Below are 54,898 nucleotides of genomic sequence, written 5' to 3'. Positions count from 1 at the left end.
AGCGTCTAGGCCCAGGCCCACACCCAGGCCAGGGCCAGGGCCCAGTGGCATCGACCGACACAGCCTGCCCGCTTAACAGGGTGTTACGCTCGGTTCAAGTTTCGTAACTCGCCTCCCCCATGGCTGACTCCTCCGCCTCCCGCTTCGGTTTCGTGGCCTTCGCCGAGACCTGGAACGGCCGCCTCGCCATGCTCGGCTTCGTGATCGGCCTGGGCACCGAACTGCTGACCGGCCAGGGCATCCTCACCCAGATCGGCCTCGGCTGAATCCGTCCCCTGGGCTGACTTGCTCAGCCCCCTAGACCGCCTGCAGGAGCTCCGCTCCCGCAGGCGGTTTTTGCATGGGCGGGTGTCCGGCGCCCCTACGCTGCGGTCCAGCGATGGCCCCGGCCGCGACCCATGCTCCGCTTCCTGGCCAACGTCATCTGGTTCGTCTGCGGCGGTCTGGTGATGGGCCTGGGCTGGTGGCTGGCCGGGCTGGTGGCCGCCATCACGATCGTGGGTCTGCCCTGGGCCCGGGCCTGTTTCGTGATCGGCAACTTCTCCTTCTGGCCCTTCGGCCAGGAGGCGGTGAGCCGCCGTGAGCTCACCGGCCGCGGCGACCTGGGCACCGGTCCCCTGGGCCTGGTGGGCAACGTGATCTGGTTTCTGCTGGCCGGCTGGTGGCTGGCGATCGGCCACCTCAGCTCCGCCCTGGCCTGCTTCGTGACGATCATCGGCATCCCCTTCGGCATCCAGCACCTCAAGCTGGCGCTGATCGCCCTCACGCCGGTGGGCATGGCGGTGGTGCCGCTGGAGCGCAGCCGCTAGTTGCCGCTGGCGAAGAAGGGGGCCCCCACCTCGCGGCAGAGCGCATAGAGGCTGGCGTTGGCCCGGGTGCTGGGCTCGATCCCCAGCTTCGCCAGGCCGCTCTGGTAGCTGAGGCGGCCCTCCTGCAGGGCCAGGCACTGGCTGCGCTGGTAGCCCGGCCGATCGATCCACTGCTGCACCGTCTCCCCCAGGCCGGCGCGGGCCGGCTGGGGCGCCAGCACCGCGGTCAGACCCAGCAGCGGCAGGGCAGACGCCAGCCCCCAGCCCCAGGCGGCAGCCAGGGGCCCCCTCACTGGCTGGGGTTGCAGCAGAGCCAGGCGCTTGAGATCAGCCATGGGCGAGGGCGCAGCAAGGACGTGGAGGCAGGCAGGCACCGGCGCCGCAACGCCACCATTGATCCTAGGGAGGCCCGCTGCGGCGATACACCAGTCAGGGTCCCTTGAGGTTGAGTTGACAAGGTCCGGTGGCAACGGTTCAGATACCCCGACCCCAAGCGGAATCCTCTGTGCTGGAAAGCGCGCCCGCGATCGTGGCCAACACGGTCGTTCCCTTCATCTTCAAACTGGTGGGGGCGATCGCCCTCTGGATCGTGGGGGGCTGGCTGATTCAGTTCGCCCTGCGCATCCTGCGCCGCAGCCTGGTCCACAGCAGCCTCGATGCCACCGTCATCAGCTACCTGCTGAACGTGCTGGGGGCGGTGCTGCGGGTGATCCTCGTGGTGGCGATCCTGGGCTTCTTCGGCATCCAGACCGCCAGCTTCGCCGCCCTGCTGGCCGGTGCCGGCGTGGCCATCGGCGCCGCCTGGAGCGGCATGCTCGGCAACTTCGCGGCGGGCGTGTTCCTGCAGGTGTTCCGGCCCTTCAGCGTGGGCGACTTCATCACCGCCGGCGGCGTCACCGGCACAGTTGAGGAAATCGGCATGTTTGTCAGTTCGATCCTCTCGATGGACAACGTGCGCAACATCATTCCCAACGGCAAGCTGTTCGGCGACAACATCCAGAACTATTCGGTGCACTCCTTCCGCCGGGTGGATCTGGTGGCCCAGCTCGACAACAAGGCCGACGTGCCCCAGGCCATCGCCCTGCTGAAGGAGGCCCTCAAGTCGGTCCCCAACCAGGCCGAGGGACATCCCGCTGATGTGGAGATCCTGGAGTTCAGCGAGCGCGGCCCGCGCCTGGCCGTGCGCCCTTACACCCACACCGACCACTACTGGCAGGTCTACTTCGACACCAACCGCCTGATCGTGGACGTCCTCGGTCGCCACGGCTTCCCGGTGCCCAGCATCCCGGTGGCGGTGAATGGAGCGCCGGCCGTGGGCGCCGGTGCCGTCGCAGCCCGTCCCTAGGGCGGCGCTCCGGCTTGAGCGGGCCCAGCCGTCCAGGCCTGAGAATCCCTGAACGCCTCGGGGGAGTCGTGCCGGCCAAGGTCGGCCCCACTCCCCCACTTCCCCACTCCCCCACTCCCCCACTCCCTGCTGGCCCCACACTCCCCCGATCCCCAGGGCGACTTACAGGAGCCCACCCCCACCCGCAGCGCCTGGGACCCCTCCCGCCACGGCTTCCTGCTGCTGCCGGGCGACGGCCTGGTGCTGGTGTCAGAGGCCCTGGTGGTGCTGCACGTGGATCGCACCGCCCGGTCGCTGCTCGGCAGCCGTGCGGCCCCTCTGGAACAGGCCGCCCTGCCGGCGGTGTGGCCGGAGCTGGCTGAGCTGATCGCCAGGCACCGCGACGCTCTGGAGCAGGGGCCCCTGGACCTGGAGCTCCCCTCGCCCCAGGGCCCGCTGCACCTGCGCCTGTTCCGCACCGATGATGGCGTGGGCGTGGGACTGCTGGCCCAGCCGGCGGCCGAGGCCAGCGCCGACTCGCGGCTGCAGCTGTTCGAGGGCCTGCTCAACACGATCCAGGACGCCGTGCTGATCACCCTGGCCGAGCCCACGGAGCGGCCAGGCCCGGTGATTGTGTACGCCAACGAGACCCTGCTGCGCGACACGGGCTTCAGCCGCGAGCAGCTGCTGGGCCGCAGTCCTCGCCTGTTCCAGGGGCCCGACACCGACCCCACCGTCACGGCGGATTTCGGCGCGGCCCTGCGGCGCTGGGACTCCCCCGCCATGGAGGTGCTCAACTACGACCGCGCCGGCAACCCCTACTGGATCGAGCTCAAGGTGGCGCCGCTGGCCGACAGCGACGGCTGGTTCACCCACTGGGTGTCGGTGCAGCGGGATGTGTCGGATCGGCGGGCCGGCGAGCAGGCGCTCGCCCAGCAGGCCCTCTGCGATCCGCTCACCGGCCTGCCCAACCGCCGCGGCCTGGCCGAGCGGATCGAGCAGGCCCTGGCCCGGCTGCAGCGCCGGCCGGGCCTGCTGGCGCTGCTCTTCTGCGATCTCGACCGCTTCAAGGAGGTGAACGACCGCTACGGCCACGCCACCGGCGATGCCCTGCTGCTGGAGGTCACGCACCGCCTGCAGACCGTGCTGCGCAGCCACGACACCCTGGCCCGCCTGGGGGGCGATGAGTTCGTGGTGCTGGTGGACACCCTGGCCAGCGAGGACGATGCGGTGCAGCTGGCCCAGCGCCTGCAGGACAGCCTGGTGGAGCCCTGGTGCCACGGCGGCGAGGAGCTGTCGCTGTCGATGAGCATGGGGGTGGCGATGTGCACCCACGGCCGCACCTCGGCCGAGGAGCTGATGCGCCGCGCCGATCTCACCATGTATCAGGTGAAGCTCGCCGGCCGCGACGGGGTAGCCGTCTACGACGCCGATGTGGATCAGGCGGTGCAGGCGAGCGTGGGCCTGCGCCAGCAGCTGGAGCAGGGCCTGCGCCACGACCGGCTGCTGCTGCACTACCAGCCGATCGTGAACCTGGAGGACGGGGCGATCCTCGGGGCCGAGGCCCTGGTGCGCCTGCAGGGGGCCGACGGCGCCCTGATCCCGCCGGATCGCTTCATTCCCATGGCCGAGCGGACCGGCCTGATCGTGCCGATGGAGCGCTGGGTGGTCGCCTGCGCCATCGACACCCTGCGGGAGTGGCAGCGCCAGGGCAGGCCCTGGCGGCTGTCGATCAACGTGAGCCCCCATCACCTGGAGAAGGGCACCCTGGTGCAGGAGCTGCTCGAGCAGCGGGAGCGCACCGGCGTGGATCTGGCCGGCCTGCGCATCGAAGTGACCGAGACGGTGCTGCTGCGGGAGCACGCCCAGGCGTTCCACGACCTCTCGGCCCTCAAGCAGGCGGGCGTCTGCATCGCCCTCGACGACTTCGGCACCGGCTACTCCAGCCTCTCCTGGCTGAGCCAGCTGCCGGTGGACATCGTCAAGCTGGATCAGTCGTACATCCGCCAGATCGGCGACGATCCCCGCTGCGCCACCCTGATCCGCGGCTTCGTGCGGGTGTTCAAGGAGCTGGGCCTGGTGGTGGTGGCCGAGGGCATCGAGACCGAGGAGCAGCGCCAGATCCTGCTGGCCATGGGCTGCCAGGTGGGCCAGGGCTACCTGTTCGGCCGGCCCACCCCGCTCAGCGACTGGACCTACGCCGCGGCGGACGTCAGCGGGTGGGGATGCGGCGGCCCTTCCACTCGATCGTGCCGCGCTCCAGGTTGAGGATCGCCGTCACGAACACCCCCAGGAAGAACAGCACCGGGATCGGGAACACCAGGCTGATCCAGCCGAAGGCCCCCACCCGCCGCGACAGCACCCCCAGCTGCAGGGCGAAGGCGCCGTAGATCCCTGCGTTCAGCCAGGGATCGGGGTTGCCCACCAGGGGCCAGCCCAGCAGGGCGGCCGGCAGGCACCAGGCGGCCCAGAACAGGCCCGAGAGCCACAGCAGCACCCCCAGCAGCCAGGGCCAGCGCACCTCGGCGGCGGCGGTGGCGAAGTTCTTGCCGAAGCCGATCACCATGTCCCGCAGGCCGCCGGGGTACATGCGGTACTCGATCTGGCCCCGGCCGATGAAGGCGCTCACCGGCAGGCCGGCCCGCTCGTAGAGGTGGGCCAGGAACCAGTCCTCCACCACCTGCCCCGCCACGGCGGCGTGGCCGCCGCTCCGCTGGTAATCGGCGCGGCTGGTGGCCATCGCCGGCCCGAAGGCCACGCCCACGTTGGGCCCCAGGGGCACCGCCATCAGGCCCACCAGGTTGAACAGCAGCGAGAGCTGCTCATAGGGCTTCTCGGTGTGGTGGAACGGCTGCACCGACACCAGGCCCCCCAGCCGTTGCTGGGCGGCCAGCAGCTGCTCCAGGAAGTGGGGGCCGGGCACGGTGTCGGCATCGAGGAACACCAGGCACTCGCCGCCGCTGGCGAGCACGCCCTGGTGCAGTGCCCAGGTCTTGCCGCACCAGCCGGCCGGCAGCGGCGGGGCCTGGATCACCCGCGCGCCGGCGCCGCTGGCCACGGCGGCCGTGGCGTCGCTGGAGTGGTCGTCGATCACGATCACCTCCAGGGGCCGCAGGCTCTGCTGGGCCAGGGCCGCCAGCAGGTGCGGCAGGGTGGCCGCCTCGTTGCGGGCCGGAATCAGCACCGACAGCTGCGGCTCGGCGCGCTGCCCCTCCAGGGGCTGCGCCTCCGCGGCGCCGGAGGCCTCGGGCAGGACCGGCATGCGCAGGCAGAGAAACCAGCCCAGCAGCCAGCGCACCAGCAGCGAGATCTCCACCAGTCCCATGGAGGAGCCAACCCCGAGCGTCGTGTGTCGCACGCTAGGAGCCTTGGCCGGGGCGGGAGTGTTGCACTCCACCCGGAGCGCTGCACCCCAGCCGATCGTTCCTAGCCTGCAGGGGCAGACGCACGGCAGCGATGCACTTCTGGGCTCCCGCGATCGATCCCGCCCACCCGATGGACTGCACCCAGGCGGAGCACTACGTGCTCACGCGTCTGGAGGGGGGCACCTACCTGGCCATCGCCGGGGAGGACCAGCACCTCGAGGATGTGGCCGATGCCCTGGCCGCCCACCGCTTCCACACCCATGAGGCCGCCCTGCGGGCCGCCGAGGAACTCAACCGGCTCGGCCAGGGGCCGGTGGATGTGGTCAAGCTGGATTGAGGCTCCGGTGGCTTGGTCGCCCCGGCCGATCAAGGCGGGGGGTGTCTTACCCCGTGCTAGTTTGAGAGCCGATTCAAAGATTTCTCTCCAGCAAGCTCGCAACTTTCTTCAGGGCTGTCGACGAGTCGGTTCATAGTTTTCTAGTTCATGACAATTTACGTTGGGAATCTGTCCTTCGACGCCGAAGTGGCCGATCTCGAGCACCTGTTCACCGAGTACGGCCAGGTGAGCAAGTGCACCCTTCCCCTCGACCGCGACACCGGTCGTAAGCGCGGTTTCGCCTTCGTCGACATGGCCAATGCGGCCGATGAAGACAAGGCCATCAGCGATCTCCAGGATGTGGAGTGGATGGGCCGCAACATCCGTGTCAACAAGGCTGAGCCACGCACCGGTGGCGGCGGCGGTGGCGGTGGTCGCGGCGGCTACGGCGGCGGCGGCGGTGGTTATGGCGGCGGTGGCGGCTACGGCGGCGGCGGCGGCGGCAACCGCTACTGAGCTTCCGGGCAACCGAGCCCTACGGCTTCTGATCTCCTGAGCCTCTGAAGCTCTCCATCCCCACCGGTCCGCCCCGCGCGGACCCCGGGGATGGACATGCATTCCGCTCACTTGGTTGGGTATCCGATCGAGATCGGCGCCCTGCGCAACCGTCCCCAGTTCGGGGGCGGTTTTTTTGTGCCTGCTCGACAGCGTCGTGGTCCCCAGGGTTGTGGACGCTGGCGTGGGACCAGGCGTGGCCCCCGGCGGACCGTGCCGGGGTGATGCTGCTTGGGTGCCGGGGTGCCCGCTCGCGCCGCTGGGCTGACCCCGGGGGCCGGGCTTCAGCCCTCGGCCACCAGCAGGGCCGAGGCCTGCTCCTCCTCCACTTCGCGTCGCACCTGGTTGAGGATGTGGTCCGGCGACTTGTAGCGCCGGGGCAGGCAGTGGTGCAGGGTCGCCAGGCGGCTCCAGCAGAGGGTGCGCTGGATCGTGCTGGCGCCACGGCCCTCCTGCACCAGCATCTTCATGGCCCGCCGGTAGAGGTAGTACTTCGACTCGAGTTCACCGATCGTCAGGGAAGGCTGTTCGCTCATGGGTTTCGATCGAGGGGTTCGCAGTCGGCAGGCCGTGGGGCCTGGCAGGGGTCTGGTGGCGGGGACAGCCGGATGGGGCTGCTCCGGTGCGGCACGATGCGAACCCGGACCTCAGGGGTGCGCAGCTTGAGGTGGCCACGCGGTGGGACCGCGGGAGCAGGTGGGCCAAGGCCTCCGGAGATGGAACCGGTTGCCGAGCCCCCAGCTTAGGTCAGCTGCCTGGGCGCTCCGCCAGCCACGCCAGCAGCTGCTCGATCGGCATCGGCTCGGCCAGCCGGTAGCCCTGCATCAGGTCCGCCTTCACCTCCACCGCCAGCTCCCGCTGCGCCGCGGTTTCGATCCCCTCGATCACCACCAGGGCCCCCAGGGCGTGCCCCATGTCGCTGGCGGCCCGCAGCAGGCGCCGGCCCTGGGCGTTGCCGCCGCACAGCTGCAGAACCTGGTGATTGAGCTTCACGTAACGCGGTTTCAGGCTTCGCAGCACCCGGATGTTGGAGCAGCCCATGCCGTAGTCGTCAATGCAGATCTCGGCCCCCTGGCGGCGCAGCTGCTGAAGCGTTGCCAGGGCCTGGACGTGATCCGGCAGGCACACGCTCTCCCGGGCCTCCAGCACCAGACCCGCCAGCGCCGACGGCTCCGGGCCTGGAGCGAGCTGCGCGGCCAGTTCCGGATCCTGGAGCTGCCGCACCGACAGGTTCACGCCCACCCGCAGGGCGCCGGCGCCGCTGGTCCTGAGGCGCTCCAGGTCGGTGCGCAGCAGCCCCAGCACCAGGGGCGAGAACTGGCGCACCAGGCCGCTCTCCTCGGCGAAGGCGATGAAGTCGCCGGCGGCCACGCAGGCCCCGTCGCGGCGCCAGCGCAGCAGCGCCTCCACCCCCCACACCCGGCCATCGGCCACGCTCAGGATCGGCTGGTAGTGGAGCTCGAACTGGCCGGCCTGGATCGCCGCGGCGATCTGCTGCTGCATCGTGCGCCGCTCCTCCGCGGCGGCATTCATCTGGGGCATGAAGTAGGCGAAGGCGTCGCCGCCGCTGGCCTTCACCGCATACATCGCGGCATCGGAGGTGCTCATCAGCCCCTCCATCTCGCCGGCGTCGTCGGGATAGAGGCTGATGCCCACGCTGCCGCCCACCCGCACCTCGGCTCCGCCGACGGCGATCGGCTGCCGCAGCATCGCCATCACCCGCTGCAGCACCGACTCCAGTTCGCCGATGCCGGCGTAGCCCGACACGACGATGCCGAACTCGTCACCGCCGAGGCGGCCCACGCAGTCCTGGCCGCGCACCACCTGCTGCAGGCGCTCGCTGACCGTCTGCAGCACCACGTCGCCGGCGTCGTGGCCGTACTGGTCGTTGACCTCCTTGAAGTGATCGAGGTCGACCCAGGCCAGGGCCAGCTGGCTCCGGTCCCGCTGGCAGCGGCTGATCTCCCGCTGCAGGGTGTCGGTGAAGGTGCTGCGGTTGAACAGCCCGGTGGCGGCATCGACCCGGGCCTGGCGCTCCAGCAGCCGGGTCGATTCGCGCAGGGCGGTCACGTCCTGCAGCACCAGCAGCGCCACCGTCTCGCCGATCGGCTGGGGCAGCAGGTGGGTCTCCGCCGTCACCCACAGCAACCGGCCGCTGTGGCTGCGCAGCTGCAGCTCCCGCAGGCCATCGCGCAGGGGCGGCTCGGAGATGTCCGTGCCGTCCGCGTCCGGCGTCGGCGCCACCGGCACCCGCAGCCGCTCCAGCGAGAGCCCCACCACCGACTCCGCCGTGCAGCCCACCAGATCGCAGAAGGTCCCGTTGGCCATCACCACCCGGCCCTGGTTGTTGAGCACCGCTACGCCGAACACCTGGGTGCGGAACACCGATTCGAAGATCGAGGCCAGTTCCTGGGCCCGGGCCTCGACCGCCTGCAGCGGGCTCACATCGGCCAGGGTGCCCACCACGCAGCGCTCCGCCCCCTCGCCCACCACCGTGGCCGCCTCGTCCAGCCACAGCCACTGGCCGTCGCGGCGCTGCAGCCTGTAGCGCACGGCCCAGCGCGGCTGGCCGCTCTCCCGGGCCGCCCGCACCCGCTCCCGGTCCGCCGGATCGATGCGCCCCTCCAGCAGGCCGGGCTGGTCCTGCAGTTCGGCGGCGCTCCAGCCGGTGAGGCTGGCCATGCGGGCGCTGGCATAGAGCAGCCGCTGCATGGCGCCATCGCGTTTCCACACCGCCTCCTCCAGGGCATTGGTGAGGTTGGTGAATTCCGCCAGGGCCGCCTCGGCGGCGGTGCGCAGCCGCACCAGCTCGCCCACGTCGGTGAGGGTCACGATCGCGCCGCGGCGGCGGCCGTCCCGCTCCAGGTAGGGCTGCACCTGCACCAGGTAGGCGCCGCCCTCGCCGCTGGCCTCGATCGCCACCCGCGGCCCGCCCGCCAGCACCGACTCCAGGGCCGGCTGCAGGCCCGGCAGCGGCAGGGTGGTGGGGATGCCGATCAGGGGCTGGCCGAGGTCGCCCTGCACCAGGGCGAAGATGCGCACCGCCAGGGGCGAGTAGCGGGTGACCCGCAGCTCCTGATCCACGATCACCATGCCCTGGTTGAGGGACGCCTGGATGTTCTCCAGGTCGTTGTTGAGCAGCTCCTGCTCCTCGCTGTGCTGGCGCAGCTCGGCGTTGAGGATCCCCAGCTCCTCGTTGGTCGACTGCAGTTCCTCGTTGGCGGCCTCCAGCTCCTCGTTCGACGACTGCAGTTCCTCGGAGGAGGCCTGCAGCTCCTCCGAGGAGGCCTCCAGCTCCTCGTTGGCGGTCTCCAGCTCGGCCAGGGAGCGGCGCAGGCAGTCCTGACTGCTGAGCAGCTCCCGCTCCAGCCGCTCGATCTCGCGGCCGAAGGAGGCATCCTTCTCCAGCACCCGCGCCGGCTGGCCGCCGGCCGCGGCCCCGCCCGTCGCGGCGTCGCCGGCCCCGGGGCCCTCCGGTTCGATCAGGAAGGAGAGGATCGTGAGCTCGCGATCGCCCACCGGCAGCGGCCGCGCCTCCAGCCGGATCGGCCGCTCCAGGCCGGGCAGGGTCAGGGCCCGGCTCTGGATCGGCACCCCGTCGGCCCGGGCGATCAGAAACAGGGTGCGGGCCTCCACCTGCAGTTCGGGCCGCAGGAACGAGCCGGCGGCGGTGGTGATCCGCCCCTCCGGCACCCGGCAGTAGGCCGACACATCCCCCACCACCTCCACCAGGTTGTGGGCTTCATCCAGCACCAGACAGGGGGCGCAGACCGTGCGCACCAGCGCCTCCAGCAGGGCCGTGTGCTGCTCGGGAACGCTGTCGCGGATGATGGCAATGCGGCTGGCGGCCGGCAGGGGCGGCAGCAGCGTGGAGCTCAGGCTGCTGCGGGCCGAGGGTCCGCTGATCGTCGGCAGGCTGGTGCGCGGGCTCTCCGCGGTGCGGCTGTAGAGGCGATGCTCCTGGTCGGCGCTGGCGAAGCCCGGCGTGCGGTTGCCCAGCAGTTCGGAGCTGCCCAGCATCAGCAGGCCGCCGGGCAGCAGGCCATAGCGGAACAGGGCCAGCACCTGCTCCTGCAGCGGCGCGGTGAAATAGATCAGGGTGTTGCGGCAGGAGATCAGGTCCAGCCGCGGGAAGGGCGGATCCTCCGTCACGTTGTGGCGGGCGAACACGGCGCACTCGCGGATCGCCTCCTGGATCTCGATCCCCTGGCTGCCCTCGCTGAAGAAGCGCTGCCGCAGCCGGGGCGGAATCGCCTCGGCCGCCGCGAAGGGATAGAGGCCGCGGCGGGCGGTCGCCAGGCTGCCCTCGTCGAGGTCGGTGCCGAAGATCTTGAGCTGGTGGGCCAGGTGAACCGGATGGTCCAGCAGCTCGCTGAACAGCATCGCGATCGTGTACACCTCCTCGCCGGTGGCGCAGCCCGGCACCCACACCCGGTACTGCTCGCTGCTGCCCTTGTGGGCGATGTAGAGGCGCAGCTGGTCGGCGAGGGCCTCGAAGCACTCCGGGTCGCGGAAGAAGGCGGTGACGTTGACCAGCAGGTTGTGGGCCAGGGCCACGGCCTCGTCGGCGTCGGCCGCCAGCAGGGGCAGGTAGTCCTCCACGCTGCTCACCTGGCGGATCGCCATGCGCCGCTGCACCTGGCGCCGCAGGGTGGAGGGCTTGTAGCGGGAGAAGTCGACCCCCACCACCCGCTTGAGCCGGCCCACCACGTCCTGCAGCAGCTCCGCCCGGGGGGTTGGCAGGCTGTGGCCCACCCAGTCGCCGCCGCCGGCCACCAGGTCGGCCAGGCGCTGGCCGATGCCGCGGGCATCGAGCACCAGATCGGCGCCGCCCAGGGCGATCGCCGCCTTGGGCATGCCGTCGAACTTGGCGCTCTCCGGCGTCTGCACCACCGTGAGGCCGCCGGCCGCCCGCACCGAGCGCAGGCCGTGGGCGCCGTCGGAGCCGGTGCCCGAGAGCACCACGGCCACGCCGCGGCTGCCCCAGTGCTCGGCCACCGATTCGAACAGCAGGTCGATGCTGGGGCTGGGCCCGAAGCGGCCCTTGGGTTCCACCACCCGCAGCCGGTCGCCCTGCACGGTCACGTCGTGGTTGGGGGGCGCCACGACGATCACATCGGGCTCCAGCCGCGCCCCATCCACCGCCTGCACCACCGACAGGCCCGTGGCCCGCGACAGCAGCTCCACGATCAGGCTGCGGTGCTCCGGCGAGAGGTGCTGGGCCACCACGTAGGAGACGCGGCCGCTGGGCACCAGGCTGCCGATCAGATCCTGCAGGGCCTCCAGGCCGCCGGCGGAGGAGCCGATGGCCACGATCTGGCGGCCCGGATCCTGGGCGTCGGTATCGGGGGGGGCGGCCGGCGGCGGGCTCTGCGGCATCCAGGCCTCGGTGGTCAGCTTCACCGTAGGCAGGACCTGGAGGCCCGCGCCATCGCCGTTACGGGGTTGCGGACCTGGGCCGGCCGGTGTTCCTCCCGACTGCGACAGCGTGTGGGCCGATACGGAATTTCCGGGAAATCGCCCTAGGGTCGAGGCATGGCTCAGTTTTCAGCAGCGCCGCAGAGCGGCCCTCTCGCATCCACGTCCACTCCTTCGGCTTCAACTCCTTCAGCCTCCCCTGCCTCTTCGGCTTCAGCGTCTACGGCTTCAGCGTCCACCCAGAGCGCCAGCGAATGGCGTGCCGGTGCAGTCACCCCGCTCCACGCCGCCCCGTCCCTGGTGGGCCCCGATGAGCCCTGGGCCTCGGGCCAGCGCAAGCGCTACCTGAACTCCCTCCAGACCAGCGAGCTGGCGGCCTGAGCCGCGGGCCATGGGGCAGCGCACCGGCCTGGTGTTCGATCCGGCCTTCGGGCTGCACGACACCGGCGCGGGCCACCCGGAATCGCCCCAGCGCCTGGAGGCCCTGATCCAGGGCCTGGAGACGGCCGGGCTGCGCCAGCGCTGCCGGGCGATTGCGCCCCGGCCCGCCAGCGACGCCGAGCTGCTCCGCTGCCACAGCCGCCGCTACCTGCAGACCGTGCAGCGCGACATCGCCTACGGCCGCGAGCAGCTCTCCACCGGCGACACACCCCTGGGCGACCACTCCGAGGAGGTGGCCCGGCTGGCGGCCGGCGGCCTGCTGGCGGCCGTGGAGGCGGTGCTGGCGGGTGAGGTGGCCAACGCCTTCGCGGCGGTGCGGCCGCCCGGCCACCACGCCGAGCCCGAGCGGGGCATGGGCTTCTGCCTGTTCAACAACGTGGCCATCGCCGCCCGCCACGCCCAGGCGGCCCTGGGTGTCGGTCGGGTGCTGATCGTCGACTGGGACGTGCACCACGGCAACGGCACCCAGGCGATCTTCTGGGACGATCCGAGCGTGCTGTATTTCAGCGTGCACCAGTGGCCCCTCTACCCCGGCACCGGGGCGGCGAGCCAGCGGGGCGGCGGCGCCGGCGAGGGCTTCACGATCAACTGCCCCCTGCCGCCGGGCTCCGGCCGCGCGGCGGTGCTCGGGGCCCTGCGGGAGCAGCTGCTGCCGGCGGCCGAGGCCTTCCGGCCCGAGCTGGTGCTGGTGTCCGCCGGCTTCGATGGGGCCCTCGGCGATCCCCTGGGCGACTTCCTGCTGCTGGATGTCGACTTTGCGGAGCTGACCCGGCTGGTGCTTGGCCTCGCCGAGCGCCATGCCGGTGGCCGGCTGGTGTCGGTGCTGGAGGGCGGCTACGACCTGGCCGGCCTGGCCCGCTCGGCAGCGGCCCACGTGGCGGCCCTGCTGGAGCCGGCCTAGGTGCCGGGCTCCTGGGCCGGCTCCAGCAGGCTGATGCGGGCCTCCACCACGTCCGGCGTGGAGTGGAGGCTGAAGCCCAGCTTCTGGCAGACCCGCTGCATGGCACCGTTCTCGTGCAGGATCTCGGCGGTCACCTCCGCCAGGCCCTCGTCGCGGCCGATGCGCAGCAGCTGGCCCAGCAGCTCGGTGCCCAGGCCCTGGTGCTGGTAGGGATCGCTCACCAGCAGCGAGAACTCGGCGCTGGCACCGGCATGGCTGCGGCTGAGCCGCCCTACGGCCAGCACCGTGTGCAGGCCCGAGTCGGGATCGCGCCGGTCCACCACCAGGGCCATCTCGCGGTCGTAGTCGGTGAAGCAGATGCGCACCAGCCGCTCGTGGGTGATGCGGCTGCTCAGCGACATCATGTGGAAGTAGCGGTAGTAGACGCTCTCCTCCGAGAGGGTGCGGTGGAAGGCCACCAGCAGCGGTTCGTCCTCGGGGCGGATCGGCCGGATCGTCACCGCCGTGCCGTCGCGCAGCCGCCAGGGCTTCACGTACTGGTTGGGGTAGGGCCGCACCGCCGGCCGGGGCAGCCCGCAGCTGTCGCCAGCGGCGTCGGCCAGCACGATGCGGGCATCGAGGGCGACGAGCTGCGTGGTCGGTCCGCCGGCCCCGCCACCGGTCGGGGCCCCGGCCGCCGCGCCAGCGCCGTCGCCGCTGCCTCGGGCCCAGGAGACGAGCAGGGGGTTGATGTCGAGTTCGCGGATCAGGGGCTGCTCCAGCACCAGCTGGCTCACCCGCACCAGCAGCTTCTCCAGCTCCGCCAGGTCCGCCGCCGGCCGGCCCCGCATCCCCTGCAGGGCGCCGTACACCTTGGTCTGCTCCATCAGCCGCCGGGCCAGGGTGGTGTTGAGGGGCGGCAGGGCCACGGCGCTGTCGCGGTAGACCTCCACCAGGGTGCCGCCGGTGCCGAACAGAATCACAGGCCCGAACTGGGGGTCCACGCTGCTGCCCACGATCAGCTCGATCGCCCCCTGCAGCCGCAGCATCCGCTGCACCGTCACGCCCTCGAAGGCCGCCGGGCCGTGGCGCTCGTCATGGCGCTCGCTGAGGCGCCGCTCCATGGCGCGGAAGGCCTGCTCCACCTCGGCGGGGCCCTGCAGGTTGAGCCGCACCCCCTCCACCTCGCTCTTGTGGCTGATGCTGGTGCTGTGCAGCTTCACCACCACCGGGTAGCCGATGGCCCCGGCGGCGGCCACCGCCTGCTCGGCCGTGGTGGCCAGTTGCGTCTCCACCACCGGGATGGCGTAGGCCGCGAGGACCTGCTTGGCCTCGATCTCGCTGAGCAGCCGGCGGCCCTGGGCCTGGGCCGCGCTCAGGATCTCGCGCACCCGCGGCCGTTCGCTGGATCCGGGCCCGCCGGGCCCGGATCCTGGACCGCCGGATTCCGCCTCCGGCAGCAGCTCCGGCGTCTCGTAGATGCCCCGCAGGTTGTAGCTGTAGCGCCACAGGGCGTTGAACAGGCGCGCGGCGGCGTCGGGGTAGCGGTTGGTGGCGATGCCGGTGCCGTTGAGGATCGCCTCCCCGGCGGCCACCTCGTCGCCGCCCATCCAGCTGGCCACCAGCGGCTTCTGGCTGGTGGCCGCCAGCTGGCGCAGCCGCTGGGCCGTGGCGGTGGGGTCCGTCATCGCCTGGGGGGTGAGCACCACCAGCAGGCCGTCGCTGTTGGGATCGTCGAGCACGGCGGCGATGGCGTCGGCGTAGCGCTGGGGATCGGCGTCGCCGAGGATGTCGATGGGGTTGCCATGGCTCCACTGGGGCGGCAGCCGCTCGTTGAGGCGGGCCAGGGTCTCGGGGGCCAGGCGCGCCAGCTCGCCGCCGGTCATCACCAGGGCGTCGGTGGCGAGCACCCCGGGGCCGCCGGCGTTGGTCACGATCGTGAGCCGCGGGCCGGCGGGGCGGTGGGGCTGCTTGGCCAGCACCTCGGCCAGGTCGAACAGGTCCGAGAGGCGATCCACCCGCAGCACGCCGCAGCGGCGGAAGGCGGCCTCCAGCACCGCGTCGCTGCCGGTGAGGGCGCCGGTGTGGGAGGCGGCGGCCTGGGCGGCCTCGGCGGTGCGGCCCCCCTTGATCACCACGATCGGCTTGGTGAGCGCCACCTCCCGCGCCGCCGACACGAAGGCCCGCGCATCGCCGATCGACTCCATGTAGATCACGATGCTGTGGGTGTCGGGGTCATCCCCCAGGGCGGTGATCAGGTCGCCCCAGCCCACATCGAGCATCGAGCCCATCGACACGAAGGCGCTGAAGCCCACGTTCTGGCGCTGGCTCCAGTCGAGCACCGCCGTGCAGATCGCCCCCGACTGGCTGAGGAAGCCCACGTGGCCCGGCCTGGCCATGGCGCCGGCGAAGGTGGCGTTCAGCCCCAGGCGCGGGTTCATCAGCCCCAGGCAGTTGGGCCCCAGCAGGCGCATCGGGCTGCGGCGCAGCCGCTCGCGCAGCTCCGTCTCCAGCGCCAGCCCCTCGGCTCCCACCTCGCGGAAGCCCGCCGAGAGCACCACCACCGCCTTGACGCCGGCCGCGGCGCAGGCGCCCACCAGGTCCGGCACGCCGGCGGCGGGGGTGGCGATCACCGCCAGGTCCACCGGCTCGGGAATCTCCCCCACGGCGGCGCAGGCGCGGATGCCCAGCACGCTGTGGCGCCGGGGGTTCACCGGAAACACGGTGCCGCCGAAGGGATGGCTGATCAGGTTCCAGAGCAGGGTGCGGCCCACGCTGCCCGGCCGCTCCGTGGCGCCGATCACCGCCACCGTGCGCGGCCGGAACAGGGCCGCCAGCGGTTGGCGCTGGGAGCGCAGGATGTCGTAGGTGGGGTCGCTCTGCAGGGGCGCCGGTGCGCCTTCGGCCGCCATGGCTGCCTCGCGCGTGCTGGCCTCAGCCAAGCAAGGGCGTCGGCCCCCGCCTCGACTCGCAACGGTTGTTGACGGCGGCAGCGGCGGCGGACTCCCCAGCGGCGGCGGCCAGCAGCCGGCCCGCCAGGGCCTCGGCGCTGCGCAGGGCCCCCTCCACGCGCCCGAAGCCCGGCCCGGCCACGTAGTCGCCACAGAAGCCAACCCGGCTGGTGGGGCAGAGGGCCAGCTCCAGCGGCAGGCCCGGGGCCCGGGGGAAGGCGGCGCCCCAGCGCATCAGCTGGCGCTCGCCCGCCAGGGAGCGGCGCAGGGCCGCGGCGGAAAACCAGCGGCCCAGGGCCTGGCCCAGGGCGTCCCGCAGGGCGGCGGTGAGGGCCTCGATCACGGCCTGCTCCTGCTCGGGTCGCGGCGTCACCCCCAGCTGGCTGGCGATCGAGGAGCGCGAGCCGTACACGCTCAGGTGTTCGGAGGCGAAGGTGGCACTGGAGTGGGCCACCACGGCGCAGCGCCCATCAGCCAGAGGCTGCACCGACAGCCGCGAGAGGTTCCAGCGCAGCTGGGCCGCCTCCGAGAACTCCAGCAGCCGGAACGGCAGCTTGCGCCAGGGGGCCGCCGCAGCGGCGGGCACCACCAGCAGCAGGTTGCTGCGGGCCTCCGACTGGATCGAAGCCAGCACGGCGAGCACGTGCTGCAGCTGCGGGTCCTGCAGCTGGGCGGCGGCGGCGGCCAGGGGCACCTCCGGCCAGTCGAGCAGCAGCCGGCTGCGGGGGTGGGCCAGCAGGGTGCCGCTCAGCACCAGCCAGTCCACCTCCGCCAGGGTCTGGCGATCCGGGCCCAGCAGGCGCCAGCGCCGCTGCGGCGTGACCTCCAGATGGCGCACCAGCTGGCCGAAGTGGGTCTCCACGCCGGGGCCCGCCTGCTCCAGCAGGCCGCGGCAGAGCTGCTCCATGCCCCCCTGGCCCCGGTAGAGGCTGCCGAGGCCGTAGGGGGCCGTGCCGCCGGGATGGAGCTGCCCCTGGCCGTCGAGCTGGGCGATGGGGTCGGTGAAGGGCTCGATCCAGCCGCCGGCCAGCAGCGGCTCCAGCAGCGCGGGCGGCGGGCTGGCCGTGAGGTTGAACATGGGCGCGCCGTGGTCGAGGCGCAGCCCGGGGTCGGTGCGGGAGCGGCGGGTGGCGGTGCGCCCCCCCGGCCCCCGGCCGCTTTCCCACAGGGAGATCGGCCCCGCCCAGCCCTGGCGCCGCAGTGCCGCCACGCCGGCGCAGCCCGCCGCACCGGCGCCGATCACGGCGAGGGAGCCGGGGGCAGTGCGGCTGCCGGTGCTGCTGCTGCTTCTGGGGCCGGGGCCGCGGTTGCCGCCGGAGCCGGCGGCCGCAGGGACGGGGCTGGACATGGCGCCATTCTCCCAGGCTCTCAGAATGGCAATGATTCGTTACAGTGCTTGCAGTCGCCCGGCTGCCCGTGCTCCTGGACCCGCTCGAGTTGCTGTCGGACTTCGTGGGCTACCCCCTGCGTCCGCTCGGCTTTGTGGGGGCCTGGCTGCATCAGGGTCTGCTGACCCGCCTGAGCTCCGGGGCCGCCATGCCGCTGGTGGGAGCGCCGCTGGGCTGATCGCCCGTGGGACGTCCGTTCTAGGCGGCCTGGGCGGCCAGCCGCTCCCCCAGTTGAACCGCCTCCATGGGCCGGCCGAAGTGGTAGCCCTGGAACAGCTCGCAGCCCAGCTCCAGCAGCAGTTCCACCTGGCTGGCGTTCTCCACCCCCTCGGCCAGGGGCGTCAGCCCCAGCTGGCGGGCCATGGCGATGGTGGCCGCCACGATGCTGCGGTCGGTGTGGCGGTCCACCAGCGGATCGATGAAGCAGCGATCGATCTTCAGCTTGTCCAGCGGCAGGCGGTGCAGCACCTCCAGGGAGGAGTAGCCCGTGCCGAAGTCGTCGAGGGCGAGCTTGAAGCCCAGGCCGGCCAGCTCCTGCAGCTGCTCGGTCACCAGGGCCGCATCCCGCTGGATCGCCGTTTCGGTGAGCTCGAATTCCAGTTGCTGGGGCTCGATGCCGTGCTGCCGGCTGGAGGTGTGGATGAAGCGGCTGAGGTTGCGCTCCGGGTCCTGCAGCTGGATGGAGGAGAGGTTGATCGAGAGCAGCGGCAGCCTCAGCCCCTGCTTCCGCCAGGCCGCCAGCTGGCGGAAGCTCTCCTCCAGCACCCACTGGCCGATGGCGTGGATCAGGCCCGTGCGCTCCGCCAGCGGGATGAAGTCGGCGGGCGACTGGGGCCGGCCGCGCTGATCGGTCCAGCGCAGCAGCGCCTCGGCCCCCACCACCCGGCCGTGGCTGTCGGTCTGGGGCTGGAACACCAGCCGCAGCTGCTCCCGATCCACCGCCCGGGCCAGCTCCTGCTCCAGCTGGGTGCGCGCCAGCATCCGGGCGCTGATCAGGTTGGAGTACACCTCCAGCTGGCGCAGTCCCCGCTGCTTGGCCTCAGTGAGGGCCGTGTTGGCCCGCTGCAGCAGCTCCAGCGGATCGCCGGCGTGCTCCGGCCACACGCTCACCCCCACCGTGACGGCGAGGGTGACGGCGAGGTGGTCCTGGATCGGCAGGGGCCGGGCCAGCTGGCGCTGCAGCTCCACCGCCAGGTTGAGGGCCTCGCCGATGCTGTGCACCGCGTGACTCAGCACCAGGAATTCGTCGCTGCCGGTGCGGGCCACCCAGTCGGCCTCACCCAGCAGCTGCTGCAGCCGGCGGCCGGTCTGCTCGAGCACGCGGTTGCCCACGGCGATGCCGAAGCTGTCGTTGATCGCCTGGAAGTCGTCGATGTCCAGGCAGATCGCCGCCAGGTTGGTGGTGCGGGGCAGCTCCCGCAGCAGCTGGTCCAGGTGGCGATGGCTGGCGGCCCGGTTCGGCAGGCCGGTCACCGCGTCGCGGAAGGCGGTCTGCTCCAGCTGCTCCTTCACGGCGTTGGCGGCCGTCACGTCCTGGAGGGTGCCGACCACGCCGACGGGGCGACCGCGCCTGTCGGCGTCGATGCGGGCGCGCAGCACCACCACCTTGCGCCGGCCGTTGCTGAGCCGTAGCTGCTGCTCCAGTTCCAGGGGCCGGCCCCCCTGGGCCAGCTCGCGGATGGCCAGGAGCAGCGCCGGTCGGTCGTCGGGGTGCACCCGGGAGAGATAGCGGCGCAGCTGGGGACGGCGGCTGTCGGGGAGCTCGAGGATCTGCTCGATCTGGGGCGACCAGAGGATCGGCCCCTGCAGGCTGCGCAGCTGCCAGCTGCCCAGCTGGGCCAGCTGCTCGGCCTCCAGCAGCTGGCGATTCGAGCGCTCCAGGTCCTCCTGGATGCGCAGCCGATGGGAGCGTTCGCGGGTGGCGGCCAGCAGCAGGGTCTGGCCGTCGCAGGTCACCAGCTCCAGGTGCACCTCCACGGCCAGGGCGCTGCCGTTGCGGTGCCGGTGGCTGGTGCTGAAGGTCAGGTGGCCGCGCTGGTGCAGCTCCACGACCATGGCCTCAACCCAGGCCTGATCGCGGGCCGGGTCGGCCTGGAGATCCCGGGGGGTGAGTGCCAGGTACTGCTCGCGGCTGTAGCCGAGCTGCTCGTGGGCGGCGACGTTGCAGTCGACGATCCTGCCCCCATCGGCGTCGAGGATCGTGCAGGCCCCGTCGACGAGATCCAGCAGATGGCGGTAGAGGGCCGCCTGGCTGGGAAAGGCGATGGCGTCGGCGGAGTCGATACCCCGCCCTGCCATGCCGACCTCGGGCTGGGGCTTCGGACGGGCCAAAACCGGCATCTCTGGACCCGCAATGTAGGGCCCTGCGATGCCGCTGGCCGCGCTCCGGAGCGGGCGGTCAGCCGAGGCCGCCGCCGGGGCCCAGCAGGGTGGCCAGGCCGATCTGGTGCAGGATCCCCTGGCCGGTGAGGGCCTCGGTGAGCACGCCGATCACGAAGCCGAGCATGGCGGCGCGGCCGTTGAACAGCTCCACGCGCTGCAGCTGTTCGGCGTGGATCTGGGCGGTGGCGGCGGCCTCGAACCAGCTGTCACTGGCGTTGGCGGAGACGGTGGGGGTGCTGGCCATGGGGAAGGTTGCGGTGATCGGCCAAATGTAACGAGTTCTTGCGCTCGCTTGACGGCCGCCAGGTGCGGCTTCCTCTCCAAGGATGTGGAAGTCCTGGCGGTGGCTGGGGCGGCGATAGGGTCGTTTCAGGCAGAGCACCCCATGACATCCACCGCAGCGCAACAGGATTCGCTCGAGCTCCAGGCGTTGGAGGGCGGTCCGATCGGGGTCCTGATCTGCGGCCACGGCAGCCGCAACCGCCAGGCCGTCGCCGAGTTCGCCCAGCTCGCCGAGGGCCTGAAGGCCCTGATGCCCACGCTGCCGGTGGCCTACGGCTACCTGGAGTTCGCCCGGCCCGTGCTGCGCGATGCCCTCGATGATCTGCGCGCCCAGGGGGTGCGGCGGGTGCTGGCGGTGCCGGGAATGCTGTTCGCCGCCGGCCACGCCAAGAACGACATCCCCTCGGTGCTCAACACCTATGCCGCCGAGACCGGCCTGCGGGTGGACTACGGCCGCGAGCTGGGGGTGGATCTGCAGATGATCCAGGCCGCCGGCGCCCGCCTGCGCCAGGCCCTCGATGGCGCCGATGCCGCCGCCCACGCCCGCGGCGACCAGCCCGTGCCCCTGGCCGAGACCCTGCTGGTGGTGGTGGGCCGCGGCTCGTCGGACCCCGATGCCAACTCCAACGTGTCGAAGGTGACGCGGATGCTGGTGGAGGGCTTCGGCTTCGGCTGGGGCGAGACCCTCTATTCCGGCGTCACCTTCCCGCTGGTGGAGCCGGGCCTGCGCCATGCGGTGCGCCTCGGCTTCCGGCGGATCCTGGTGTTCCCCTATTTCCTGTTCTCCGGGGTGCTGGTGAGCCGCATCCGCCAGCACACGGCCCTGGTGGCGGCGGACCATCCCGAGCTGGAGTTCCTGGAGGCCTCCTACCTGGGCGATCACCCGCTGGTGATCGAGACCTTCCGCCAGCGGGTGCTGGAGGTGGTGCGCGGCGAGACCCAGATGAACTGCTCCCTCTGCAAGTACCGGGCCCAGGTGCTGGGCTTCGAGGCCGAGGTGGGGGCGCCCCAGCGCAGCCACCACCACCACGTGGAGGGCCTGGTGGAGGGCTGCACCCTCTGCGAGCACGAGTGCACCGGCGCCTGCCAGCCCGATGGCATTCCGATCCCCCTGGGCCACCACCACCACGCCCATGGTGAGGGCCACGACCACAGCCATGCCCATGAGCACGGCCATGACCACAGCCATGAGCACGGCCCCGGTCACGAGCCCAGCCATGACCACGGCCATGACCATGGCCATGCCCCCTATCCCCACGCCGACCATCCCCTGGGCCCCCGCACCCTGCAGCGGTCGGCCCAGCGGCCGGATGGGGCCGCCTGAGCCGGGCGTGCGGGGGGCCGCCTGGGGGATCGGCCCCTGCCTCATCCGTCTCGGAGGGTCCGGGTCCCATGAGATCCACCGACATAAGCCCTGCTTATCCGAAGTGGATTTCCCCAGTTGCAGTGCTTTTTCCCCAGCTTTCTGGGGGGTTTTCCACAGGATCCGGAGGAAAAGCGGCGGTCGGAGCGAGGGTGTTGGGGATTGCGCTGATCGGCCAACCGTGCACTTGACAGGCGGTCCCTTGCTGCTAGGCGAGCGTGCCGCCAGGGCCGCAGCCCCGGGGATGGGCCAGTGCCGGCGGCCTGTCTCACGCTGGATCGACCTGGGTTCACGCCCGCGGCCCGCCCTTTGACGTGGGGGGGTGGGCTGTGGCTTTCTTGGTCGGCAGGACGGACGTGAGACGCTTGGACGCAGACATGGGCATGGGTTGGGATCGGGGGACGCAGGAGCCAGGCGCCCTGGGGCGCAGCGGTCACGACCACCCCGCCCCTGGCCACGCCCAGGCCCGTCCCCAGCGCTCCGAAGCCCCGCGCCGCCTGCCCCAGCGCGATCTGCTGCGCCGCTGCCTGGAGCGCGACGACGCCACCCCTACGGCCGCCCTCTCCACGGCAGCGGCCGCCGAGGACCCCAGCGGCGCCCTGCAGGCCCCGCGGGTCAGCCTGGAGGCCGAGGTGCCCGAAGCCCTGTTCGAGGGCATGCGCAACTTCCTCAGCGCCCGCCCCGAGTGGGACCAGTACCGGGTGATCACCTCCGCCCTCGCCGGCTTCCTGTTCCAGAACGGCTGCAGCGACCGCTGCGTGGCCCAGCACTACCTCAACGGCCTGTTCATGCGCCCCGGCGACTGAGCGGCCAAGAAAAAAGGCGGGAGTGCCGACCCCCGCCCGTGTGTTTCTCCCTTGCCCGACCCTTGTGAGGTCGCCCGCAGAGTGTGGGGGCGACCGGCGTTGAAAACTGTGGTGATGCACACCGCTCCGCCCTGGGCGTGAGCGCCTCCTCACCAACCGCCGCTCAGAGGTCCCCGCGCCGCAGGGCGGCGGCGGCCTGCTCACAGGCCCGCCAGGTGATCGCCATCTCCGTGAGGGTGGGGCTCTGCCAGCCGGCGCTGGGCCAGCAGGAACCGTCGGTCACCAGCAGGTTGGGGGTGCGCCACAGCTGGTTCCAGGGGTTGAGCACGCCGGCGTCGTCGCGGGCGGCCATCGGCGCGCCGCCCAGCTCGTGGATGTAGTAGCCGGGCGGCGGCGCCTCCGGGGCCACCGCCAGGCTGCCCTTCACCAGGGGCTCCAGCAGCGGAAACACGAACAGATCCGTGAGCGGGGCGATCCGGCCACCGGCGCTGGCCACCACCGCCTGCATGCGGGCCTGCATGTGGGCCACCATGCGGCGCTCGTTCTCGCCCCAGCGGCAGTCGATGTGGGCGATCGGAATCCCCCAGGCATCGGTGCGCTGCGGATCCAGGCTCACGCGGTTGTGGTCCTGGGCCAGCACCTCGCCGTGGCCGATCAGGAAGCCCACCGCCGACCCCCGCTCCCGCTTGAACGGCGCCGGCGGATCGAAGCGCTGGATGCCGGCCCAGAGGCCGTAGCCGCGCAGGAAGTCGGTGGCGGCGTCGCCGGCGGTTCCGCCCGGGGCCCCATCGCCCAGGTTCACGGTGTTGGGCAGGAAGACGCTGCCGGCGCCGGAGAGCTCGCTGGGCCCCGCGGGCGGCTGCTGCGGCAGGGCGAAGAAGCGGCTGGTGGAGATGTGGTCCATCAGGCCGCGCCCGAGGCTGCCGGAGGGATCCTCCAGGTCACCCTGCTGGGCGCTGTGCAGCAGCAGCCGCAGGCTCTCGATCGTGGAGGCGCACAGCACCACCAGGGCGGCCTGGACCCGCTGGCGCCGGCCGCTGGCCGCCTCCACGTAGACCACCCCCTGGGCACGCCCCGTTCCGGAGTCGACCTCCACGTGGCTCGCCACCGCGCCGCTGCGCAGCTCCACCCGCCCCGTGGCCAGGGCGGCGGCCAGGCAGCCCCCCTGGGAGCTGGAGCGTGGCCAGGGCCCGGCGCCGGCGCGGTGCAGCGCAAAGCCGCGGGAGTGGATCAGGGGCAGGCCCAGCTCCCGGGCCACCGCCTGTTGCAGGGTTGCTTCCGCGGGGGTGAAGGGCAGGGGATCCCGGTAGACGCCATCGGGCAGCTGGGGCAGGCCATCGGCCTGGCCGTGGACCTGCAGCAGGGTTTCCAGCCGGGCGTAGTAGGGGGCCAGGTCGGCGTGGCCGATCGGCCAGCTGCGGCCGTGGCCATCCCGCTCGGCCGCCTTGAATTCGTAGTCGGAGAGGCGCAGGGTGATGCCGCCCCAGGTGAGGCTCTTGCCGCCCACCTGGCGGCCCCGGGTCCAGAGGAAGGGCCGCTCGGCCGGGGTGCTGTAGGGGTTCTGGCGCTCGTCGACGAACAGCTCCGGGTTGGCCTTCCAGTAGCCGGGGTGGTGGCTGGCATGGCGCTGGCGGCCGCTGCTGAGGGCGGCGATGCGGCGGGCCGTGTTGAGGGGCTCGCTGCCGAAGGCGCGCCGGGCGCTGAGCTCCGGGCCGGCCTCGAGCACCAGCACCCGCAGGCCGGCCTGGGCCAGCACCATGGCGGCCACGCCGCCGGTGGCGCCGGAGCCGACGACGATCGCGTCGGGATCCTGGGCCATCAGGAGGGGGTCACCTGGGGGGTGGGCAGGGCCTCGGCCGTGGTGGCGGTGCTCGCCTCCAGCGTGCCGGTGGCCAGCTGGTCACCCTGGGCCGTGGCGGCCGCGGCGGCGCTGGCCGTCGCCGTGGGGGTGAAGTCCGCCAGCAGGCTGCCCAGGGCCACGAGCCCCTCGCCGATCACCTCAACGCTGAGCCACACCAGCAGCGCCAGCCAGATCAGCGGATGTTCGGAGCGCCGGCCCGCGGCCGCCGGTGTTGCGGCCGCTGCGGCGGGGGCGGTGGCGGCGTCCGTCGCAGCGGCGCTGGCGCCGTCAGCGGCCTGAGCACTCGGGCTGGACGTCGGGAAGGAATCCATGGCGATGCGGGGCAGCGTGGCGGCAGGCGATCCAGGTGGGAGCCGATCTGGGAGGGCGATCCAGGCGGGCCAGGCAGCCCTGCGATCAGGGCCGGGAGGCCGGGGTGATCGGAATCGGGAGCGGGTTCAAGACCAGCTTCCCAAGGGACAGGCCCGACGTGCGTTGGTGTCGGGGTTCAACAGAACGATCCAACGACAACGACGTCCGATGCAAACAAGTCCCAACGAAAAACCCCGGCGCTTCAGGGAAGGCCGGGGTTTCGGGAGTTGGTGGCGGGGAGGAGATTTGAACTCCTGACCTTCGGGTTATGAGCCCGACGAGCTACCAGACTGCTCTACCCCGCGGCGACCCATGAACCATACAACACGGGGCTTCGGGGCCGCAATCCGGCCCGTTATCTGGGCGGAAGGGGGGGCGTTCCTCGGGGCGTTCCTCAGGGTCTGGATCGGGGGCGGCGGCGCAGCCGGCCAGCAGGATGGAGGGCTGCCGCCAGCGCCCATGACCCGCTACCTCCGCTACGTGCGGTTCCCCCTGCTCTGCTGCGGGGTGGGGCTTGTCGCCGTGCTGATCGCCCGCGGCCTCGAGGCCGCCTGGGTGACCCTGGTGCTGTTGGCCCTGGAGATCAGCCTCTCCTTCGACAACGCCGTGGTCAATGCCCGGGTGCTGGAGCGGCTCACCCCGCCCCAGCAGCGCTTCTTCCTCACCTGGGGCCTGGTGATCCCGGTGTTCGGCGTGCGCTTCCTGGGTCCCCTGGTGCTCGTGGCCCTGGCGGGGGGGATCGGCCTGGGCGAGGCGTTCGAGGCGGCGATGCACCACCCCGAGCGCTACCACCAGCTGCTGGAGGTGGCCGAGCCGCGCATCCTGGCCTTCGGCGGCATGTTCCTGTTGCTGGTCTTCCTGCGCTACTTCTTCGATGAGGCCAAGACCCTGCACTGGGTCCAGGTGCTGGAATCGCGCCTGAGCCGGGCCGGCCGGGTGGAGTCGCTGGAGGTGGCCCTGGCCGTGGTGGTGCTGCTGGCGGTCAGCGCCGCCGCGCCCGCCGGCCAGCAGGCCGCGATCCTGTTCAGTGGACTGCTGGGCCTGGTGCTGCAGATCCTCAGCACCTCCCTGGCCGAGTTCTTCGGCGGCGAGGAGGAGGCCGCGGGGCGGATGGCGGCCAGCGGCGGCCTGGCCAGCCTCGTGTATCTGGAGCTGCTCGATGCCTCCTTCAGCCTCGATGGCACGATCGGCGCCTTCGCGATCACCAACCAGCTGGTGCTGATCCTGATCGGCCTGGGCCTGGGGGCCCTGTTCATCCGCTCGCTCACGGTGATGCTCAGCCGCGAGCGGGCCCTCGAGCAGCTGATCTACCTGGAGCATGGCGCCCACTACGCCATCGGCGCCCTGGGCTTGCTGATGCTCGCCGGCGTGGTGCTGGCCCGCTGGGGTCAGCACGTGCCCGAGTGGCTGAGCGGGCTGATCGGCGTGGTGCTGCTGCTGCTGGCCCTGGGGGACTCCCTGCGCCACAGCCGCCGTCAGGGCGCCGCCGGCCTGCCGCCCGCCTGAGGAACCGCCATGGCCCTGCGTCTGCTGCTGGATTCCGCCGACCCCGCCGCCTGGGCGGAGTGGCTGCCGAGTGGCCTGTTCCACGGCGTCACCACCAACCCCACGCTGCTGCGCCGGGCCGGCCAGCCCTGCCGCCTCGACCACCTGGCGGTGCTCACCGAGCGGGCCCTGGCCCTGGGGGCGCGGGAGGTGCACCTGCAGGCCTGGGCAGGGATCGACGCCGGCTCGGGGTCAGCCGTCAGCCAGGAGTCCGGGGACCACGCGAGTGACGCCCTGGCCGAGCGCTACCTGGCCTGTGGCCGCGCCCTGGCGGCCCTGGCCCCCCGCCGCGTCTGGGTGAAGCTGCCGATCACCCGCGCCGGAGCCCTGGCGGCCCGGCAGCTGCTGGAGGAGGCCATCCCGATCACCTTCACCGCCTGCTACGAGCCGGCCCAGGTGCTGCTGGCCGCGGCCCTCGGCGCCGACTACATCGCCCCCTACCTGGGCCGCATCGGCGATCTGGGCCGCGATGGCCACGCCGAACTGACGGCGATGCAGCGCTGCGTGGCGGGGATCGGCTCGCCCCTGCGGCTGCTGGTGGCCAGCCTGCGCCAGCCCCAGGATCTGGCCCGCCTGGCCGCCGAGGGCCTCGACACCTTCACCATCAGCCCCGCGATCGTCGCCGGGCTGTTCGCCAGCACCGCCACGATCGAGGCCGCCGAGCAGTTCGAGGGCGACGCCCTGGGGGGCTAGCTCGGCCGGCGGCCCCTCAGCGGCTGGCGTCGAAGCGCAGCTCGCCGCTCACCTGCAGATCCACGGCGTCGTTGGGGTGCAGGAACTGCTGGCTCAGTTCCTCAAGGGTGAAGGGGGTGAGCCACTCCAGCTGGCGCAGCAGGTGCAGGGCCACGGCGTGCTTGGCGCGGCTGGCGCCGTCCTCCACCTTGATCGCCAGGCCCAGCCCCTCGCCCACGCGGCTGAGGCACTGGATGCCCTCGGCGCCGCCTTTGCTGATCACCTGGCCGTGGCCGCCCCGCATCAGGGCCGTGTCGAAGCGGCCTTCGCCCGCCACCAGATCGGGGTGGGCGAGCATGGCGCGGCTGAGGCGCTCCAGCTCCGGCTGCTGGCCCGCCCCCAGGTGGGCGAACAGCAGGGCCATCTGGGCCAGCTGCAGCTGCAGGGTGGGGGCGCCGCAGTCGTCGCGGGCCACCACCAGCTCGGCGCCGGGCATGCCCAGCAGTTCACCCACCTGCTTGAGCACCTGCTGCTGCAGCGGATGGTCCCCCTGCAGGTACGACTCCAGCGGCCAGTGCATGCGCTTGCAGGTGGCCAGGAAGGCGGCGTGCTTGCCGGAGCAGTTGTGCTCGAGCCGGCTGCTGGCGCCCGCCGGCACCGGGCACTGCAGCTGGTCGGTCTCCAGGTCCGACTGCCAGAGGATCTTGAAGGCCTCGCGGGCCTGGTGGGCCTCGCCGGCGTGGGAGGCGCAGGCGATGGCCAGGGCGCGGTCGTCGGCGCCGGCGGCATCGGCCGTGCCGCTGGCCACGAACACCTGGGCCTGGAAGGGCTTGAGGGCCGAGCGGATGAAGCTCAGCTTCTGGGGATCGCCGGCGCGCATCAGCACCCGGCCCCGCTGGTCGCACACCACCGCATGCACCCGGTGCACCGATTCGGTGATGCCGTTGCGGCGCAGGCGCACCTCCAGTGGCGGCACTCCGGGGCGCTGGGGGGAGCCGAAGCTGCTGGAGAAGGTCATCGCCGCGGTGGCTGGCTCAGAGAGCCTGACAGAGGCTCGCCCCGGCCAGGAGCAGCACGGAGGCGATGGCCAGGGCCCGCTGCAGGCGGTCCAGCACCGGCCGCACCTGGTGGGTGGCCACCAGCAGGTCCTGCTCCCGCCAGGCCAGGGGCTTCTCCCACACCTGGCCGTCGTACCAACCCGATTCCTCGTACTCCACCGCCGTGGCCACCAGGCGGCGCTGGACGCTGGTCCAGCCCAGCCACTGGCGTGTCAGCAGCAGCAGCGGCAGCACCAGGGCCGCCACGGCACCGGCCGCCACCAGCCGCGGCGGATCGTGGCGCAGGGCCACGCTGCCGCTGGCCACCAGCCAGGCCCCGGGCAGCAGCAGCAGCCAACACACGGTAAGCGGACGCAGCAGGCTCGCGAAGCTGGCGTGGGGCCAGGCGAAGAACCAGGAATTCGCCAGCTCGCGGTACTGCTCCAGGGGCCGCTGGGCCGGTGGCACCGGGCAGGCCGCCGTCGCCACCGCACCGGGATCGGGGGGACCAGGAGCGGCCATGGGGTCTCGGCCCTCAGGCCGGTGCGTCGCCCGTCGAGCCTAGGTAGGTCTCCTTTTCGCCGTGGCCCCAGAAGGACTCCAGGTCGTAGTAGCTGCGCTCATCGGGGGTGAGGGCGTGCACGATCACCTCGCCGTAATCGAGCAGCACCCAGCGGCCCTCGGTCTGGCCCTCCTTGCGCAGGGGCAGCCGGCCGGTGGCCTCCTCCACCTTGTCCTCCACCGAGCGGGCGATGGCGCGCACCTGCACGTCGGAGAAGCCGCTGGCGATCACGAACCAGTCGGCGATCGAGGAGATCTCCTCCACCCGGATCAGCACGATGTCGCCGGCCTTGCGGTCGTCGCAGGCCTCGGCCGCCAGCAGGGCCAGGGCCTTGCTGTCGTTGGGATCGAGGCGGGGGCGGCTGGGGTCGGGGCTGGGCTTGGCGCTGGGGACCCCTGGGCCGCTGGCCTGGGAGGGGCTGGTCCCGGATGGGCTGGCCTCAGCCATAGACGTTCTCGCTGCTCACGGATTGACGGGACCCCTGTTGCTGGGCCATCTCGGCCCGGGCCTTGCCGGCACTCTTGCGCAGCGCCTCCAGCCGGTCTTCGTAGAAGGCCCGTTTCTTCTTCTTGCGGGTCTGCTCCACCAGCTCCTTGAGGGCGCCGCCCAGGCTCTTGTAGGCGTTGGGCAGGGTGTAGCCGAAGCGGCAGGCCAGATCGATCGCCCGCTCGTCGGCCGTGATCGCGTCCTGGAGGCGCTTCTCGGAGTTGTTCTTGAGGTAGAGGCGATAGCCGGCGAAGCCCGAGAGGCCGAGGGCCATCAGCAGTAGCAGGCCGTCCTGCACCCACAGCTCGCCGATGGCGCCGCCGAGGCCGATCGCCAGGGCCGCCATCTCCCAGCCGTCGCGGGGCACCGCGTCGTTCTGGATGCGGCCCACCTCGTGCCAGAAGAGCAGGTTGCGGTGGTCCAGGGCCAGCTGGTCCCACTTCTCCAGGTCCACCTGGATCTCCACCTCATCGCGGCCGATCTCCTCGATGGTGATCAGCGGGGGATCGGCGGAGGCGGCGGCTTCCACGAACACCCAGCTCTGCATTTCCGGGGGCAGCAGCCCCTTCAGGCGCTGGAGTTCGCTCATGGAGGTGGTGGAGGGCTTGGTCGTGGTGTCAACACTAGCCACCGCCAGCGGCTTGCCTGCACGGACTTGGACGGGGCGCCGAAGCGGGGCGTGAGAGGCTAGCCAGGTTTGGCCGCCATCCCCCCGCCCATGCCCCGTCGCACGGATCTGCGTCGCATCCTGCTGCTGGGCTCCGGGCCGATCGTGATCGGCCAGGCCTGCGAGTTCGACTACTCCGGCACCCAGGCCTGCAAGGCGCTGCGGGCCGAGGGCTTCGAGGTGGTGCTGGTGAACAGCAATCCGGCCTCGATCATGACCGATCCGGACATGGCGGATCGCACCTACATCGAGCCACTCACCCCCGAGGTGGTGCGGCGGGTGATCGAGCAGGAGCGCCCCGATGCCCTGCTGCCCACCATGGGTGGCCAGACGGCCCTCAACCTGGCGGTGGCCCTGGCCCGCGACGGCACCCTGGAGCGCTTCGGGGTGGAGCTGATCGGCGCCAACCTGCAGGCGATCGAGAAGGCCGAAGACCGCGACCTGTTCAAACAGGCGATGGAGCGCATCGGCGTGGCCGTGTGCCCCTCCGGCATCGCCACCAGCCTGGAGGAGGCGGAGGTGGTGGGCGAGCAGATCGGCACCTATCCCCGCATCATCCGGCCCGCCTTCACCCTGGGGGGCAGCGGCGGCGGCATCGCCTACAACCCCGAGGAGTTCCGGGCGATCTGCAAGAGCGGCCTCGAGGCCAGCCCCGTGTCCCAGATCCTGATCGAGCAGTCGCTGCTGGGCTGGAAGGAGTTCGAGCTGGAGGTGATGCGCGACACCGCCGACAACGTGGTGATCGTGTGCTCGATCGAGAACCTCGATCCCATGGGGGTGCACACGGGGGATTCGATCACCGTGGCGCCGGCCCAGACCCTCACCGACCGCGAATACCAGCGGCTGCGCGACCAGTCGATCGCAATCATCCGCGAGATCGGCGTGGATACGGGCGGCAGCAACATCCAGTTCGCCATCAACCCCGCCAACGGCGATGTGGTGGTGATCGAGATGAACCCGCGGGTGAGCCGCAGTTCGGCCCTGGCGTCGAAGGCCACCGGCTTCCCGATCGCCAAGATCGCCGCCCGCCTGGCGGTGGGTTACACCCTCGACGAGATCCTCAACGACATCACCGGCAAGACGCCGGCCTGCTTTGAACCCACGATCGACTACGTGGTGACGAAGATCCCCCGCTTCGCCTTCGAGAAGTTCCGCGGCAGCCCGGCGGTGCTCACCACGGCGATGAAGTCGGTGGGTGAGGCGATGGCGATCGGCCGCAGCTTCGAGGAGTCGTTCCAGAAGGCGCTGCGCTCCCTGGAAACGGGCCACGCCGGCTGGGGCTGCGACCGCCCCGATGCCAGCCCCGAGCGCTCCGAGCTCGACCGGGAGCTGCGCACCCCGGCGCCGGATCGCATCTTCGCGGTGCGCACCGCCATGGTGGCCGGCTACAGCGACGCCGACATCCACCGGCTCTCCGCCATCGATCCCTGGTTCCTGGCCAAGCTGCGCCGGATCCTGGAGGCGGAGCAGCGGCTGCTGCAGGGGCGCTCCCTCGCCCAGCTCGAGGCCGCCGCGCTGCTGGAGCTCAAGCAGCTGGGCTTCTCCGACCGCCAGATCGCCTGGGCCACCGGCAGCCAGGAGCTGGAGGTGCGCCGCCACCGCCAGGGCCTGGGGGTGAATGCCGTGTTCAAGACGGTGGACACCTGCGCCGCCGAATTCGCCTCCACCACGCCGTATCACTACGCCACCTACGAGCGGCCCATCGAGCGGCTCCACGCCGACGGCAGCCTGGAGCTGATCCCGCCGGAGAGCGAGGTGCAGCCCGAGACGCGCCGCAAGGTGATGATCCTCGGCGGCGGTCCCAACCGCATCGGCCAGGGCATCGAGTTCGACTACTGCTGCGTGCACGCCTCCTTCGCCCTGCAGGCCGAGGGCTTCGCCACGGTGATGGTGAACAGCAACCCCGAAACGGTGTCGACCGACTACGACACCAGCGACCGCCTCTACTTCGAGCCCCTCACCCTCGAGGACGTGCTCAACGTGATCGAGGCCGAGAAGCCCGAGGGGGTGATCGTGCAGTTCGGCGGCCAGACGCCGCTGAAGCTGGCCCTGCCGCTGCTGCGCTGGCTGGCCAGCCCCGAGGGCCTGGCCACCGGCACGCGCCTGTGGGGCACCTCGCCCGAGTCGATCGACACCGCGGAGGACCGCGAGCAGTTCGAGGCGATCCTGCGCCAGCTCGACATCCGCCAGCCCCGCAACGGCCTGGCCCGCAGCCAGGAGGAGGCCCGCGCCATCGCCGCCCGCGTCGGCTACCCCGTGGTGGTGCGGCCCAGCTACGTGCTGGGCGGCCGCGCCATGGAGGTGGTGTACGACGAGGAGGAGCTCAACCGCTACATGGTGGAGGCGGTGCAGGTGGAGCCCGACCACCCGGTGCTGATCGACCAGTACCTGGAGAACGCCACCGAGGTGGACGTGGATGCCCTCTGCGACGCCACCGGCCGGGTGGTGATCGGCGGCCTGATGGAGCACATCGAGCCCGCCGGCGTGCACTCGGGCGACTCGGCCTGCGCCCTGCCGGCGGTGAGCCTCGATCAGCAGGCCCTGGCCACGATCCGCCAGTGGAGCCAGGCCCTGGCCCTGGCCCTGCAGGTGAACGGTCTGATCAACCTGCAGTTCGCCGTGAAGGACGGCGAGGTGTTCATCATCGAGGCCAACCCCCGCGCCTCCCGCACGGTGCCGTTCGTGGCCAAGGCCACCGGCGTGCCCCTGGCCAAGCTGGCCAGCCAGATCATGGCCGGCAGGACCCTCGAGCAGCTCGGCCTCACCAGCGAGCCGGTGCCGCCCCTGCAGGCGGTGAAGGAGGCGGTGCTGCCCTTCAAGCGCTTCCCCGGCGCCGACTCGCTGCTGGGCCCCGAGATGCGCAGCACCGGCGAGGTGATGGGCACCGCCACCAGCTTCGGCCTGGCCTATGCCAAGGCCGAGCTGGGGGCCGGCGAGGCCCTGCCCACCAGCGGCGAGGTGTTCCTCTCCACCCACGACCGCGACAAGGCGGCCCTGCTGCCGGTGGCCCGCCGCCTGGCGGAGCTGGGCTTCCAGCTGATCGCCACCGAGGGCACCGCCGCCGCCCTGCGGCAGGCCGGCCTGGCGGTGGAGTCGATCCTCAAGGTGCATGAGGGCCGCCCCAACATCGAGGACGCGATCCGCTCCGGCCGCATCCAGCTGGTGATCAACACGCCGGTGGGCCGCCAGGCCGCCCACGACGACAAGTACCTGCGCCGCGCCGCCATCGACTACGCGGTGCCCACGGTGACCACCCTGGCCGGCGCCCGGGCCGCCGTGGAGGCGATCGCGGCCCTGCAGGGGCAGAGCTTTGCGGTGACCGCCCTGCAGGACATCCATCCGCCTCTGCCCCGCTGAGGCGGCGGCCCCTGAGTCCTGGCGCTGCTTAGGGTTGGAGCCAGACAGCCCCCAGCCCTGCCCCCATGCCCATCTCGATCGGCCATCCGACCGCCCCCAGCAGCGTCCTTGCCCCTGGGGCCGACTGCACCGCGGCCTTCCGCGCCGCCTACGAGAACCGCTACACCTGGGATCCGGGCTTCGGCGGCTACCAGGGCCTGGCCGTGTGGGAGCAGGCGGGCACGGGCGACGAACCCGACCGCCGGGTGGAGGGCCGTTTCCAGGTGGGCGCCGACCTCAAGGCCACCGTGGAGGGCATCGACGACACCGAGATCCACAAGGCCGTGGCCTCGCAGCTGTGGGAGGTGGCGATCCACCGGGTGCGCCGCAGCTTCGAGCAGACCCACGGCGAGAACACCTTCACCGCCGGTGACACCGATGCGGTGGGCACCGAGGTGATCGTGGGCGGCAAGAACGCCGGTGATCGCTACCGCATCAAGGGCGATGTGGTGACGATGGTGCACCGCCATATCCACGGCACCGTGGTGACGATCTTCACCGAATCCACCACCGACACCGGTGCCGGCTACCTCAGCCACACCTACACCAGCCAGTACGCGGACCCCGCCACCGGCGCCGCCAAGGGCGGTAAGAGCCGCTTCACCGACACCTTCGTGCCCCTCACCGAGGCCGGCCCCTGGGTGCTCAGCGAGCGCGTGGTGGAGACCGAGGCCCATGGCGACACCCCCGCCGGCCGCCAGGTGTTCCGCTTCGAGGCGCTCGCGCCCCTGGGCTGAGGGCCTCGGCCAGCGGCCGGCTGAGCCCTCAGCCCGGCATGGTCACGAACTCCTCGGCCACCGAGGGGTGCAGGGCCATGGTGCGGTCGAAGTCGGCCTTGGTGGCGCCCATGCCGATGGCGATGGCCGCCATCTGAATGATCTCGGCGGCGTGCTCGCCCACCATGTGGGCCCCCAGCACCCGGTGGCTGGCGGTGTCCACGATCAGCTTCAGCAGCACCTTGGGATCCCGTGCCGGCAGGGCCTGGCTCATGGGCCGGAAGCGGGCCCGGTGCACCCGGATGCCCTCCACGCCGCAGCGGTCGATCGCCTGCTCCTCGGTGAGCCCCACGCTCGCCAGCTCCGGCTGGGAGAACACGGCGCTGGCCACCAGGTTGTGGTCCACCTGGCGGGGCCTGTGGCCGTACACCGTGTCGGCGAAGGCGCGGCCCTCATCCACCGCCACCGGGGTGAGATTGATCCGGTCGGTCACATCGCCCACCGCGTAGATCCCCGGCACATTGGTGCGCTGATCGGCATCCACCGGGATGCGTGGTCCCTCCACGGCCACGCCGGCGGCCTCCAGGTTGAGGCCCTGCAGGAAGGGGCGGCGGCCGGTGGCCAGCAGCACGCCGCCGCAGGCGATCGCCTCGCCGCTCTGGGTGGTGACCGTGAGTTCTCCTGGGGCGCACTGGCCGGTGATCGCGGCGGGCGAGTGGGCCAGGCGGATCGCGATGCCCTCGGCCTCCATGGCCACCCGCACCGCCTCGCTGGCCTCGCGGTCGAAGCCACGCAGCAGGTGGTCGCCACGCACCAGCTGGGTCACCTGCACGCCCAGGCCGTTGAGGATGCTGGCGAATTCGCAGGCGATGAAGCCGGCGCCCACCACCACCACCGCCTCGGGCAGCGACTCCAGCTCGAACAGGTCGTCGCTCACCCAGCCGAGCTCGGCGCCCGGGATCTCGGGCCGGCTGGGACGGCCGCCCACGGCGATCAGGATCCGCTCGGCCTCCAGCTGCCGCTCGCTGCCATCGGCGGCCGTCACCACCACGCTGTTGGCGCTGCTGAAGCGGCCCCAGCCCCGCACCAGCTCCACGCCGGCCTTCTCCAGGAAGCCGATGTGCAGGCCGTTGAGCCGATCCACCTCGGCGCGCACGTTGGCGAGCAGGCGGGAGGCATCGAGGCGCACGTCGCCCACATCCCAGCCGTAGCTGGCGGCATCGGCGAGCAGGTGGCGGTAGGCCGAGCCGTACACCAGCAGTTTCTTGGGCACGCAACCGCGGATCACGCAGGTGCCGCCCACCCGGTCGCCCTCCACGATCGCGACGCGGGCGCCGTAGGAGGCGGCGCGCTTGGCGGCGGCCAGCCCGCCGGAGCCGGCGCCGAGCACGATCAGATCGAAGCGGTCGCTCATGGTGGGGTGGCAGAGGAGGGGGCTGGGGCCCGGGAGCCGCGGGGCTGGTCGGAAATTAGGAGAGCCGCGGCAGGGCGATGGGGGTCTGCTGGCTGGGGCCTCGCCTGCGGCTGGTGATGGCGGCGCCAGGCCTCAGCGCCGGTGAGGGCCGCCGAGCCGATCAGCAGCAGCGAGAAGCCCTGGCGCAGGTGCCGGTCGCTCAGGTGCGGGGCCAGGCGCTGGCCCAGCACGGCCCCGATGGCTCCACCGGCCAACAGGGGCAGCAGCAGCGGCAGGCTGGCGGCGGGCCAGTGGCCCTGGGCGGCGAGGGCCACCAGGGCATTCACCGCCAGCAGCAACAGGCTGGTGCCACTCGCCAGGGCCATCGGCAACCCGGCCAGCAACACCAGGGCCGGCACGATCGCAAAGCCGCCGCCCACCCCGGCGATGCCGGTGAGCAGTCCCACCAGCACCCCCTGGACAGCCAGCAGCACCGTCTGCTCCGCCGGAGCGTCGCAGCTGTCCCTGCCCGGCGGGCGGCGGTTGAGCAGCCAGGAGGCCACCAGGGCGGCGATGGCGAACACTGCCAGCTGCACCGGCTCGGGGATGTGGCCGGCCTTCACCCAGCTGCCGCCGATCCAGCTGCCGGCCAGCGCCGGAATCCCCAGGATCAGGGCCGGCCGTGGGGCGAACTGGCCGCGACGGATCGTCGGCCCCAGGTTGGCCAGGGCCAGCAGCATCACCACCAGCAGCGAGAGGGGAACGGCCTCCTGGGTGGGCAGGCCCGCGCCGCTCACCAGCAACGGCAGCAGCAGGATCGAGCCGCCGGCGCCGAGCACCGAGAGCAGAAAGCCGATCAGGCCGCCGCCGGCGCCGAGCAGCACGACGCTGCCGAGCGAGAGGCCCATCAGCATCAGAGGCTCACGCGGTTCCAGGGCATCACGGCCAGCAGGCGGGCCATGCCGCAGAAGCCGCTGACGCCGGCGAACACCAGGCCCGCGCCCACGAACCAGGTGAGCAGAATCCAGCCCGGGGCCACGGTGTTGCTGAGGATCAGCCCGAGCAGCACCAGGGACCCGGCGGCGATCTGCACCTGGCGCATCAGCGGTAGCGGTGCGTTGTTGAGCTTGCGAACTGGCAGTCCGGCCTGCTGCCAGGCGGGGATGCCCCCCTCGAGCTCAGCGAGAGGATCGGGATGGCCCTGTTGCAGCAGCTGGGCCAGGGCGTTGGCGCTGCGGTTGCCGCTTTGGCACACGAGCACCAGGGGCCCGCGCGGCAGATTGGCCTGGGTAATACGCGAGAGCGGCACATTCAGGCTGCCGGCGATGTGGCCGCCGGCGTACTCCATCGGCTCGCGCACGTCGATCACGGTGACGGTCTGGGCGGCGAGCTGATCGGCAAGGGCTTGGGCGCTGACCCGTCCCGTCGCGAGAGATGCCGGGCGGATCGGGCTGTGGAGGCTGGTCATGGGTCTTGGGGTCGAGAGGGAGAGGGGTGGGCTGGCTTACGCGGAAGGGGGTTCAGCGGCGGCGTGCGCGATCGGGTAGCCCTTGGCCTGCCAGCCGGCCAGGCCGCCGCGCAGGTTGGCCACCTGGGATCGGCCGGCCTTGAGTAGTTGCTGGGTGGCGAGGGCCGAGCGGCTGCCGGAATGGCACACCACCACCACGGGCCGATCGACGGGGATGTCGCCGAGGCGGTCCTCCAGCTCCGGCAGGGGGATCAGCAGGCTGCCGCCGATGCGCCCATCGGGGCCCTCGGCCTCCTCGCGGGAGCGCACATCGAGGATGGTGAGGGCGCCGCGGTGGTCCGCCACCCAGGCGGGCGGGAGCTCCGGCAGGCCGGCGTAGCTGCGCTGCAGCGGTGCCCAGCTGGCGGCCGTTGCCGGGGAGGCCTCGCGCGGCTTGCCGGAGCGCAGGTTCCCCGGCAGGGCCTCCGCGATCTTGTTGGGGTGCGGCAGCTTCATCGACTCCATGTGCCCCACGAAGTCGCGCTCGGTGGCGGCGCCGCCCAGGCGGGCGTTGAAGGCCTTCTCCTCGGCCACCGAGGTGACCGTGCGGCCGGTGTAGTCGTGGCCGGGGTAGAGCAGGCAGCTGTCGGGCAGGCTGAACAGCTGCTCGGTGATCGATCGCCAGAGGGTGTGGGCGTTGCCCTGCTGGAAGTCGCAGCGGCCGCAGCCCCGCACCAGCAGGGCATCGCCGGTGAAGGCCATCGACTGGTCGTCGAGCACGTAGCTGAGGCAGCCATCGGTGTGGCCGGGGGTGCTGCGCACCTCCAGGCCGCGCACGCCGAAGCGCACCCGGTCGCCGTGGTGCAGCGGCAGGGTCACGTTCTCGGCGCGGGCGGCGGCGGCCAGGCCGATGGCGCAGCCGGTGGCCTCGTGCATCAGCCAGCTGCCGGTCACGTGATCGGCGTGGGCGTGGGTGTCGATCGAGGCCATCAGGTCGATCCCCAGTTCCTGGATCAGGGCCAGATCGCGGGCGTGCTGCTCGAACACCGGATCGATCAGCACCCCCTCGCCGCTGGTCACATCGGCCAGCAGGTAGGTGAAGGTGCCGGTGGCGGCATCGAACAGCTGGCGCAGCAGCAGGGGGCCGCCGCCGGCGGCCTGCTGCAGCAGGGAAGTGGCAGGAGAGGGAGCCAAGGCCGGAACCTGAGAGCTTTTATGAGCTTATGCGCATAGCTCAGGGTTGGCAAGTCTCCGGTGTCGGTCGCCCCTCGGTCGAGGGGTGCATAATGCGTCTATCGCCATACCGCAGTCGTCATGGGTGCCGACGGCTCCATGCCCAGCCCCCAGTTGCTGGAGGAGTACAGCCAGTTCTTCCGGCTTCTGAGTGAGCCCGCCCGACTGCAGCTGCTCTGCCAGCTCAAGCAGGGCCCGATGGATGTGGCCGGCCTGATCGCGGCCACCGGCTTCTCCCAGTCGCACATCAGCCGCCAGCTGGGCCAGCTGCAGCGCGCCGGCCTGGTGAGCTGCGAGCGCGATGGCGTCCGCACGATCTGGAGTGCCGACAATGCCCTGGTGGATGACCTCTGTGCCCTGGTGCAGAACCGGCTCCGCCAACGCCTTCAGGACCAGCTGCAGCAGCTCTCGGCGGCGTAATGGCGTGATCGGCGCGCCAGGCCGGCAGGGATCTACAGCAGCCAGCCGGGCCGCAGTAGCAACGCCAGGCCCAGCAGCAGCATCACCACCCCGCTCAGCAGCTTCAGCCAGCGGCCGCCGCGCTCCGTGAGGCGGTTGCTGCTGAGGGCGAGCACCGCCAGCGTCACCATCAGGGCGTCATCGGCCATGTAGCCCACGCTGTAGAGCCCCAGGTAGCCGTAGTGGGCCCAGGCCGGCAGGTTCTGCTGGCTGAGCACCGCCGTGTAGAGCGCCGGGATGCCGGCGCTGCAGAGCAGCTCTGCCGCATTCACCACAACTGCCAGCACGGCCACCCCCGCCAGGGCCGGCAGCAGGGCCTGGCTCTGCAGCACGGCCCGCATCCGGGCTGCGATGCCGGGCTTGGCGCTGGCCGGTATTGCCAGGGTGAAGGCCGCGCCGGAGCGGGCGATCTCGCGGATGTTCACCAGCCCGATCACCAGGGCGAGGGTCCCCAGCACCAGCCGCAGACCATCCCCCAGCCCCACCGCCAGGAACACGTTCAGCCAGGCGGCCATGAAGGCGTAGTACACCGCACCGCTCACCAGGACGAAGGTGCCGGCCACCAGGGCCATGCGGCGACGATCGCGCCAGTGCACCAGCAGGGCTAGCAGAAACAGCAGCACCCACATGGCGCAGGGGTTGAAGCCATCCAGCAGGCCCAGGGCCAGCGTGAACAGCGGCAGTCCGAGGCGCTGAGCGCTGAGCTCGCCCAGGGGGCCGGCCCGCACCGTCGGGCTCGGCTGGTGGAGTTGATCCACCAGCTGCCGCAGCTTCACGCCCGTGCTCCCGGGGTTGTCGAACCCCACCAGCACCGTGCCGTTGACCACGAAGGTGGGCACCCCCGGGGCGCGGATGCCGGCTCGCTTGCTGTGGCGCAGCAGATCGGCGAGGGCCGTGGGGTCGTCGTCGAGGGAGCGCAGGCGTAGCTCCAGCTCGGGATGGCTGCGTTGCAGGTGGGGCAGAAAGGCCTCGGCGGCGGCGCAGTGGGGGCAGCCCCGGCGCACGAACACCTCCAGGGTGGGCTGCGCCAGGGCGGGCCGGGGCCCCAGGGTCAGCAGCAGGCCGAGGAGCAGGCCCAGCAGCAGGCCCGGCCACCCTCGGAAGCCCTGCCCCGGGGGCCTCAGCCGTTCCCCGCGTCTGTTCCGTGCCACCACCGCCAGCTCTCCATGGGGATCAGCCGCCCGAGTCCCACCAAGGTCACCATCGGCACGCTCGCCATCAGCGGCAACAGGACGGAGCCGAGCAGCGCCCCGAACGGCTAGGGCAGGGCCGTGCTGAGCCCACGGCTGTTCAGCACGCCACGGGGCGGGCCTCGCGCAGGATGCGTTGCCCGCCCCTCAGCACCAGCAGACTGATCCCCGCGCCGATCACCAGATCGGGGATGCGGCTGCCGCTCCAGGCCACCAGCAGGCCGGCCACGATCACGCCCAGGTTGGCCAGGGTGTCGTTGGTGGAGAAGATCGCCGAGGCGCGCATGGGCAGGCCCCCCTCGCGGTGCCGCCGCACCAGGATCAGACAGGTGAGGTTGGCGAGCAGGGCCAGGGTGCCGATGGCCACCATCACGGCGCTGATCGGCTCACTGCCCAGCAGGGAGCGCCGCAGCACATCCAGCAGCACCCACCCGGCCAGGGCGATCTGCAACCTGCCGCTGAGGTCGGCGGCCCGGCGCTGTTGCCTGAGGCTGCGGCCCACCGCCAGCAGGCTGAGGGCATAGACGCCCGCATCGGCGATCATGTCGAGGGAGTCGGCGATCAGGCCGCTGGAGCCGGCGCGGATCCCGAAGACGACCTCCACCACCGCCATGGCGGCGTTGATCAGCAGCACCACCCAGAGGGTGCGCCGTTCCATGGACTGCGCCGCCTGGGCGGCGATGTCGGCGGCACAGCCGCAGCCGGAGTGCAGGGGTGATGGTGGCAACGCTGGGGATCGACGTGATCGGCCTCGATCACTTTCCACCAGGCGAGCAGGCCATCAGGTGGCGGCCACGGTTTGTGACGCTGCCCTCGCTGTCTCCTTCCGCTTGGGCCCACTGGTCGTTGGCCACCCCGACCTGGGCCGCGCACGACGCAGCCCAGGTGGCTGCCGATGGCCTGGATGCCGTAGCTGCCGATGGCGTCGTCACCCTGCACGATCAGCTCGCTGGGATCGCCTTTGAGGCTCTGCACCAGGCTGCGGTCGCCCTCCTTTGCTGTCACGGGATGTGGATGCCCCTCACTGCGCCCTGGAGCTCGCCTGCAAGCGCTGGACCACCTCTGCCCAGGTGGGCCAGTGCGACCGAGCCGATGCGGGCCGGAGCGGCCTAACCCGAGCAGATTGAAGCCATGGGCCAGTCCTTCAACTCTTCGAACCCCGCCCCCCGCGTTCGCCAGGCCTCAGAGAGTGAGGCCGAGCGCTGGGACCAGCGCTACCGCGACGGCAGCGATGGCTGGTAACTTGACCAGCTCGCTCCGCCCATGGCGATGGTTCTGCGTCGGCATCCCCTGGCGCTCCAACGGGAGGGGAGGGTGCTGGTGCCCGGTTATGGCCGCGGGCATGAAGCCGCGCTGCTGGCGGAGCTGGGCTTATCCGTCTAGCACCTGGACGTCCTGGCCATTGGTAGGGGCGGGGTCTGGGGTGCGGTGTCGGGGGGCCACAGAAAAGGGCCTGGCTGAGACCAGACCCCGGTGTTGCCCTGGCTATGGCTACGGGAGTGAGCGATGAAGGCGATCAGGCTGGGTGCGGTTCAAAGTCGCACTAACCGATCGCGGGCGCCTGCAGGGCCACTGGTTTCGACGGCACCGCCGCTAGGTCGAGCGGGAAGTTGTGGGTGTTGCGCTCGTGCATGGCTTCAATGCCCAGGCCACCACGGTTGAGGATGTCGGCCCAGGTGTTGAGCACATGGCCCTGGTGGTCGAGCACCGAGTGATTGAAATTGAAGCCGTTCACGTTGAAGGAGAAGCTGATCACCGCCAGGGTGGCAAACCAGATCCCCACCACGGGCCAGGCGGCCAGGAAGAAGTGGAGGCTGCGGCTGTTGTTGAAGCTGGCGTATTGGAAGATCAGCCGACCGAAGTAGCCGTGGGCGGCAGTGATGTTGTAGGTCTCTTCTTCCTGGCCGAACTTGTAGCCGCGGTTCTGCGACTCGGTCTCGGTGGTCTCACGGACCAGGCTGGAGGTCACCAGGGAGCCGTGCATGGCAGAGAAGAGGCTGCCCCCAAAGACACCCGCCACGCCAAGCATGTGGAAGGGGTGCATGAGCACGTTGTGCTCAGCCTGCAGCACCAGCATGAAGTTGAAGGTGCCGGAGATGCCCAGGGGCATCGGATCGGAGAAGGAGCCCTGACCGATGGCATACACCAGCAGTACGGCGGTGACGGCGCCCACGGGGGCGCTGTAGGCCACGGCGATCCAGGGACGCATGCCCAGGCGGTAGCTGAATTCCCACTCGCGGCCCAGATAGGCATAGATGCCGATCAGGAAGTGGAAGATGATCAGCTGGTAGGGGCCGCCGTTGTAGAGCCACTCATCGAGGCTGCTGGCCTCCCAGATGGGATAGAAGTGCAGGCCGATGGCATTGGAGCTGGGCACCACGGCGGCCGTGATGATGTTGTTGCCGTAGAGCAGGCTGCCGCTGATCGGCTCGCGGATGCCGTCGATGTCAACGGGCGGTGCGGCGATGAAGGCGAGGATGAAGCAGGTGGCCGCCGTGAGTAGGGTCGGGATCATCAGCACGCCGAACCAGCCGATGTACAGGCGGTTGTTGGTGCTGGTGATCCAGTCCTTGATGGCCCCCCAGCGATGGCCCCGGGGCGGGGCGAAGGTGGTTGTCGTCATGGATGGATGAGGACGCAGGAGTGGGCTGCGGGATGGGCCGTGGGCCCCGCGGCGCGGAGAGCCACCCACGGGTCCGACCGGCCCTTGCGTCAGCCTGTCATAACGATACTGTGGAACAACGCTAGAACGGCTAGCCGGTGATGGGTGTCTGTGCTGGTTCTCTTTGGTGTGGTCTTGGCCTGCGGCTGAGGTGTTCTGGGGTGCCGGGGCTGGATCGGCCTCTGGGCCTGGCCTGGCGGGGCGGTGTCCTTGTGCTGCTGCTGCTCTGGTTTTTGGCCTGGTTCCCTGTGGCCCCGGTTCACGCCTTGGAATCCTCCACGCGCTGGACGCTCCAGGACCGCTCGGGGGGGCGCTGGGGGCTGGTGCTGCTGAGCCAGTCCGACCGTTCCTATCCCCCGGGATGGCGCCTGCGGCTGAACGCCATGGGGGCCCAGCTCCCGCTCGACCATCAGCGCCCCCTGCGCCTTGAGGATGGACAGGGAGGGGTCTGGGTGCTGGCCAACCGCAGCCAGGAATTAGTGCCGGTGGGTCCGGCGCCGTTGCCGCCCACGGCGGCGCAGTTCGATGCGTCTGGGCTGCAGCCAGCGCCAACTGGTTTCCTGCCCCTGCGCCTGCAGGTGCCTCTGGAGGCTGTGGACTCCGCTCCCGATGCAGAGCTCACCCTGGGCCCGGACTCGGTGATGGCACTGCGAGAGCTCGCCGAGCAGCTCACCCGCGAAGCGGGCTTTGGCGATGCCCACGCAAGGCAGGCCCCATAACGGGGACGGGAGGGTCGGGTCGAAGCTGCTGGAGAGGTCGCCTCGGCGCGAACGCTTAACTGCAGTGCCGGCTCCGAGCTCCCTCCAGCTGCGCCCCCTCCAGCTGGCAGCCATCCAGGACGCAGTCGCGCAGGTCGCAGCCCCGCAGGTCGGCCTCCCGCAGGTCGGCGTTGCGCAGATCCGTGCCGTAGAGACAGGTGTAGCGCAGGTCGGCCCCATGCAGCTGGGCACCCTGCAGCAGGGCAAAGCTCAGATCGGCTCCCCGGAAATCGGCGCCCCCCAGGTCGGTGAGCTGATCGAGGCCGCTGCGGAAGTCGGCCTCCACCAGGCGGGCCTCCACCCAGCGGCTGCCGGCGGCCACCACGCCGCGCAGGCAGGCGCGGTGCAGCAGGGCGCCGGAGAAATCGGCCCCTTGCAGTCGTGACCCGGAGAGATCGGCCTCATGCCATCGCGAGTGGCCGGCCTGGGCCCTGGAGAGGTCGGCTCCCCAGAGCAGCGCCTGCTGGAAGCTGCACCGCTCCAGGTTGGCGCCGCTGAGGTTGGCCCGTCCGAAGCGGGCCTCCTTGAAGCCGCTGTCCTGCAGATCGCAGCCGGCGAGATCGAGATCCACGCCATCGAGATCCAGCAGGTTCAGGCCCGGGAAGGAGCGCTGGCCGGCGGCCAGGGCGGAGCGCAGCTCCTCCAGCGACTCCGGCAGCGGTCCGGAGGGGGCCATGCCGCCAGCGGCCATCAGAGGATGGCGGCCAGGGCGTCGAGCTGCTGGCGCCGGGCGGCCAGCAGCAGCTTCTCGGCCTGGCCGATCAGCTTGAACACCGACTTGTCGATCACCTCGTAGAACACGAGCGAGCCCTCGGGCCGGCGCTGCACCACGCCGGCGATGGTGAGCAGCTTGAGGTGCTTGGACACCAGGGCCTGGCTGAGGCCCGTCTTCTCCACCACGGCCGTCACGTTGAGCTGGCCGCCGCGCAGGGCTTCGAGCACCGCCAGGCGGTTGGGCTCGGAGAACACCTTGAAGTACTCGGCCAGGGCTTCCATGGGACTGGGGGCGTGGATTGGGGTGTGGGCTGCTGGGTGTGGCGGAGTGGGCGGCGGCCTGTGCAAGCGGTTTGCGCCGGAAGTTCGAGCAAACGGGGCCTGAGGCAAGGCTAGCACCAACATCGCGGCAGCACGGGGTGTCGATACAACGGTTGCCGGCTGCCCAGTATCACGATGGTGTTGTTTCGCTGGTAGGGTGTGGAGCGCGTCCATCCCTCTCCGCCGCGATGCCCGTGGTTTCCGTCCTGGCGCCGCCGTCGCCTCCCGCTCCATCCCTTTCCCCCGGCCGGTCCTCCGGCTTCCGCTGGCCGCGGCAGTGGGCCGAGCAGGTGCCGCTGCTGGAGCGCCAGCACGACCGGCTGGAGGCCCTGCTGGCCGAGCTGGTGGACCTGTACCGCCAGCCCCTGATGGCCGCCGGGCCCGGCGGGACCCCAGCCGCCCAGCTGGCCCTGGACCTCTGCTGCCGCCGCCTGCTCTGGCAGCTGCGCCTGCACCTGCGCCTTGAGGAGCGCTGGCTCGAGGCCAGTGGCTGCCTCTGCCCGGGGCACCGCGCCGGCCACCGCGATGCCGCCCGCGCGGCCTTCGAGGGCTACCGCCAGGCCGGCCCGGACCGCTCCGCCCGCCTCGACTGGCTGCTCGCCATCCAGACCTGGTTCGACCGGCACCGGGCCGGGCCCGACGCCAACGCCTACGCCCTGGCCAGCGCCGCCGCCGCCTCCGCGACTGGCGCCAGCGCCGCCGATCCCCACGCCACGACTCACCGCCCTACGGCTCACCGCTCCGCCGTCACCCCCGCCTGATCGCCGCCATGACCGCCACCGTTCCGTCCGCGGCCACCGCCGCCCCGGGCACTGCCCTCTCCCCCGCCGCCGGCCCGGCTCCCCACCTGCGGGAAGACCTGCTGACCCCGCGCTTCTACACCACCGAGATCGACAAGGCCGCGACGATGGACCTGGAGGGCCAGCGCCAGGCCTTCGACGCCATGCTCGGCGAGATGGAGACCGACTACAACCGCGATCACTTCGATCGCAAGGCTCCCCTCGACCGCCTCAAGGACCTCTCGCCGGCCGAGAAGGAGGCCTATGAGAGCTACCTGGTGCGCTCTTGCGTGTCGGAGTTCTCCGGATTCCTGCTGTTCAAGGAACTCTCGCGCCGCCTGTTCAAGGCCAGCCGCCCCGAGCTGGGCCGCCTGTTCCAGTTGATGGCCCGCGACGAGGCCCGCCACGCCGGCTTCCTCAACAGGGCCCTGGTGGCCGAGGGCATCGAGATCGACCTGCCCTCACTGAGTGGCAAGCGGCCGATCACCTGGTTCCCGCTCAGCTGGGTGCTGTATTCGGTGTACCTCTCCGAGAAGATCGGCTACTGGCGCTACATCCTGATCGACCGGCACCTCAAGGCCCATCCGGACAACAGCTTCGCGCCGCTGTTCGATTTCTTTGAGCCCTGGTGCCAGGACGAGAACCGCCATGGCGACATCTTCAACGTGCTGATCCGCTGCAACCCCGGCCTGCGCCAGGGTCTGCGCGGCCGGTTGCTGAGCCGTTTCTTCCTGTGGTCAGTGTTCCTCACCCACAGCCTCACGGTGTGTGAGCGGGGCAATTTCTACCGGTTGCTCGGTATGGATCCGGCCCTGTTCGACGAGGAGGTGATGCGCCAGACCAACCGCACCGCCCGCCGGGCCTTCCCGGTGGTGTTCGCCCTGGAGGGCCGCACCTTCTTCGAGCTGCGCGATCGCCTCGTCGAGACTTACCGCGCCATCAAGGCCCTGGCCGAGGAGCCCGCCGGCCTGGGCCGCGTTCTGCGCAAGCTGGGGCTGCAGGTGCGCTTCGCCGGCCTGCTGCTGCGCCAGTTCGCCCAGCCGATGGTGGCCAGCGCGGAGGGAGCATGAGTTCGGCCTCCATGGCCCCGCTGCCGCCGCTGCGGCGGGGCATCGCGGTGGAGCCCCGGCGGCTGCGCTTCAGCTGGGGCACCGTCGGCTTCATGGTGGCGATCCATGGCCTGGCGTTGGTGGCCCTGCTACCGCGCTTCTGGAGCCCCACGGCGGTGGTGGTGCTGCTGGTTCTCTACTGGCTCACCGCCTGTGTGGGGGTGACCCTCGGCTACCACCGGCTGCTGGCCCACAGCTCCTTCCAGGTGCCGCGCTGGCTGGAGGCGGTGATCACCACCTGCGGCACCCTCAGCTGCCAGCACGGCCCGATCGACTGGGCCGGCCTGCACCGCCACCACCACCTGCACTCCGATGATCCGGCCGACCACCACAACAGTCATCTGGGCTTCTGGTGGAGCCACTTCGCCTGGATGCTGCACGACGTGCCCGCCAAGCGCTACGTGCGCCAGCTCACCCCCGACCTGCAGCGGGTGGCCTATTACCGCTGGCTGAACCACAACTTCCTGCTGCTGCAGCTGCCCCTGGCCGTGGTGCTCTACGCCCTGGGCGAGGTCACGGGTGCCGGTGGCTGGGCCCTGGTGCTGTGGGGCATTCCGCTGCGGCTGGTGCTCGTCTACCACGTGACCTGGCTGGTGAACTCCGCCACCCACCGCTGGGGCTATGTGAGCCACCGGAGCGGCGATGGCTCCCGCAACAACTGGTGGGTGGCCCTGCTCAGCTTCGGGGAGGGTTGGCATAACAACCACCACGCCTACCCCAGCAGCGCCCGCATGGGCTTCCAGTGGTGGGAGCTCGACCTCACCTGGCAGCACATCAGCCTGCTGCAGCGGCTGGGCCTGGCCCGCCGCATCCGACTGGCGGCCCCCCTGCACGCCCCGTCGCAGGCCACCCGCCCCTTCCCTTCACGCCATACCCGATGACGCATCGCCACTCCGTCGCCCCAGCCCCCAGCCCCGATCCCAGCAGCCCCACCTACCGCGAGGCCTACAGCCGCATCAACGGCGTGGTGGTGGTGGGCGAGGGCCTGGCCGATCGCCATTTCCGGCGGCTGGCCCGCGCCATCCCGGAGGACGGCGCCGAGCTCCTGCGCCTCGGGGCGATGGAGGGCCGCCACGCCCGCGACTTCATCGGCTGCGGCGCCAACCTGGGCGTGCGGCCCGATGCGGCCCTGGCCAAGCGGCTGTTCGCCCCCCTGCACGCCCTGTTCCAGGTGTGCGACCGCACGGGTGATCTGGCGGGCTGCCTGGTGATCCAGTGTCTGATCGTGGAGTGCTTCGCCGTGGCGGCCTACCGCGCCTACCTGCCCGTGGCCGATCCCTACGCCCAGCCGATCACCGCGGCGGTGCTCGCCGACGAGGCCGAACACCGCAACTACGGCGAGCAGTGGCTCCAGGGCCGCTTCGCCGAGATGGCTGCGGCGGTGGCGGCGATCTGCCGGCGCGCCCTGCCGGTGACCCTGCAGATCCTGCAGGCCGTGGCGCCGGACATGCGCGCGATCGGCATGGATCCCGCCGATCTGGTGGGCAGCTTCTGCGAGCTGTTCGAGCAGTCGCTGGTGACGATCGGCTTCAGCGGCGCCGAGGCCCGGCGGCTGGTGTTCCGCTCCGTGGCGGCGGTGCCGCTGGGCTGAGCCGGTTCGCGGCTGCTGGATTGTTCCGCAGCTGTCAGGCCCGCCTCGGGAGGTGGTGACTGACCGGCCCCTTTCGGCCCGGGAGACCCCAAGGTCTCCCGGGCTTTCTCCTGGGCTCAGTTCCGCCCTGACGGAGCCAGAGCCACAGCTGCCAGGGGTGCGGCCGGCGGCAGCGCGGCGGCCTGCTGGGTCAGGGTCTCCGGTTGCAGGTCGCAGGGGCGGATGGCCCCACCGAAGCGCAACTGCAGCCAGGTGAGCGTTGCTGGATCGGCGGCGGCCACGGCCTCTTCCCCGGCCGGGCCCAGGCCCAGCTGCCGCACCACGGCCGGCGGCAGAAACCAGATCGCGGCCTCGGCCCCCTTGTGCTCGCGGTGCTCCTGGATCAGCTCCCGCAGCTGGCCGTCGCCGCTGAGCTGGCCCTGGGGGGCGAGCAGCAGGCCCAGGCGACTGGAGCCGTCTGGGGTGGCGGACGCGCCTGCTGAGCGGCCCCCGTTGGAAACGGCCGCGGCGGTGGCTTCGGCAGAGGCGTTGGTGTGGTCTTGGGCGGCGGAAGAGATGGACTGGGGGGGGGGGGGGGGGGGCCATGGCGGGCAGGGTTGCAACGAAATTGCAACCTCGGAACAGCAGAAAAACGATAGCGTTATAGCGTTGGCTCGAGCCGGGCCTGCGGGTCCCTCCCGGCGTTCGCTTCGCCTTCTGCCATGACCACCACCCATCGCACCCCCCGCGCCTCCGGCCACCCCGGCGCTTCCGCCCATCCCGGAGCCCCTGGTCGCACCGGAGTCCCTGGCCAGCCCGCCGATGCCGAGGGCACCATCTCCACCCATGCCGGCGGCGACGATGCCGCCCTGCGCAGGGGCTTCGGTCCGCGGGTGCGCCGGCTGCATGCCCGCATCGGCGCGGCCCATCGCCAGGCCGAGGGCATGGTGTTTTCCCGAGCCCTGCTGGAGGGCCAGGTGAGCCCCTTCCAGCTGGCTGCCCTGCTGCGGGCCCTGCGGCCGGCCTATGCCCTGCTGGAGCAGCAGGGACCCGAGCTGGCCGCCGCCCTCGGTTCCACGGCCATCCCCTGGGCGGATCTGGCCCGCAGCCAGGCCCTGGCCCAGGACGCCGAGGCCCTCGCCGTCCTGCCCGCTTCGCCCGCCTCGGCGGCCGCGGCCCTGTGGCTGGAGCAGCTGCGGGTGCTGGCCCAGCGGGCCCCGCATCGGCTGATGGCCCACGTCTACGTGCGCTACGGCGGTGACCTCTCCGGCGGCCAGCAGCTGGGTGGCCAGGCCAACGCGATCCTGCAGGCCCACGGCCTGCCGGCGCTGCACTTCTGGGCCTTCGATCGGCCCACCGCCGAGCTGAAACAGGCCCTGCACGACGGCTTCGAGCAGCTGGATCTCTCCCCGGCCGAGGAGGAGGAGCTGCTGGAGGAGGCCGAGGGCGCCTTCCGCGCCACCCAGCGGCTGCTGGCCGAACTGGCGGAGCTGGCCCCGGCCTGAGGGGGGGCGCGCCGGGGCCCCGATCTCACGCCCCAGCGACCGCCGACCTTCCGGCGACCGCCGGCCCTGGGGCTGCCGGACGCGGCCGTCCCATGCCCCGCCGGCGGCCCCCGCCCATCCCTGCCTTCGCCCTGTTCCCTTTCCCACTCCCGCGCACCGCCCCATGCCTCCTGTCGCCAGCCGCACGGCCTCCACCAGCCCCGCCCCCGCCAGCTCCACGGCCCACGGCTCCGCCGCCTGCGGCTCCACGGCCCACGGCGGTACAGCCTCCAGCTCCGCCAGTGCTTCCGCAGCACCCCAGGCGCCGGCGTCACCCCAGTCGAGCCCGCTGGAGCTGCTGCTCAAGTACGACAGGCCCGTGCCGCGCTACACCAGCTACCCCACGGCGGCGGCCTTCAGCCCGGCGGTGGGCGCCGGTGACCTGGCGGCCCAGCTGGCCCAGCCCAGCAGCGAGCTTCTCTCCCTCTACGTGCATGTGCCCTTCTGCCGCCATGCCTGCTGGTACTGCGGCTGCAACCGGGTCACCACCCAGCTGGGCTCCAAGGTGGTGGCGCCCTACCTGGCGGCCCTGGCCAAGGAGCTGGAGCTGATCAGCGCCGTGCTGCCGCAGCGGCGCCGCCTGGCCCAGCTGCACTGGGGCGGCGGCACCCCCAACTACCTCACCGCCGAGGAGCAGACGACCCTCTGGGGGCTGATCGCGGACCACTTCGACCTCGCGCCCGATCTGGAGGCCTCGATCGAGGTGAACCCGGAGTTCCTCAGCCGCGACGGGGCCCTGCACCTGCGCCGGCTGGGCTTCAACCGCCTCAGCTTCGGCATCCAGGACGCCAACCCCGAGGTGCAGCGGGCCGTGAACCGGGTGGTGCCGGTGGAGCAGCTGCGCCGCGCCATGGAGTGGCTGCGGGAGGCCGCCTTCGAGAGCGTGAACGTGGATCTGATCTGCGGACTGCCGCTGCAGACCCCCGAGCGCTTCCGCTCCACCCTGGGGCTGGTGCGTGAGCTGCGGCCTGATCGCATCTCGCTGTTCTCCTTCGCCTACCTGCCCGAGCAGCTGCCGCTGCAGCGCAAGATCGCTGCGGCGGACCTGCCCAGCCAGCGACAACGGCTGGCGATGCTCGATGACGCCAACCAGCTGCTCTGCGCCGCCGGCTACGACGCCATCGGCATGGACCACTACGCCCTGGCCGGCGACAGCCTGGCGGTGGCGGCCCGCGAGAAGCGCCTGCACCGCAACTTCCAGGGCTACACCACCGGCGGCGAGCTGGATCTGCTGGGGGTGGGGCCCACGGCCATCAGCCAGTTCCCCCACCTGTTCAGCCAGAACCAGCGGGACCTCAAGGCCTACTACGGGGCCCTGGAACGGGGACAGCTGCCCGTCGAGCGGGGGCTGGTGGTGCGCGATCCGGCGGTGCTGGAGCGGCGCGCCCTGATCCAGGAGGTGATGTGTCACTTCCAGGTGGATCTGGACCTGGCCCGCTTCGCCACCGAATGGCACGACCTGCAGGCCCTGGAGGCCGATGGCCTGGTGCGGCTGGAGCGGCAGGGCGGGCTCGGCCGGGTGGCGGTGACCAGCCAGGGCCGCTGGCTGATCCGCACGGTGGCCGCCGTGTTCGACCCCGAGCAGCGCCAGCGGGCCAGCGGCTCGCGGCTGGTGTGACGCGCGGCCCAGGTCCCTGGCTGGTTGTGGGCTGCTCCGCTCAGAGCCCGAAGTGGCGGCAGATCAGGAAGGGCACCACCAGGGCCAGGCCCACGGTGAGGGGCGCTCCGTAGCGGGTCATGTCCAGGAAGCGGTAGCGGCCCGGGCCGAACACCATCAGGTTGGTCTGGTAGCCGATGGGGGTGAGGAAGCTCTGGCTGGCGGCGAAGGTGATGGCGAAGATGAACGCCATCGGCGGCAGCCCCAGTCCCGTGGCCAGGGCCGTGGCGATCGGCATCAGCAGCACCACCGTGGTGCCGTTGCTGAGGGCCTCGGTGAACAGCTGCGCCAGCAGGAACACCACCAGCAGCACCGCGTAGGCCGGCCAGCCCGTGAGGGAGTGGAGCAGGTCCGTGGCCAGGGCCTCGGCCAGGCCCGTCTTCTGCATCGCCTCGCTGAAGCAGGAGAGGGAGCCCAGCAGCAGGATCACGTCCCAGCGGATCGAGCGCTGCAGTTCGCCCGGGCGCAGGCAGCCGGTGGCCACCATGACCACCACCGCCAGCAGCACCGCGGCCATCAGGTTCAGCACCTTGAACAGCGGCAGCAGGATCACCAGGGCCGCCACCAGCACCGCCACCCACTTGCGGTTGGTGGTGGGCATGTCCTTCTCCAGTTCATCGAGCAGCACCAGGTCGTTGTTGGCCTGCATGCCGCGGATGGCATCGAGGGGAGCCTGCAGCAGCAGCACGTCGCCGCTCTGGAGCACCACCTGGCCGAGCAGCTCGCGCAGCACCTGGTTGCCGCGGCGCACCGCCAGCAGGGTGGCGTTGTAGCGCTGGCGGAAGCGCAGGTCGCGCACGCTGGTGCCGGTGATCGTGGAGCCGTTGGGCAGCAGCACCTCCACCGTGCGCATCGTGGTGATCTCCGGATGGCCCATCTCCTCGAGGGCCTCCTCCTGGTCGGCCTGCGGCGAGAGGAGCACGGTGTGCTCCTGCTGCAGCCGCAGCAGGGTTTCCCGGTTGCAGCGCAGCACCAGCCGGTCGCCCACCTGCAGCACCCGATCGGCCAGGGGCGCGCTGAAGATCTGGGCGCCGCGCTGCAGTTCCAGCACGTCCACGTCGTAGCGGCGCTGCAGGCGGCTGTTGTGCAGCGACTGGCCGGCCAGCTCCGAGCCCTCCGGCACCAGCACCTCGGTGAGGTAGCCCTCGCGGGCCAGGGTGCCCAGCAGGTCGCCGTCGTCGAGACCCCGGTCCGGCAGCAGCCGGTCGGAGGCCCAGAGCATGTAGAGGCTGCCCAGCAGCCACACCGGAATGCCGATGGCGGTGAAGCTGAACAGCTCCAGGGAGCCGAAGCCCAGCTGGCGGCTCACGTCGCTGGCCAGCAGGTTGGTGGAGGTGCCCAGCAGCGAGATCGTGCCCCCCAGCACCGTGGCAAACGACAGGGGCAGCAGCACCTTGGAGGGGGAGACGCCGCGGCGGTGGCACCAGCTTTCGATCACCGGCAGCAGGGTGGCCACGATCGGGGTGTTGGGGATGAAGCCCGAGATCGGCGCCACCACCCCCACCATCAGGGCGATCATGCGCTGGGGGCTGCGCACGGCGTCGGAGCCGATCAGGGCCCGCAGCCGGTCGAGGCCGCCGCTGCGGAACAGGCCGGCCGAGACGGCGAACAGGCCCATCAGGGTGATCAGGGCCGGGCTGCCGAAGCCCTGCACGGCCTCGTCGGGCTTGAGCACCCGGAAGGTCACCAGCAGGGCCGCCGCCAGCAGTCCCGTGACCTCCGGCGCCAGCCAGCCGCCCACAAACAGCACGATCGCGCCTGCGAACACCAGCAGGGTGATCAGGCCGCTGGGCTGGCGCGCCACCTCCAGAAAGGCGCTGCCGGCAACAGCCGCGGACTCACCGGCAGCCGCCGCGGCGAACAGGGAAGGAAGCATGCGGGTGTGGGTTCAGGCCCAGGGACGGGGCATCCAGGCGGCGACTCGGGCGCCGCGCCAGCCGCGGACTATAGGACGGTACCTAGATCGGGAAATGGGCTGAGTGCAGCCCTGGTTGCGCGCGGTCAGGGCTGAGCTCGTCACTAGAGGTAGAAGCCCACGGTGGCCACCACCCGGGTGCCCTGGGCCCTCAGGGCCCGCCGCAGGGTGATGGTGCTCTGGTTGTGGAGCAGGTTCTCCCAGCGGTGGCGGGTCACGAACACCGGCAGCACCACGGTGCAGAACTTGTCGCGGTTCTTGCGGTGATCCACCTCGAAGCGGTGCACGAACTCCAGCACCGGATCGATCAGGGAGCGATAAGGCGACTCGAGCACCACCAGCGGGACCTCCGGCAGCTGGCGCTGCCACTGCTCGCGGAAGGCCTCCGCCTTGCCCAGGCCCAGATCCACGTGCACTGCCACCAGCTCCCCGGCGATCGTGCGGGCGTAGCGCACCGCCTCGAAGCTGCCGCGGTGCAGCTGGCCCACCAGCACCACCACCGGAGCTCCGCCCTCTGAGGGCGCCGGCGGCAGGGTGAGCTTCACATCGGCCGCCAGCCGCAGGCGCCGGGCCACGCTGCGGTAGTGGCGGTGGATCGTGAGGAACAGGGTCACCAGCAGCGGGATCGCCACCACCACCAGCCAGGCCCCCAGCAGGAACTTGCTGTAGAGCAGCACACCCGTCACCACGGCGGTCACGACGCTGCCGAAGCCGTTGATCAGGGCCTTGCCCAGCCAGCCCTGGCTCCGCTCCTTCCACCAGTGCACCACCATGCCGGCCTGGGAGAGGGTGAAGCTCAGGAACACCCCCACGGCGTAGAGGGGGATCAGCCGGGTCACGCTGCCGCCGAACACCACCAGCAGCAGGCCGGCGAATCCGCTCAGGGCCAGGATGCCGTTGCTGAACACCAGCCGGTCCCCCAGGGAGGTGAGCTGGCGGGGCAGGTAGCCGTCCTGGGCGAGGAAGTTGGCCAGCCGCGGGAAGTCGGCATAGGCGGTGTTGGCAGCCAGCAGCAGGATCAGCAGGGTGGAGAGCTGGAGCAGCAGCAGCAGCGGGCCGTTGCCGAACACCTGCTGGCCCAGTTGGTAGAGCAGGGTGGGCCCGTTCTCCCGGTAGACGCTGCCCAGCTGGTGGGCCAGCACGCTGATGCCACCGAACATCGTGGCCAGCAGCAGCACCATCACGGTGAGCACCCGTCGGGCATTGCGCCACTCGGTCGGCTTGAAAGCCATCACCGAGTCGCTGATGGCCTCGATGCCGGTGAGGGCGGCGCAGCCGGAGCTGAAGGCCCGCATCAGCAGCACGCCGCCCACCGCCGCCAGCTCGCCCCCGTGCTCCTCGGTCATGCGCAGGTTCTGCTCCAGCGCCGGCAGGGCGGTGAGATCGCCCTGCAGCAGCTTGAAACCGCCTACCACCACAAGGGTGAGCACGGTGCCCATGAAGATGAAGGTGGGGGCGCTGAGGATCTGGGCGCTGGAGCGCACCCCCCGCAGGTTGGCCACCATCAGCACCGCGATCGCCGCCAGGCAGAGCGGCACGCGGAACGCCTCCAGCTCGGGCAGGTAGGAGGTGAGGGCCGCGATGCCGGCCGCGGTGCTCACCGCCACCGTGAGCACGTAGTCGATCGAGAGGGAGGCCCCGGCCACCAGACCCGGCAGGTCGCCCAGGTTTTCGTGGCTCACCCGGTAGGAGCCGCCCCCCAGGGGGTAGGCCTTGATGGTCTGGCGGTAGCTGATGGCCACGATCACCATCAGGGCGATGATCAGGCCGGTGATCGGCAGGGTGAAGCCCAGGCCCGCGGCACCGGCCATGCCCAGCACCAGCACGATCTCCTGGGTGGCGTAGGCCACCGAGGAGAGGGCATCGGAGCTGAGGATCGCCAGGGCCTCGGCGTTGGTCAGTCGCTCCTCGGCGTGGGCGCTGGTGGGCAGCGGTGCCCCCACCAGGGCCTTCTTGAAGCGGCCGAAGACGGATCGGGCCATGGCACAGCGCCCCAGGGCCGCCGGAACTGAGCCATGAACGCTACGACCGCCACCTGCGCAGCCCCGCGATCCTGACTACGGTCAGGGCCCGGCCGCTCCCCCGCGTGCTGCTCTCCGCCTCCCGGCCGATCGCCGGCCTCAGCTGCGCCGAGGCCCTGGCGGCCCTCGGCAGCGGCGCCGAGGGCCTGAGCCAGGCCGAGGCGGAGCTCCGGCTGCTGCGCTTCGGTGCCAACCGGCTGCCCCAGCTGAAGCGCCGCTCGCTGCTGCTCAAGTTCACCGACCAGCTGCGCCACTTCATGGCCCTGCTGCTCTGGGCCGCCGGCACCATGGCCTTCGTGGCGGGCACGCCGGAGCTGGGCTGGGCGATCTGGAGCGTGATCCTGATCAATGCCGTGTTCAGCTTCTGGCAGGAGTTCCAGGCGGAGCGCACCCTGGCGGCCCTCAGCCAGGTGCTGCCGCGGCGGGTGCGGATCTGGCGCGACGGCAGCCTCCAGGAGCTGGCGGCCGATCAGCTGGTGCCGGGCGATGTGATCGAGCTGGAGGAGGGCGACCACGTGCCCGCCGACTGCCGGGTGCTGCGGGCCGTGCAGCT

Annotated in this window: 49 protein-coding genes, 1 tRNA gene and 1 pseudogene (1 of these 51 running past the window's edge); 23 read left to right on the top strand and 28 right to left on the bottom strand. The window is 71.5% G+C overall.

Annotation, left to right across the window (positions count from 1 at the left end; genetic code table 11):
• The first annotated feature begins 119 nt into the window (after nt 1–119).
• Entirely contained in the window at nt 120–266 is a 147-nt protein-coding gene (locus ACLV7J_RS05170) for a chlorophyll a/b-binding protein (RefSeq protein ID WP_411868052.1), read from the top strand.
• A 132-nt stretch (nt 267–398) separates the two neighbouring features.
• A complete protein-coding gene (locus tag ACLV7J_RS05165; RefSeq protein WP_411868051.1) occupies nt 399–809 on the top strand; it encodes a YccF domain-containing protein in 411 nt (136 codons plus the stop codon).
• Here ACLV7J_RS05165 and ACLV7J_RS05160 read toward each other — a convergent pair.
• Nucleotides 806–1,144, bottom strand: a complete 339-nt coding sequence (locus ACLV7J_RS05160; protein ID WP_411868050.1) for a hypothetical protein — start codon at nt 1,142–1,144, stop codon at nt 806–808. The two genes, ACLV7J_RS05165 and ACLV7J_RS05160, sit on opposite strands and share 4 nt — an antisense overlap.
• Nucleotides 1,145–1,314: 170 nt before the next feature.
• On the opposite strand from ACLV7J_RS05160, the gene ACLV7J_RS05155 reads away from it, so the two are divergent.
• Complete coding sequence (locus tag ACLV7J_RS05155) at nt 1,315–2,154, top strand: mechanosensitive ion channel family protein (RefSeq protein ID WP_411868049.1); 840 nt, start codon at nt 1,315–1,317, stop codon at nt 2,152–2,154.
• 240 nt (nt 2,155–2,394) lie between these two features.
• Complete coding sequence (locus ACLV7J_RS05150) at nt 2,395–4,401, top strand: putative bifunctional diguanylate cyclase/phosphodiesterase (protein WP_411868048.1); 2,007 nt, start codon at nt 2,395–2,397, stop codon at nt 4,399–4,401.
• Here ACLV7J_RS05150 and ACLV7J_RS05145 read toward each other — a convergent pair.
• Nucleotides 4,346–5,458 (bottom strand): glycosyltransferase, encoded by a 1,113-nt coding sequence (locus ACLV7J_RS05145; RefSeq protein ID WP_411868047.1) that lies wholly within the window; start codon nt 5,456–5,458, stop codon nt 4,346–4,348. The two genes, ACLV7J_RS05150 and ACLV7J_RS05145, sit on opposite strands and share 56 nt — an antisense overlap.
• A 131-nt stretch (nt 5,459–5,589) precedes the next feature.
• On the opposite strand from ACLV7J_RS05145, the gene ACLV7J_RS05140 reads away from it, so the two are divergent.
• Both ACLV7J_RS05140 and ACLV7J_RS05135 read left to right on the top strand, forming a co-directional pair.
• Nucleotides 5,590–5,835 carry a hypothetical protein gene (locus ACLV7J_RS05140; protein WP_411868046.1) on the top strand — a complete coding sequence of 82 codons (246 nt, stop codon included), beginning with the start codon at nt 5,590–5,592 and terminating at the stop codon, nt 5,833–5,835.
• A 147-nt stretch (nt 5,836–5,982) separates the two neighbouring features.
• Complete coding sequence (locus ACLV7J_RS05135; protein WP_411868045.1) at nt 5,983–6,330, top strand: RNA recognition motif domain-containing protein; 348 nt, start codon at nt 5,983–5,985, stop codon at nt 6,328–6,330.
• A gap of 323 nt (nt 6,331–6,653) precedes the next feature.
• On the opposite strand, the gene ACLV7J_RS05130 is transcribed toward ACLV7J_RS05135, so the two are convergent.
• Nucleotides 6,654–6,905: a DUF3136 domain-containing protein gene (locus ACLV7J_RS05130; RefSeq protein ID WP_255126077.1), complete on the bottom strand. Its 252-nt coding sequence runs from the start codon at nt 6,903–6,905 to the stop codon at nt 6,654–6,656.
• Nucleotides 6,906–7,116: 211 nt separating this feature from the next.
• Entirely contained in the window at nt 7,117–11,772 is a 4,656-nt protein-coding gene (locus ACLV7J_RS05125; RefSeq protein ID WP_411868044.1) for a chemotaxis protein CheB, read from the bottom strand.
• Nucleotides 11,773–12,178: 406 nt separating this feature from the next.
• Between ACLV7J_RS05125 and ACLV7J_RS05120 the strand changes: the two genes are divergently transcribed.
• On the top strand, nt 12,179–13,129 hold the full coding sequence (locus tag ACLV7J_RS05120; protein ID WP_411868043.1) for a histone deacetylase: 951 nt from the start codon (nt 12,179–12,181) through the stop codon (nt 13,127–13,129).
• Here ACLV7J_RS05120 and ACLV7J_RS05115 read toward each other — a convergent pair.
• Both ACLV7J_RS05115 and ACLV7J_RS05110 read right to left on the bottom strand, forming a co-directional pair.
• Nucleotides 13,126–16,020: a bifunctional acetate--CoA ligase family protein/GNAT family N-acetyltransferase gene (locus ACLV7J_RS05115; RefSeq protein ID WP_411868042.1), complete on the bottom strand. Its 2,895-nt coding sequence runs from the start codon at nt 16,018–16,020 to the stop codon at nt 13,126–13,128. The two genes, ACLV7J_RS05120 and ACLV7J_RS05115, sit on opposite strands and share 4 nt — an antisense overlap.
• Before the next feature lie 22 nt (nt 16,021–16,042).
• A complete protein-coding gene (locus tag ACLV7J_RS05110) occupies nt 16,043–17,407 on the bottom strand; it encodes an NAD(P)-binding protein (RefSeq protein ID WP_411868041.1) in 1,365 nt (454 codons plus the stop codon).
• Nucleotides 17,408–17,475: 68 nt separating this feature from the next.
• Between ACLV7J_RS05110 and ACLV7J_RS05105 the strand changes: the two genes are divergently transcribed.
• Nucleotides 17,476–17,625, top strand: coding sequence for a hypothetical protein (locus ACLV7J_RS05105; protein ID WP_411868040.1), 150 nt, complete (start codon nt 17,476–17,478; stop codon nt 17,623–17,625).
• A gap of 20 nt (nt 17,626–17,645) precedes the next feature.
• On the opposite strand, the gene ACLV7J_RS05100 is transcribed toward ACLV7J_RS05105, so the two are convergent.
• Both ACLV7J_RS05100 and ACLV7J_RS05095 read right to left on the bottom strand, forming a co-directional pair.
• The gene (locus tag ACLV7J_RS05100) at nt 17,646–19,778 is read right to left on the bottom strand and encodes a putative bifunctional diguanylate cyclase/phosphodiesterase (protein WP_411868039.1); all 2,133 of its coding nucleotides are present in this window, start codon (nt 19,776–19,778) and stop codon (nt 17,646–17,648) included.
• A gap of 67 nt (nt 19,779–19,845) precedes the next feature.
• A complete protein-coding gene (locus ACLV7J_RS05095) occupies nt 19,846–20,073 on the bottom strand; it encodes a chlorophyll a/b-binding protein (RefSeq protein ID WP_411868038.1) in 228 nt (75 codons plus the stop codon).
• Between the two features lie 141 nt (nt 20,074–20,214).
• Here ACLV7J_RS05095 and ACLV7J_RS05090 point away from each other — a divergent pair, with 141 nt between their 5' ends.
• Together ACLV7J_RS05090 and ACLV7J_RS05085 are read left to right on the top strand one after the other, a co-directional pair.
• The gene (locus ACLV7J_RS05090; RefSeq protein ID WP_411868037.1) at nt 20,215–21,435 is read left to right on the top strand and encodes a sirohydrochlorin chelatase; all 1,221 of its coding nucleotides are present in this window, start codon (nt 20,215–20,217) and stop codon (nt 21,433–21,435) included.
• A 422-nt stretch (nt 21,436–21,857) separates the two neighbouring features.
• A complete protein-coding gene (locus ACLV7J_RS05085; protein WP_411868036.1) occupies nt 21,858–22,280 on the top strand; it encodes a DUF2811 domain-containing protein in 423 nt (140 codons plus the stop codon).
• A 163-nt stretch (nt 22,281–22,443) separates the two neighbouring features.
• Here ACLV7J_RS05085 and ACLV7J_RS05080 read toward each other — a convergent pair whose 3' ends face one another.
• The 3 genes from ACLV7J_RS05080 to ACLV7J_RS05070 form a co-directional block, all read right to left on the bottom strand.
• Entirely contained in the window at nt 22,444–24,099 is a 1,656-nt protein-coding gene (locus ACLV7J_RS05080) for a GMC oxidoreductase (RefSeq protein ID WP_411868035.1), read from the bottom strand.
• Nucleotides 24,099–24,452, bottom strand: coding sequence for a hypothetical protein (locus ACLV7J_RS05075; RefSeq protein WP_411868034.1), 354 nt, complete (start codon nt 24,450–24,452; stop codon nt 24,099–24,101). Before ACLV7J_RS05075 ends, ACLV7J_RS05080 begins: the two co-directional genes overlap by 1 nt.
• Nucleotides 24,453–24,720: 268 nt before the next feature.
• Nucleotides 24,721–24,797 (bottom strand) — tRNA-Met (locus ACLV7J_RS05070).
• 154 nt (nt 24,798–24,951) lie between these two features.
• Here ACLV7J_RS05070 and ACLV7J_RS05065 point away from each other — a divergent pair.
• Nucleotides 24,952–25,998, top strand: a complete 1,047-nt coding sequence (locus ACLV7J_RS05065; RefSeq protein ID WP_411868033.1) for a DUF475 domain-containing protein — start codon at nt 24,952–24,954, stop codon at nt 25,996–25,998.
• Nucleotides 25,999–26,007: 9 nt separating this feature from the next.
• Nucleotides 26,008–26,730, top strand: a complete 723-nt coding sequence (locus tag ACLV7J_RS05060; protein WP_411868032.1) for a transaldolase family protein — start codon at nt 26,008–26,010, stop codon at nt 26,728–26,730.
• A 16-nt stretch (nt 26,731–26,746) separates the two neighbouring features.
• Here ACLV7J_RS05060 and ACLV7J_RS05055 read toward each other — a convergent pair whose 3' ends face one another.
• Genes ACLV7J_RS05055 through ACLV7J_RS05040 form a run of 4 tightly spaced genes read right to left on the bottom strand, consistent with a single transcriptional unit; the run spans nt 26,747 to nt 29,383 of the window.
• Complete coding sequence (locus ACLV7J_RS05055) at nt 26,747–27,727, bottom strand: asparaginase (protein WP_411868031.1); 981 nt, start codon at nt 27,725–27,727, stop codon at nt 26,747–26,749.
• Between the two features lie 16 nt (nt 27,728–27,743).
• Complete coding sequence (locus ACLV7J_RS05050; protein WP_411868030.1) at nt 27,744–28,268, bottom strand: CGLD27 family protein; 525 nt, start codon at nt 28,266–28,268, stop codon at nt 27,744–27,746.
• A 13-nt stretch (nt 28,269–28,281) separates the two neighbouring features.
• A complete protein-coding gene (gene rsfS, locus ACLV7J_RS05045; RefSeq protein ID WP_411868029.1) occupies nt 28,282–28,755 on the bottom strand; it encodes a ribosome silencing factor in 474 nt (157 codons plus the stop codon).
• Nucleotides 28,748–29,383: a DUF3318 domain-containing protein gene (locus ACLV7J_RS05040; protein WP_094587717.1), complete on the bottom strand. Its 636-nt coding sequence runs from the start codon at nt 29,381–29,383 to the stop codon at nt 28,748–28,750. The genes rsfS and ACLV7J_RS05040 overlap by 8 nt, the downstream gene beginning before the upstream one ends.
• A 129-nt stretch (nt 29,384–29,512) precedes the next feature.
• Between ACLV7J_RS05040 and carB the strand changes: the two genes are divergently transcribed.
• Complete coding sequence (carB, locus tag ACLV7J_RS05035; protein WP_411868028.1) at nt 29,513–32,818, top strand: carbamoyl-phosphate synthase large subunit; 3,306 nt, start codon at nt 29,513–29,515, stop codon at nt 32,816–32,818.
• A gap of 65 nt (nt 32,819–32,883) precedes the next feature.
• Complete coding sequence (locus ACLV7J_RS05030) at nt 32,884–33,594, top strand: DUF3386 domain-containing protein (protein ID WP_411868027.1); 711 nt, start codon at nt 32,884–32,886, stop codon at nt 33,592–33,594.
• Between the two features lie 28 nt (nt 33,595–33,622).
• Here the strand turns inward: ACLV7J_RS05030 and gorA are convergent, their stop codons facing one another.
• From gorA to ACLV7J_RS05010, 4 genes are read right to left on the bottom strand one after another with little or no spacing between them, the layout of a single operon-like run.
• Nucleotides 33,623–34,987, bottom strand: a complete 1,365-nt coding sequence (gorA, locus tag ACLV7J_RS05025; protein ID WP_411868026.1) for a glutathione-disulfide reductase — start codon at nt 34,985–34,987, stop codon at nt 33,623–33,625.
• Nucleotides 34,984–35,880, bottom strand: coding sequence for a sulfite exporter TauE/SafE family protein (locus ACLV7J_RS05020; RefSeq protein WP_411868025.1), 897 nt, complete (start codon nt 35,878–35,880; stop codon nt 34,984–34,986). Before ACLV7J_RS05020 ends, gorA begins: the two co-directional genes overlap by 4 nt.
• Complete coding sequence (locus ACLV7J_RS05015; protein WP_411868024.1) at nt 35,880–36,434, bottom strand: rhodanese-like domain-containing protein; 555 nt, start codon at nt 36,432–36,434, stop codon at nt 35,880–35,882. Before ACLV7J_RS05015 ends, ACLV7J_RS05020 begins: the two co-directional genes overlap by 1 nt.
• Before the next feature lie 36 nt (nt 36,435–36,470).
• Nucleotides 36,471–37,607, bottom strand: a complete 1,137-nt coding sequence (locus ACLV7J_RS05010; RefSeq protein ID WP_411868023.1) for an MBL fold metallo-hydrolase — start codon at nt 37,605–37,607, stop codon at nt 36,471–36,473.
• 138 nt (nt 37,608–37,745) lie between these two features.
• Between ACLV7J_RS05010 and ACLV7J_RS05005 the strand changes: the two genes are divergently transcribed.
• Complete coding sequence (locus tag ACLV7J_RS05005; protein ID WP_411868022.1) at nt 37,746–38,066, top strand: ArsR/SmtB family transcription factor; 321 nt, start codon at nt 37,746–37,748, stop codon at nt 38,064–38,066.
• A gap of 32 nt (nt 38,067–38,098) precedes the next feature.
• Here the strand turns inward: ACLV7J_RS05005 and ACLV7J_RS05000 are convergent, their stop codons facing one another.
• From ACLV7J_RS05000 to psbA, 4 genes and pseudogenes are all read right to left on the bottom strand, one after another.
• Complete coding sequence (locus tag ACLV7J_RS05000) at nt 38,099–39,256, bottom strand: glutaredoxin family protein (RefSeq protein ID WP_411868021.1); 1,158 nt, start codon at nt 39,254–39,256, stop codon at nt 38,099–38,101.
• A 139-nt stretch (nt 39,257–39,395) separates the two neighbouring features.
• Nucleotides 39,396–40,022 carry a cation transporter gene (locus ACLV7J_RS04995; protein ID WP_411868020.1) on the bottom strand — a complete coding sequence of 209 codons (627 nt, stop codon included), beginning with the start codon at nt 40,020–40,022 and terminating at the stop codon, nt 39,396–39,398.
• Between the two features lie 143 nt (nt 40,023–40,165).
• Nucleotides 40,166–40,291 (bottom strand): annotated as a pseudogene (locus tag ACLV7J_RS04990) (cytochrome b6-f complex iron-sulfur subunit); the annotation flags it as partial.
• Nucleotides 40,292–40,838: 547 nt separating this feature from the next.
• On the bottom strand, nt 40,839–41,918 hold the full coding sequence (gene psbA, locus ACLV7J_RS04985; protein ID WP_411868019.1) for a photosystem II q(b) protein: 1,080 nt from the start codon (nt 41,916–41,918) through the stop codon (nt 40,839–40,841).
• 305 nt (nt 41,919–42,223) lie between these two features.
• Here psbA and ACLV7J_RS04980 point away from each other — a divergent pair, with 305 nt between their 5' ends.
• Complete coding sequence (locus tag ACLV7J_RS04980; RefSeq protein WP_411868018.1) at nt 42,224–42,676, top strand: DUF3122 domain-containing protein; 453 nt, start codon at nt 42,224–42,226, stop codon at nt 42,674–42,676.
• Between the two features lie 55 nt (nt 42,677–42,731).
• Here ACLV7J_RS04980 and ACLV7J_RS04975 read toward each other — a convergent pair whose 3' ends face one another.
• A complete protein-coding gene (locus ACLV7J_RS04975) occupies nt 42,732–43,391 on the bottom strand; it encodes a pentapeptide repeat-containing protein (protein ID WP_411868017.1) in 660 nt (219 codons plus the stop codon).
• 14 nt (nt 43,392–43,405) lie between these two features.
• On the bottom strand, nt 43,406–43,711 hold the full coding sequence (locus ACLV7J_RS04970; protein WP_411868016.1) for an ArsR/SmtB family transcription factor: 306 nt from the start codon (nt 43,709–43,711) through the stop codon (nt 43,406–43,408).
• 227 nt (nt 43,712–43,938) lie between these two features.
• On the opposite strand from ACLV7J_RS04970, the gene ACLV7J_RS04965 reads away from it, so the two are divergent.
• From ACLV7J_RS04965 to ACLV7J_RS04950, 4 genes are read left to right on the top strand one after another with little or no spacing between them, the layout of a single operon-like run.
• Nucleotides 43,939–44,511, top strand: coding sequence for a hypothetical protein (locus ACLV7J_RS04965; protein WP_411868015.1), 573 nt, complete (start codon nt 43,939–43,941; stop codon nt 44,509–44,511).
• Nucleotides 44,512–44,519: 8 nt separating this feature from the next.
• Nucleotides 44,520–45,599 (top strand): magnesium-protoporphyrin IX monomethyl ester (oxidative) cyclase, encoded by a 1,080-nt coding sequence (gene acsF / locus ACLV7J_RS04960; protein WP_411868014.1) that lies wholly within the window; start codon nt 44,520–44,522, stop codon nt 45,597–45,599.
• Nucleotides 45,600–45,610: 11 nt separating this feature from the next.
• On the top strand, nt 45,611–46,519 hold the full coding sequence (locus tag ACLV7J_RS04955; protein WP_411868013.1) for an acyl-CoA desaturase: 909 nt from the start codon (nt 45,611–45,613) through the stop codon (nt 46,517–46,519).
• Nucleotides 46,516–47,229: a long-chain fatty aldehyde decarbonylase gene (locus ACLV7J_RS04950; RefSeq protein WP_411868012.1), complete on the top strand. Its 714-nt coding sequence runs from the start codon at nt 46,516–46,518 to the stop codon at nt 47,227–47,229. The genes ACLV7J_RS04955 and ACLV7J_RS04950 overlap by 4 nt, the downstream gene beginning before the upstream one ends.
• A gap of 116 nt (nt 47,230–47,345) precedes the next feature.
• Here ACLV7J_RS04950 and ACLV7J_RS04945 read toward each other — a convergent pair whose 3' ends face one another.
• Nucleotides 47,346–47,831 (bottom strand): hypothetical protein, encoded by a 486-nt coding sequence (locus tag ACLV7J_RS04945; RefSeq protein ID WP_411868011.1) that lies wholly within the window; start codon nt 47,829–47,831, stop codon nt 47,346–47,348.
• A gap of 99 nt (nt 47,832–47,930) precedes the next feature.
• On the opposite strand from ACLV7J_RS04945, the gene ACLV7J_RS04940 reads away from it, so the two are divergent.
• Nucleotides 47,931–48,713, top strand: a complete 783-nt coding sequence (locus ACLV7J_RS04940; protein WP_411868010.1) for a biliverdin-producing heme oxygenase — start codon at nt 47,931–47,933, stop codon at nt 48,711–48,713.
• A 163-nt stretch (nt 48,714–48,876) separates the two neighbouring features.
• Nucleotides 48,877–50,370: an oxygen-independent coproporphyrinogen III oxidase gene (gene hemN / locus ACLV7J_RS04935; protein ID WP_411868009.1), complete on the top strand. Its 1,494-nt coding sequence runs from the start codon at nt 48,877–48,879 to the stop codon at nt 50,368–50,370.
• Nucleotides 50,371–50,410: 40 nt separating this feature from the next.
• Here hemN and ACLV7J_RS04930 read toward each other — a convergent pair whose 3' ends face one another.
• Together ACLV7J_RS04930 and ACLV7J_RS04925 are read right to left on the bottom strand one after the other, a co-directional pair.
• Nucleotides 50,411–52,285, bottom strand: a complete 1,875-nt coding sequence (locus ACLV7J_RS04930; RefSeq protein WP_411868008.1) for an SLC13 family permease — start codon at nt 52,283–52,285, stop codon at nt 50,411–50,413.
• A 143-nt stretch (nt 52,286–52,428) separates the two neighbouring features.
• On the bottom strand, nt 52,429–54,306 hold the full coding sequence (locus ACLV7J_RS04925) for an APC family permease (RefSeq protein ID WP_411868007.1): 1,878 nt from the start codon (nt 54,304–54,306) through the stop codon (nt 52,429–52,431).
• 104 nt (nt 54,307–54,410) lie between these two features.
• Here ACLV7J_RS04925 and ACLV7J_RS04920 point away from each other — a divergent pair, with 104 nt between their 5' ends.
• Nucleotides 54,411–54,898, top strand: the beginning of a protein-coding gene (locus ACLV7J_RS04920; RefSeq protein ID WP_411868006.1) for a cation-translocating P-type ATPase. 2,476 nt of this gene lie beyond the right edge of the window; the window shows 488 of its 2,964 coding nt (coding positions 1–488); it begins with the start codon at nt 54,411–54,413; the stop codon falls past the right edge of the window.

The organism is Vulcanococcus limneticus LL, assembly GCF_943369875.1.
Lineage (GTDB): Bacteria > Cyanobacteriota > Cyanobacteriia > PCC-6307 > Cyanobiaceae > Vulcanococcus > Vulcanococcus limneticus_A.
Note: the sequence above shows the minus strand (reverse complement) of the source record. Positions and strands in the feature narration are given on the sequence as shown.

Coding starts and splice junctions, on each gene's coding strand:
- acsF (WP_411868014.1), top strand. CDS start 44,520: ATGACCGCCACCGTTCCGTCCGCGGCCACCGCCGCCCCGGGCACTGCC.
- ACLV7J_RS04970 (WP_411868016.1), bottom strand. CDS start 43,711: ATGGAAGCCCTGGCCGAGTACTTCAAGGTGTTCTCCGAGCCCAACCGC.
- ACLV7J_RS05165 (WP_411868051.1), top strand. CDS start 399: ATGCTCCGCTTCCTGGCCAACGTCATCTGGTTCGTCTGCGGCGGTCTG.
- ACLV7J_RS05015 (WP_411868024.1), bottom strand. CDS start 36,434: ATGACCAGCCTCCACAGCCCGATCCGCCCGGCATCTCTCGCGACGGGA.
- rsfS (WP_411868029.1), bottom strand. CDS start 28,755: ATGGCTGAGGCCAGCCCATCCGGGACCAGCCCCTCCCAGGCCAGCGGC.
- ACLV7J_RS05020 (WP_411868025.1), bottom strand. CDS start 35,880: ATGCTGATGGGCCTCTCGCTCGGCAGCGTCGTGCTGCTCGGCGCCGGC.
- ACLV7J_RS05050 (WP_411868030.1), bottom strand. CDS start 28,268: ATGGCCGCTCCTGGTCCCCCCGATCCCGGTGCGGTGGCGACGGCGGCC.
- ACLV7J_RS05135 (WP_411868045.1), top strand. CDS start 5,983: ATGACAATTTACGTTGGGAATCTGTCCTTCGACGCCGAAGTGGCCGAT.
- gorA (WP_411868026.1), bottom strand. CDS start 34,987: ATGAGCGACCGCTTCGATCTGATCGTGCTCGGCGCCGGCTCCGGCGGG.
- ACLV7J_RS05055 (WP_411868031.1), bottom strand. CDS start 27,727: ATGACCTTCTCCAGCAGCTTCGGCTCCCCCCAGCGCCCCGGAGTGCCG.
- psbA (WP_411868019.1), bottom strand. CDS start 41,918: ATGACGACAACCACCTTCGCCCCGCCCCGGGGCCATCGCTGGGGGGCC.
- ACLV7J_RS05040 (WP_094587717.1), bottom strand. CDS start 29,383: ATGAGCGAACTCCAGCGCCTGAAGGGGCTGCTGCCCCCGGAAATGCAG.
- ACLV7J_RS04925 (WP_411868007.1), bottom strand. CDS start 54,306: ATGGCCCGATCCGTCTTCGGCCGCTTCAAGAAGGCCCTGGTGGGGGCA.
- ACLV7J_RS05085 (WP_411868036.1), top strand. CDS start 21,858: ATGGGTTGGGATCGGGGGACGCAGGAGCCAGGCGCCCTGGGGCGCAGC.
- ACLV7J_RS05140 (WP_411868046.1), top strand. CDS start 5,590: ATGCACTTCTGGGCTCCCGCGATCGATCCCGCCCACCCGATGGACTGC.
- ACLV7J_RS04950 (WP_411868012.1), top strand. CDS start 46,516: ATGACGCATCGCCACTCCGTCGCCCCAGCCCCCAGCCCCGATCCCAGC.
- ACLV7J_RS05110 (WP_411868041.1), bottom strand. CDS start 17,407: ATGTCCAGCCCCGTCCCTGCGGCCGCCGGCTCCGGCGGCAACCGCGGC.
- ACLV7J_RS05115 (WP_411868042.1), bottom strand. CDS start 16,020: ATGGCGGCCGAAGGCGCACCGGCGCCCCTGCAGAGCGACCCCACCTAC.
- ACLV7J_RS05090 (WP_411868037.1), top strand. CDS start 20,215: ATGACATCCACCGCAGCGCAACAGGATTCGCTCGAGCTCCAGGCGTTG.
- ACLV7J_RS05080 (WP_411868035.1), bottom strand. CDS start 24,099: ATGGCCCAGGATCCCGACGCGATCGTCGTCGGCTCCGGCGCCACCGGC.
- ACLV7J_RS05145 (WP_411868047.1), bottom strand. CDS start 5,458: ATGGGACTGGTGGAGATCTCGCTGCTGGTGCGCTGGCTGCTGGGCTGG.
- ACLV7J_RS05075 (WP_411868034.1), bottom strand. CDS start 24,452: ATGGATTCCTTCCCGACGTCCAGCCCGAGTGCTCAGGCCGCTGACGGC.
- ACLV7J_RS04965 (WP_411868015.1), top strand. CDS start 43,939: ATGCCCGTGGTTTCCGTCCTGGCGCCGCCGTCGCCTCCCGCTCCATCC.
- carB (WP_411868028.1), top strand. CDS start 29,513: ATGCCCCGTCGCACGGATCTGCGTCGCATCCTGCTGCTGGGCTCCGGG.
- ACLV7J_RS05030 (WP_411868027.1), top strand. CDS start 32,884: ATGCCCATCTCGATCGGCCATCCGACCGCCCCCAGCAGCGTCCTTGCC.
- ACLV7J_RS05095 (WP_411868038.1), bottom strand. CDS start 20,073: ATGGCCAGCACCCCCACCGTCTCCGCCAACGCCAGTGACAGCTGGTTC.
- ACLV7J_RS05170 (WP_411868052.1), top strand. CDS start 120: ATGGCTGACTCCTCCGCCTCCCGCTTCGGTTTCGTGGCCTTCGCCGAG.
- ACLV7J_RS05060 (WP_411868032.1), top strand. CDS start 26,008: ATGGCCCTGCGTCTGCTGCTGGATTCCGCCGACCCCGCCGCCTGGGCG.
- ACLV7J_RS04955 (WP_411868013.1), top strand. CDS start 45,611: ATGGCCCCGCTGCCGCCGCTGCGGCGGGGCATCGCGGTGGAGCCCCGG.
- ACLV7J_RS05005 (WP_411868022.1), top strand. CDS start 37,746: ATGCCCAGCCCCCAGTTGCTGGAGGAGTACAGCCAGTTCTTCCGGCTT.
- ACLV7J_RS04940 (WP_411868010.1), top strand. CDS start 47,931: ATGACCACCACCCATCGCACCCCCCGCGCCTCCGGCCACCCCGGCGCT.
- hemN (WP_411868009.1), top strand. CDS start 48,877: ATGCCTCCTGTCGCCAGCCGCACGGCCTCCACCAGCCCCGCCCCCGCC.
- ACLV7J_RS05120 (WP_411868043.1), top strand. CDS start 12,179: ATGGGGCAGCGCACCGGCCTGGTGTTCGATCCGGCCTTCGGGCTGCAC.
- ACLV7J_RS05160 (WP_411868050.1), bottom strand. CDS start 1,144: ATGGCTGATCTCAAGCGCCTGGCTCTGCTGCAACCCCAGCCAGTGAGG.
- ACLV7J_RS05130 (WP_255126077.1), bottom strand. CDS start 6,905: ATGAGCGAACAGCCTTCCCTGACGATCGGTGAACTCGAGTCGAAGTAC.
- ACLV7J_RS04975 (WP_411868017.1), bottom strand. CDS start 43,391: ATGGCCCCCTCCGGACCGCTGCCGGAGTCGCTGGAGGAGCTGCGCTCC.
- ACLV7J_RS04930 (WP_411868008.1), bottom strand. CDS start 52,285: ATGCTTCCTTCCCTGTTCGCCGCGGCGGCTGCCGGTGAGTCCGCGGCT.
- ACLV7J_RS05065 (WP_411868033.1), top strand. CDS start 24,952: ATGACCCGCTACCTCCGCTACGTGCGGTTCCCCCTGCTCTGCTGCGGG.